At 50.8% G+C, this 52,813-nt stretch carries 57 protein-coding genes and 2 riboswitches (1 of these 59 cut by a window edge); of the genes, 39 read left to right on the top strand and 18 right to left on the bottom strand.

The genetic code is table 11. The features are described 5' to 3' along the window. Positions 1-410 precede the first annotated feature (410 nt). The 9 genes from AC0YN3_RS19035 to AC0YN3_RS18995 all read left to right on the top strand — a co-directional run bounded on the left by AC0YN3_RS19035 (position 411) and on the right by AC0YN3_RS18995 (position 10,425). Entirely contained in the window at positions 411-2,480 is a 2,070-nt protein-coding gene (locus AC0YN3_RS19035; protein WP_475776522.1) for a bifunctional aldolase/short-chain dehydrogenase, read from the top strand. A 15-nt stretch (positions 2,481-2,495) separates the two neighbouring features. Next, positions 2,496-2,867: a sensory rhodopsin transducer gene (locus AC0YN3_RS19030; RefSeq protein ID WP_475776521.1), complete on the top strand. Its 372-nt coding sequence runs from the start codon at positions 2,496-2,498 to the stop codon at positions 2,865-2,867. Positions 2,868-2,920: 53 nt separating this feature from the next. Then, complete coding sequence (gene rhaI, locus AC0YN3_RS19025) at positions 2,921-4,141, top strand: L-rhamnose isomerase (protein WP_475776520.1); 1,221 nt, start codon at positions 2,921-2,923, stop codon at positions 4,139-4,141. Next, positions 4,138-5,607 carry a rhamnulokinase gene (locus tag AC0YN3_RS19020; RefSeq protein WP_475776519.1) on the top strand — a complete coding sequence of 490 codons (1,470 nt, stop codon included), beginning with the start codon at positions 4,138-4,140 and terminating at the stop codon, positions 5,605-5,607. Before rhaI ends, AC0YN3_RS19020 begins: the two co-directional genes overlap by 4 nt. Positions 5,608-5,644: 37 nt before the next feature. Next, entirely contained in the window at positions 5,645-6,403 is a 759-nt protein-coding gene (locus tag AC0YN3_RS19015; protein ID WP_475776518.1) for a DeoR/GlpR family DNA-binding transcription regulator, read from the top strand. A gap of 253 nt (positions 6,404-6,656) precedes the next feature. Further along, positions 6,657-7,379 carry a (Fe-S)-binding protein gene (locus AC0YN3_RS19010; protein ID WP_475776517.1) on the top strand — a complete coding sequence of 241 codons (723 nt, stop codon included), beginning with the start codon at positions 6,657-6,659 and terminating at the stop codon, positions 7,377-7,379. A 2-nt stretch (positions 7,380-7,381) separates the two neighbouring features. After that, positions 7,382-8,911: a LutB/LldF family L-lactate oxidation iron-sulfur protein gene (locus AC0YN3_RS19005; protein WP_475776516.1), complete on the top strand. Its 1,530-nt coding sequence runs from the start codon at positions 7,382-7,384 to the stop codon at positions 8,909-8,911. Then, entirely contained in the window at positions 8,904-9,629 is a 726-nt protein-coding gene (locus AC0YN3_RS19000; protein ID WP_475776515.1) for a LutC/YkgG family protein, read from the top strand. The genes AC0YN3_RS19005 and AC0YN3_RS19000 overlap by 8 nt, the downstream gene beginning before the upstream one ends. Before the next feature lie 70 nt (positions 9,630-9,699). Beyond that, on the top strand, positions 9,700-10,425 hold the full coding sequence (locus AC0YN3_RS18995) for a FadR/GntR family transcriptional regulator (RefSeq protein WP_475776514.1): 726 nt from the start codon (positions 9,700-9,702) through the stop codon (positions 10,423-10,425). Positions 10,426-10,523: 98 nt separating this feature from the next. Here AC0YN3_RS18995 and AC0YN3_RS18990 read toward each other — a convergent pair whose 3' ends face one another. The 3 genes from AC0YN3_RS18990 to AC0YN3_RS18980 all read right to left on the bottom strand — a co-directional run bounded on the left by AC0YN3_RS18990 (position 10,524) and on the right by AC0YN3_RS18980 (position 13,070). Continuing rightward, the gene (locus AC0YN3_RS18990; protein ID WP_475776513.1) at positions 10,524-10,997 is read right to left on the bottom strand and encodes a pentapeptide repeat-containing protein; all 474 of its coding nucleotides are present in this window, start codon (positions 10,995-10,997) and stop codon (positions 10,524-10,526) included. 186 nt (positions 10,998-11,183) lie between these two features. Continuing rightward, a complete protein-coding gene (locus tag AC0YN3_RS18985; protein ID WP_475776512.1) occupies positions 11,184-12,086 on the bottom strand; it encodes a J domain-containing protein in 903 nt (300 codons plus the stop codon). Positions 12,087-12,182: 96 nt separating this feature from the next. After that, the gene (locus tag AC0YN3_RS18980) at positions 12,183-13,070 is read right to left on the bottom strand and encodes an AraC family transcriptional regulator (RefSeq protein ID WP_475776511.1); all 888 of its coding nucleotides are present in this window, start codon (positions 13,068-13,070) and stop codon (positions 12,183-12,185) included. 123 nt (positions 13,071-13,193) lie between these two features. Here AC0YN3_RS18980 and AC0YN3_RS18975 point away from each other — a divergent pair, with 123 nt between their 5' ends. From AC0YN3_RS18975 to AC0YN3_RS18940, 8 genes are all read left to right on the top strand, one after another. Continuing rightward, on the top strand, positions 13,194-14,690 hold the full coding sequence (locus AC0YN3_RS18975) for an L-arabinose isomerase family protein (protein ID WP_475776510.1): 1,497 nt from the start codon (positions 13,194-13,196) through the stop codon (positions 14,688-14,690). 117 nt (positions 14,691-14,807) lie between these two features. After that, positions 14,808-15,911, top strand: coding sequence for a rhamnogalacturonan acetylesterase (locus AC0YN3_RS18970; protein WP_475776509.1), 1,104 nt, complete (start codon positions 14,808-14,810; stop codon positions 15,909-15,911). A gap of 398 nt (positions 15,912-16,309) precedes the next feature. Next, positions 16,310-16,831, top strand: a complete 522-nt coding sequence (locus AC0YN3_RS18965) for a hypothetical protein (protein ID WP_475776508.1) — start codon at positions 16,310-16,312, stop codon at positions 16,829-16,831. 143 nt (positions 16,832-16,974) lie between these two features. Next, positions 16,975-17,018, top strand: a riboswitch (PreQ1 riboswitch). A 147-nt stretch (positions 17,019-17,165) separates the two neighbouring features. After that, positions 17,166-17,831: a 7-cyano-7-deazaguanine synthase QueC gene (queC, locus tag AC0YN3_RS18960; RefSeq protein WP_475776507.1), complete on the top strand. Its 666-nt coding sequence runs from the start codon at positions 17,166-17,168 to the stop codon at positions 17,829-17,831. After that, positions 17,831-18,283 carry a 6-pyruvoyl trahydropterin synthase family protein gene (locus AC0YN3_RS18955; RefSeq protein ID WP_475776549.1) on the top strand — a complete coding sequence of 151 codons (453 nt, stop codon included), beginning with the start codon at positions 17,831-17,833 and terminating at the stop codon, positions 18,281-18,283. Before queC ends, AC0YN3_RS18955 begins: the two co-directional genes overlap by 1 nt. Then, positions 18,264-19,001, top strand: coding sequence for a 7-carboxy-7-deazaguanine synthase QueE (gene queE, locus AC0YN3_RS18950; protein WP_475776506.1), 738 nt, complete (start codon positions 18,264-18,266; stop codon positions 18,999-19,001). Before AC0YN3_RS18955 ends, queE begins: the two co-directional genes overlap by 20 nt. A 29-nt stretch (positions 19,002-19,030) precedes the next feature. Beyond that, positions 19,031-19,528 (top strand): preQ(1) synthase, encoded by a 498-nt coding sequence (gene queF, locus AC0YN3_RS18945; protein WP_475776505.1) that lies wholly within the window; start codon positions 19,031-19,033, stop codon positions 19,526-19,528. Between the two features lie 123 nt (positions 19,529-19,651). Beyond that, positions 19,652-19,963: a hypothetical protein gene (locus tag AC0YN3_RS18940; RefSeq protein ID WP_475776504.1), complete on the top strand. Its 312-nt coding sequence runs from the start codon at positions 19,652-19,654 to the stop codon at positions 19,961-19,963. 39 nt (positions 19,964-20,002) lie between these two features. Here AC0YN3_RS18940 and thiD read toward each other — a convergent pair whose 3' ends face one another. Beyond that, complete coding sequence (thiD, locus tag AC0YN3_RS18935) at positions 20,003-20,827, bottom strand: bifunctional hydroxymethylpyrimidine kinase/phosphomethylpyrimidine kinase (RefSeq protein ID WP_475776503.1); 825 nt, start codon at positions 20,825-20,827, stop codon at positions 20,003-20,005. A gap of 126 nt (positions 20,828-20,953) precedes the next feature. Beyond that, positions 20,954-21,056: riboswitch (TPP riboswitch) on the bottom strand. Between the two features lie 87 nt (positions 21,057-21,143). On the opposite strand from thiD, the gene AC0YN3_RS18930 reads away from it, so the two are divergent. Both AC0YN3_RS18930 and AC0YN3_RS18925 read left to right on the top strand, forming a co-directional pair. Continuing rightward, on the top strand, positions 21,144-21,701 hold the full coding sequence (locus AC0YN3_RS18930) for an SLOG family protein (RefSeq protein WP_475776502.1): 558 nt from the start codon (positions 21,144-21,146) through the stop codon (positions 21,699-21,701). A 109-nt stretch (positions 21,702-21,810) separates the two neighbouring features. After that, positions 21,811-23,187, top strand: a complete 1,377-nt coding sequence (locus AC0YN3_RS18925) for a hypothetical protein (protein WP_475776501.1) — start codon at positions 21,811-21,813, stop codon at positions 23,185-23,187. A gap of 239 nt (positions 23,188-23,426) precedes the next feature. Here AC0YN3_RS18925 and AC0YN3_RS18920 read toward each other — a convergent pair whose 3' ends face one another. Next, positions 23,427-24,818, bottom strand: a complete 1,392-nt coding sequence (locus AC0YN3_RS18920; protein WP_475776500.1) for an MFS transporter — start codon at positions 24,816-24,818, stop codon at positions 23,427-23,429. A gap of 126 nt (positions 24,819-24,944) precedes the next feature. On the opposite strand from AC0YN3_RS18920, the gene AC0YN3_RS18915 reads away from it, so the two are divergent. Then, on the top strand, positions 24,945-25,250 hold the full coding sequence (locus tag AC0YN3_RS18915) for an ArsR/SmtB family transcription factor (protein WP_475776499.1): 306 nt from the start codon (positions 24,945-24,947) through the stop codon (positions 25,248-25,250). Between the two features lie 78 nt (positions 25,251-25,328). Further along, positions 25,329-26,888: a sensor domain-containing diguanylate cyclase gene (locus tag AC0YN3_RS18910; RefSeq protein ID WP_475776498.1), complete on the top strand. Its 1,560-nt coding sequence runs from the start codon at positions 25,329-25,331 to the stop codon at positions 26,886-26,888. A gap of 44 nt (positions 26,889-26,932) precedes the next feature. Here AC0YN3_RS18910 and AC0YN3_RS18905 read toward each other — a convergent pair whose 3' ends face one another. Then, a complete protein-coding gene (locus tag AC0YN3_RS18905; RefSeq protein WP_475776497.1) occupies positions 26,933-27,601 on the bottom strand; it encodes a class I SAM-dependent methyltransferase in 669 nt (222 codons plus the stop codon). Between the two features lie 171 nt (positions 27,602-27,772). Between AC0YN3_RS18905 and AC0YN3_RS18900 the strand changes: the two genes are divergently transcribed. Then, positions 27,773-28,348: a GNAT family N-acetyltransferase gene (locus AC0YN3_RS18900; RefSeq protein WP_475776496.1), complete on the top strand. Its 576-nt coding sequence runs from the start codon at positions 27,773-27,775 to the stop codon at positions 28,346-28,348. 112 nt (positions 28,349-28,460) lie between these two features. Then, positions 28,461-28,694 (top strand): hypothetical protein, encoded by a 234-nt coding sequence (locus AC0YN3_RS18895; protein ID WP_475776495.1) that lies wholly within the window; start codon positions 28,461-28,463, stop codon positions 28,692-28,694. Positions 28,695-28,835: 141 nt separating this feature from the next. On the opposite strand, the gene AC0YN3_RS18890 is transcribed toward AC0YN3_RS18895, so the two are convergent. From AC0YN3_RS18890 to AC0YN3_RS18870, 5 genes are all read right to left on the bottom strand, one after another. After that, the gene (locus AC0YN3_RS18890; protein WP_475776494.1) at positions 28,836-29,240 is read right to left on the bottom strand and encodes a DUF350 domain-containing protein; all 405 of its coding nucleotides are present in this window, start codon (positions 29,238-29,240) and stop codon (positions 28,836-28,838) included. A gap of 233 nt (positions 29,241-29,473) precedes the next feature. Then, positions 29,474-30,787 carry a glutathionylspermidine synthase family protein gene (locus AC0YN3_RS18885; protein ID WP_475776493.1) on the bottom strand — a complete coding sequence of 438 codons (1,314 nt, stop codon included), beginning with the start codon at positions 30,785-30,787 and terminating at the stop codon, positions 29,474-29,476. A 3-nt stretch (positions 30,788-30,790) separates the two neighbouring features. Beyond that, positions 30,791-31,108 (bottom strand): hypothetical protein, encoded by a 318-nt coding sequence (locus AC0YN3_RS18880; RefSeq protein WP_475776492.1) that lies wholly within the window; start codon positions 31,106-31,108, stop codon positions 30,791-30,793. Further along, positions 31,109-31,591, bottom strand: a complete 483-nt coding sequence (locus AC0YN3_RS18875; RefSeq protein ID WP_475776491.1) for a hypothetical protein — start codon at positions 31,589-31,591, stop codon at positions 31,109-31,111. Beyond that, a complete protein-coding gene (locus AC0YN3_RS18870) occupies positions 31,588-32,616 on the bottom strand; it encodes a potassium channel family protein (protein ID WP_475776490.1) in 1,029 nt (342 codons plus the stop codon). Before AC0YN3_RS18870 ends, AC0YN3_RS18875 begins: the two co-directional genes overlap by 4 nt. Before the next feature lie 264 nt (positions 32,617-32,880). On the opposite strand from AC0YN3_RS18870, the gene AC0YN3_RS18865 reads away from it, so the two are divergent. Then, positions 32,881-33,282, top strand: coding sequence for a YhjD family protein (locus tag AC0YN3_RS18865; RefSeq protein ID WP_475776489.1), 402 nt, complete (start codon positions 32,881-32,883; stop codon positions 33,280-33,282). Between the two features lie 135 nt (positions 33,283-33,417). Further along, the gene (locus tag AC0YN3_RS18860; RefSeq protein ID WP_441942329.1) at positions 33,418-33,807 is read left to right on the top strand and encodes a cupredoxin domain-containing protein; all 390 of its coding nucleotides are present in this window, start codon (positions 33,418-33,420) and stop codon (positions 33,805-33,807) included. Positions 33,808-33,875: 68 nt separating this feature from the next. Here AC0YN3_RS18860 and AC0YN3_RS18855 read toward each other — a convergent pair whose 3' ends face one another. After that, positions 33,876-34,142, bottom strand: a complete 267-nt coding sequence (locus AC0YN3_RS18855; RefSeq protein ID WP_475776488.1) for a hypothetical protein — start codon at positions 34,140-34,142, stop codon at positions 33,876-33,878. Positions 34,143-34,249: 107 nt separating this feature from the next. Between AC0YN3_RS18855 and AC0YN3_RS18850 the strand changes: the two genes are divergently transcribed. The 5 genes from AC0YN3_RS18850 to AC0YN3_RS18830 all read left to right on the top strand — a co-directional run bounded on the left by AC0YN3_RS18850 (position 34,250) and on the right by AC0YN3_RS18830 (position 37,285). After that, complete coding sequence (locus AC0YN3_RS18850) at positions 34,250-34,537, top strand: Dabb family protein (RefSeq protein WP_475776487.1); 288 nt, start codon at positions 34,250-34,252, stop codon at positions 34,535-34,537. Between the two features lie 148 nt (positions 34,538-34,685). After that, the gene (locus AC0YN3_RS18845) at positions 34,686-35,105 is read left to right on the top strand and encodes a DUF86 domain-containing protein (RefSeq protein ID WP_475776486.1); all 420 of its coding nucleotides are present in this window, start codon (positions 34,686-34,688) and stop codon (positions 35,103-35,105) included. A 237-nt stretch (positions 35,106-35,342) separates the two neighbouring features. Beyond that, positions 35,343-35,999 carry a helix-turn-helix transcriptional regulator gene (locus AC0YN3_RS18840; RefSeq protein ID WP_475776548.1) on the top strand — a complete coding sequence of 219 codons (657 nt, stop codon included), beginning with the start codon at positions 35,343-35,345 and terminating at the stop codon, positions 35,997-35,999. Positions 36,000-36,328: 329 nt separating this feature from the next. Further along, the gene (locus tag AC0YN3_RS18835; protein ID WP_475776485.1) at positions 36,329-36,805 is read left to right on the top strand and encodes a DUF948 domain-containing protein; all 477 of its coding nucleotides are present in this window, start codon (positions 36,329-36,331) and stop codon (positions 36,803-36,805) included. Between the two features lie 51 nt (positions 36,806-36,856). After that, entirely contained in the window at positions 36,857-37,285 is a 429-nt protein-coding gene (locus tag AC0YN3_RS18830) for a YtxH domain-containing protein (protein WP_475776484.1), read from the top strand. Between the two features lie 117 nt (positions 37,286-37,402). Here the strand turns inward: AC0YN3_RS18830 and AC0YN3_RS18825 are convergent, their stop codons facing one another. The 3 genes from AC0YN3_RS18825 to AC0YN3_RS18815 form a co-directional block, all read right to left on the bottom strand. Then, positions 37,403-38,623 carry a glucose-1-phosphate adenylyltransferase gene (locus AC0YN3_RS18825; RefSeq protein WP_475776483.1) on the bottom strand — a complete coding sequence of 407 codons (1,221 nt, stop codon included), beginning with the start codon at positions 38,621-38,623 and terminating at the stop codon, positions 37,403-37,405. 209 nt (positions 38,624-38,832) lie between these two features. Beyond that, the gene (locus AC0YN3_RS18820; RefSeq protein WP_475776482.1) at positions 38,833-40,578 is read right to left on the bottom strand and encodes an alpha-glycosidase; all 1,746 of its coding nucleotides are present in this window, start codon (positions 40,576-40,578) and stop codon (positions 38,833-38,835) included. Between the two features lie 46 nt (positions 40,579-40,624). Further along, a complete protein-coding gene (locus AC0YN3_RS18815) occupies positions 40,625-41,431 on the bottom strand; it encodes an SDR family oxidoreductase (RefSeq protein ID WP_475776481.1) in 807 nt (268 codons plus the stop codon). A 477-nt stretch (positions 41,432-41,908) separates the two neighbouring features. Between AC0YN3_RS18815 and racE the strand changes: the two genes are divergently transcribed. The 8 genes from racE to AC0YN3_RS18775 all read left to right on the top strand — a co-directional run bounded on the left by racE (position 41,909) and on the right by AC0YN3_RS18775 (position 47,106). After that, a complete protein-coding gene (gene racE, locus AC0YN3_RS18810; RefSeq protein ID WP_475776480.1) occupies positions 41,909-42,718 on the top strand; it encodes a glutamate racemase in 810 nt (269 codons plus the stop codon). A 124-nt stretch (positions 42,719-42,842) separates the two neighbouring features. Then, entirely contained in the window at positions 42,843-43,727 is an 885-nt protein-coding gene (locus AC0YN3_RS18805; RefSeq protein WP_475776479.1) for a M14 family metallopeptidase, read from the top strand. 59 nt (positions 43,728-43,786) lie between these two features. Beyond that, positions 43,787-44,026 carry a hypothetical protein gene (locus tag AC0YN3_RS18800; RefSeq protein ID WP_183560034.1) on the top strand — a complete coding sequence of 80 codons (240 nt, stop codon included), beginning with the start codon at positions 43,787-43,789 and terminating at the stop codon, positions 44,024-44,026. A gap of 44 nt (positions 44,027-44,070) precedes the next feature. Beyond that, positions 44,071-44,373: an iron-sulfur cluster assembly accessory protein gene (locus AC0YN3_RS18795; protein ID WP_475776478.1), complete on the top strand. Its 303-nt coding sequence runs from the start codon at positions 44,071-44,073 to the stop codon at positions 44,371-44,373. Positions 44,374-44,408: 35 nt separating this feature from the next. Beyond that, entirely contained in the window at positions 44,409-44,633 is a 225-nt protein-coding gene (locus tag AC0YN3_RS18790) for a YuzB family protein (protein WP_475776477.1), read from the top strand. Between the two features lie 80 nt (positions 44,634-44,713). Continuing rightward, positions 44,714-45,328 (top strand): DUF3990 domain-containing protein, encoded by a 615-nt coding sequence (locus tag AC0YN3_RS18785; RefSeq protein ID WP_475776476.1) that lies wholly within the window; start codon positions 44,714-44,716, stop codon positions 45,326-45,328. Beyond that, complete coding sequence (locus AC0YN3_RS18780; RefSeq protein ID WP_475776475.1) at positions 45,291-45,590, top strand: hypothetical protein; 300 nt, start codon at positions 45,291-45,293, stop codon at positions 45,588-45,590. The genes AC0YN3_RS18785 and AC0YN3_RS18780 overlap by 38 nt, the downstream gene beginning before the upstream one ends. 85 nt (positions 45,591-45,675) lie before the next feature. Then, positions 45,676-47,106 (top strand): S16 family serine protease, encoded by a 1,431-nt coding sequence (locus tag AC0YN3_RS18775; RefSeq protein WP_475776474.1) that lies wholly within the window; start codon positions 45,676-45,678, stop codon positions 47,104-47,106. 326 nt (positions 47,107-47,432) lie between these two features. Here the strand turns inward: AC0YN3_RS18775 and AC0YN3_RS18770 are convergent, their stop codons facing one another. Beyond that, positions 47,433-49,466, bottom strand: coding sequence for an LTA synthase family protein (locus tag AC0YN3_RS18770; RefSeq protein WP_475776473.1), 2,034 nt, complete (start codon positions 49,464-49,466; stop codon positions 47,433-47,435). A gap of 18 nt (positions 49,467-49,484) precedes the next feature. Continuing rightward, positions 49,485-50,636, bottom strand: a complete 1,152-nt coding sequence (locus tag AC0YN3_RS18765; RefSeq protein WP_475776472.1) for a THUMP domain-containing class I SAM-dependent RNA methyltransferase — start codon at positions 50,634-50,636, stop codon at positions 49,485-49,487. 146 nt (positions 50,637-50,782) lie between these two features. On the opposite strand from AC0YN3_RS18765, the gene AC0YN3_RS18760 reads away from it, so the two are divergent. Beyond that, on the top strand, positions 50,783-51,418 hold the full coding sequence (locus AC0YN3_RS18760) for an O-methyltransferase (RefSeq protein WP_475776547.1): 636 nt from the start codon (positions 50,783-50,785) through the stop codon (positions 51,416-51,418). A 780-nt stretch (positions 51,419-52,198) separates the two neighbouring features. Here AC0YN3_RS18760 and AC0YN3_RS18755 read toward each other — a convergent pair. Next, positions 52,199-52,813, bottom strand: partial view of an MFS transporter gene (locus AC0YN3_RS18755; protein WP_475776471.1) — the 3' portion only. The gene runs 606 nt beyond the window's last position; 615 of the gene's 1,221 nt are visible here — the last part of the coding sequence; the start codon falls outside the window, past its right edge — the gene reads right to left on this strand; it ends in the stop codon at positions 52,199-52,201.

The following is a 52,813-nucleotide window of genomic DNA, read 5'->3' as shown; positions in this document are numbered from 1 at the left end:
TACGAACGATTGCAGAAAAAGCTAAACGGCCTCAGTCCTATTGAATTTAGGGCTAAGGCCGCTTCATAGATCTTTATTTTTTGTACTGTCTACTTGACGGGGTTCAGTTCAAGTAGAGGTTGGCCTTTTTGCATGCGGACTAAATTTTCATTAGCGCGAGCTGAAGGGACGGCGTCGGTTTCCGGTGACGGCACGGACAACCGGGGGCCGAACGCTCAGGTATTGATAGAACAAGCTGCTAGAAGGATGGAATTTGCTCAAACCATGGATTTCCTCTTTATATTTGTATGGAAAGGATACAAAACCACTTATTTTATTTCCGTTTATGTTTGAAATATATATATTCAAAAACAAACAAATATGATATGATGCAATCAAACAAATACAAAACAACATTCGGAGGTATATCCATGGTACAAAGTTTATGGGAAAACGAGAAAGCAGCACAGCTTGAAGGCGGACTTGCCGAGCTAGTCTACCGTTCCAACATTATCGGCGCGGATCGCCGCGTATGCAATTTCGGCGGCGGCAATACATCCACCAAAACAACGGTTAAGGATTTCCGCGGTCGCGACGTTGAAGTAATGTATGTAAAGGGCAGCGGCTCCGATCTTGCCTCGATGAAAGCAGGCAACTTTACAGGTCTTCGCATGGATGATATCCGTCCGTTATTCGAGCGCTCTGAAATGCCGGATGAGGAAATGGTTGCTTACCTCGTCAATTGCATGATCGATTCGAAGCATCCGCGCGCATCCATCGAAACGCTGCTGCATGCTTTCCTGCCTTTCAAACATGTGGACCATACACATCCGGATTCCATAATCAGCCTCTGCTGCGCCGACAACGGCAAAGCGCTTGCGAAAGAAATTTTCGGCGACCGTTTCGTATGGGTGCCTTATGTCCGTCCCGGCTTTAATCTTTCCAAAATGATCGCTGAAGGCGTTCTTGCGAATCCGAATGCCGAGCTTGTGCTTATGGAGAAGCATGGTCTTGTTACTTGGGGCGAAACGAGCGAGGAATGCTACGCGCAGACGATCAAAATTATTTCCGAAGCAGAAGCTTTCATTGAATCCCGCTTTGATGAAGCGTCGCTGTTCGGCGGCGTGAAATACGAAGTGCTTGAATCCGAAGCGCGCAGAAGCGTAGCCGCACAAGTAATGCCAACGATTCGCGGAGCGGTAAGCGATGCGAAAAAAATGATCCTAACCTTCGACGATGAAGCGGATGTGCTGGCGTTCGTAAGCGGCCAAGATTCACCGCAATTGTCCCAAGTCGGCGCGGCTTGCCCGGATCACCTCGTACATACGAAGGTTGTTCCGCTATTTATCGACTGGACGCCGAATGCAGAGGATATCGATGGCTTGAAGGCGAAATTGTCTGAAGGCATCGCAGCATACAAAGAGCAATACAAAGCATACTTCGAGCGCAACAAAAATGAAGGCGACGTGATGTTCGAAGCAGCGCCGCGCGTCATTCTTATTCCTGGTATCGGCATGATCAATACAGGCAAAAGCTGGGCAATGGCTCAGGTTAGCGGCGCGCTTTACCACCGCGCGATTGCAGTTATGCGCGGCGCAACGGCGCTTGGCGATTTCGTGTCGCTTAGCGAGAATGAGTCATACAACGTGGAATATTGGCCGCTTGAGCTTTACAAATTGTCGTTAGCTCCCGCAGAAACGGAATTTTCACGCAAGGTTGCCTTCATCACTGGCGGCGCTGGCGGTATCGGAAGCGAAACGGCTCGCCGCCTTGTATCTGAAGGCGCGCATGTCGTGCTAGCCGATCTTAATTTGGAAGGCGCACAAAAGGTCGCGGCGGAAATTAATGAAAAATACGGCGATCACCGCGCAACGGCTGTCAAAATGGACGTAACGAGCGAGGAGCAGGTAACCGCTGCTTACGCGGAAACGGCACTTGCTTACGGCGGCGTGGATATTATCGTCAACAATGCGGGTCTTGCAACCTCAAGCCCGTTCGACGAAACCTCTCTGAAAGAGTGGAACCTGAACATGAACGTGCTCGGCACGGGTTATTTCCTCGTAGCGCGCGAAGCGTTCAAAATGATGAAGCAGCAAAGCATTGGCGGGAATATGGTTTTCATCGGCTCCAAAAACTCCGTATACGCAGGCAAAAATGCTTCCGCATACAGCGCTGCCAAAGCGCTTGAAGCACATCTTGCCCGCTGTATCGCAGCTGAAGGCGGAGAGTTCGGCATTCGCGTAAACACGATTTTGCCGGATGCGATCCTGCAGGGCTCGGCGATCTGGAACGGCAGCTGGCGCAATGAGCGCGCTGCGGCTTACGGCATTGAGCCGGACCAACTGGAAGAATACTACCGCAAGCGTACGACGCTGCTCGTAAACATCTACCCGCGCGACATCGCGGAAGGCATCGCATTTTTTGCTTCCTCGAAAGCGGATAAAACAACGGGCTGCATGCTGACCATTGATGGCGGCGTACCCGCAGCGTTTACGCGATAGGAGGAAGAGAGCGATATGTTTCAAGCGCGAGGAGAAAAGCATTGGTATATCCCGGACGGCTTTATTCCGCCGGACAGCACGGGAGCGCTCGTCAGCCATGAATCGGTTTGCGTGCTGAACTGTTCCTCCGAAGAAGCACTTATCCGTTTTACGATTTATTTCGAGGATCGCGAGCCGCTTGAAGACATATTGGTCGTTGTGCAAGGCAGGCGCACGAAACATATCCGTACGAGCTCTCTGATGAAGGAAGGGACGCCAATTCCAATTGGCGTTCCTTACGCCATCGAGGTACAGAGCGATATTCCGATTATTGTGCAGTACAGCCGTCTGGATTCGACACAAGCAGAGAACACGCTGATGTCAACGATGGCTTTTCCAATGAAATAATTAACCATACTTGAAATGAAATAACCAACCACATACTTGAAAGGGTGTTTAATATGTCCGATCGCGCATACGCGTTTTTTGAGGAGCAGCAGAAGGCTAGAGGCATTAACATAGATGAAGTAAAAGCAAGATTGAAAGCGCTCAAAATCGAAACCCCTTCATGGGGCTACGGAGATTCCGGAACCCGCTTCAAAGTATTCCAGAAGGAAGGCGTGCCCCGCAACCCGTTCGAAAAATTCGATGACGCGGCTCAGGTGCACAAGCTTACCGGAATCGCGCCATCCGTTGCTATTCATATTCCATGGGATAAGGTTGATGACTACGGCAAGCTTAAAAACCATGCAGAGAGCCTCGGCCTCTCGATTGGCGCAGTGAATCCGAACCTTTTTCAGGACGAGGATTACATGCTGGGCAGCGTCACCAATTCCGATGCGGCTATTCGCCGCAAAGCAACGAATCATTTGCTGGAATGCGTAGACATTGCGAAGGAAACCGGCTCCAAAGAATTCAGCTTGTGGTTTGCCGACGGTACGAATTACCCGGGCCAAGGACATATTCGCAAGCGCAAGGCTTGGATGCAGGAAGCGCTGGCGGAGATGTACGGCGCTTTGTCTCCTGACATGCGCCTGCTTATTGAATACAAATGCTTCGAGCCGGCATTCTACCATACGGATCTTGCCGATTGGGGCATGGCTTACAATCTTGCGCAGAAACTTGGACCGCAGGCGGAAGTGCTTGTTGATACGGGCCATCATTTGCCGGGAGCCAATATTGAGCATATCGTTGCTTACCTGCTTGATGAGAAGCGCCTAGGCGGCTTCCACTTCAACAGCCGCAAATACGCCGATGATGATCTTATCGTAGGTACCGTGAATCCATATGAGCTGTTCCTTATTTTCTATCAAATTCTTAGCGCCGCAGGCGATTCCGACGCGGGCGTTCGCCAAAATGCGGAGAGCATTACCTACATGATCGACCAATCTCACAACATCGAGCAAAAGATTCCTGCGATGCTGCGTTCGGTTCTTAATGTGCAGACACAGCTTGCCAAAGCGCTGCTCATCAACCATGACGAAGTAAACGAGGCAGCTGAGCGCCATGACGTCCTCGGCGCGGAAGATGCCGTTCGCCGCGCTTTCGAGTTCGACGTTACCCCATTGCTGCACGCGATTCGCGAAGAGCAAGGCTTGCCGCATGATCCGATGAAAGCATACCTTAGCAGCAGCTACGGCAAGGATATTTTGGCGAGAGGCAAGGGTGGTGCCAGCTGGTGACCATCCTCGCCTTTGATCTCGGGGCGAGCAGCGGTAGAGCACTGCTCGGCCGGTTGGATAACGGCAAGATCGAGGTTGAAGAGCTGCACCGGTTCCCGAATGATCCGGTGCAGGTCGGCGACCGGCTGCAATGGGATATTTTGCGGCTGCTTCATGAGCTGAAACAAAGCCTGCTTAAGGTAAAGCATCGGGAAATTGAGCTGCAAAGTCTGGCGATCGATTCATGGGCGGTTGATTTTGGCTTAATCGGAAGCAATGGCGAGCTGCTCGGCAACCCATACCATTACCGGGACCATCATACGGACGGCGTTATGGAGCAGGTAGCTGGCGAGCTGAACGCATCTGCTATTTTTGAGAAAACCGGCATTCAATTCCTCCCGTTTAATACGATTTACCAGCTGGCCGCATTGAAAAAAGCAGATTCGCCGCTGCTGCGGGACGCGAAGCATTTCCTCATGATACCGGACCTGCTTCGTTACTTTTTGACCGGTGACATGTATAATGAGTTTTCGAATGCAACAACGACCCAGCTGTACAATCCGCTAACGGAAAGCTGGGATGCGGAGCTGATCCAAGCGATTGGTCTTTCGCCTGATCTATTCGGCAATGTCGTCCAGCCTGGCGCTCAAGTAGGCAGTCTGAGGGCCTCCCTTTGCGAGGAGCTTGGCATCGAATCCGTTCCGGTCTATGCCGCGGCAGAGCATGATACGGGATCTGCCGTTGCGGCAGTGCCTGCTCTGGATCGATCATTCGCCTATTTAAGCTGCGGCACCTGGTCGCTAATGGGAACGGAAGTTGATGCGCCTGTCATTAATGAGCTCGCGCAGCAATTGAATTTCACCAATGAAGGCGGAGCCTATGGGACCTTCCGCCTGCTTAAAAACATTATGGGCCTTTGGGTACTGCAGGAATGCAGGCGTGCGTGGGAGCGGGCAGGAATTTCCTACACCTTTCCCGAATTAGTTAAGCTAGCCGATGAGGCAGAGCCATTCGGTGCATTCATTGATCCCGATGATCCATTATTTCTCCATCCGGGCGATATGCCGGCTCGCATTGCCGAATATTGTCTGCGTACGGGCCAAAAGCCGCCCGAAAGCAATGGAGCGATAGTACGCTGCGTCCTAGAGAGCTTGGCGCTGAAATATCGTTACGTGCTTGAGCTTACCGAGCAATTGTCCGGTCAAGCTTTTGGCGGGCTTCATATGGTTGGCGGCGGCATTCAAAACACGCTGCTGTGCCAGTGGACGGCGAATGCGATCGGGAAGCCGGTTTGGGCAGGGCCTGTCGAGGGCAGTGCCATCGGCAATCTGGTTGTACAGTGGATTGCAAGCGGAGAACTGGCAGATATTTGGGAAGCACGCAGAGTGATTCGGGATTCGTTCCCGGTTGACACCTATGAACCGGAGCAGCCCGAAGCGTGGGAGAAAGCATACGGAACATTTAGAGAAAAGACGGGAATCGCTTAATCGGCGAATTTAAATATAAGCTAGGAAGAGGTACGCTATGCTGGTCCATGAACGATACGACAAAATTGTACAGCTGGTAAATGAGAGAGGCAGCATCCGTGTAACGGAGCTGAGCGAGCTATGTCAGGTGACCGAGGAAACGATTCGTCGCGATCTGGACCGCTTGGAGCAAGCCGGACGTTTGCGCCGATCCCATGGCGGTGCGGTAAGCGTAAAGGACCAGCAGCCGGAAATTCCGTATTTTGAGCGCGAGATTGCGCAAGCGGAAGAGAAGAAGAGAATTGCGGAGGAAGCGATCAAGCTTATTCTTCCGAAGGACCGTATTCTGCTCGACGCAAGCTCGACGGCTTGGTATATGGCGGCAAGCATGCCCGATATTCCGCTTACGGTGCTCACGAACTCGATTAAAGTAGCGATGGAGCTGAGCGGCAAGGAGAAAATCGAGGTGATCTCGACTGGCGGGATATTGGCTTCGCGTTCGCTATCGTATGTCGGTCCGCTAGCCGAGCGTTCCCTTGATGCTTATCATGTCGACAAAGCGTTCTTCTCGTGCAAAGGCGTTCATCTGGAACGCGGAGTTAGCGAGTCGAATGAGCTGCAGGCACGGATTAAGCATAAAATGGTCGGCATGGCCGATCAGGTGATTTTGCTTGCGGATTCGAGCAAGTTCGGCGTTCAAGCGTTCACGCATGTGGCCGACCTAAGCGAAGTTGATGCGATTATTACGGATAGGCGCTTATCGCAAGAACTGCTCATGCAGCTCAAGGAGAAGCAAATAACGGTTACAACGGTTTAGCATACCGGCGCGGCGCCTGCTTCGGCAGATGCGCCGTGCCGTTTCATATTGATATGGTTGTAGAGTTTTGTACCGTAAGCACGCATGCGTGCTAATCGAGTGAAATCGGCGTGTGCCAGTGGTAGGCATGAAGCTGAAAGCACATATGTGTTCCTACACCGCACGCAACAACTAGCGGAAAATAAAAATTTTTAACAAACTTGTCTGACAACCTGATAAAATAGAAGATAGATAAGTCGGAAGGGGCGCGAGTATGAAGGTCTCATTGTTTATTACTTGCTTAAGCGATGCGCTATACCCAAGAGTCGGCGAGGCGATGGTGCGCTTGCTGGCCAAGTACGGAGTTTCCTTGCAATTTCCTACGGTGCAAACATGCTGCGGGCAGCCCGCATTCAATAGCGGCTACTGGAAAGAAGCAAGGGAATCGGCGAAGACGATATTGGATGCTTTTGAGGACAGTGATTTCGTTATATCACCTTCAGGATCGTGCACGGGCATGATCCATCATTATCCGAAGCTGTTTGAGGATGATCCGGTCATGCTGGAGCGAGCGAATAAGCTGCAAAGCAAATCATTTGAATTTACGCAATTTATGGTGCAGGTGTTAGGCGTGACGGATGTTGGCGCATCATTCCCGCATAAGGTGACCTATCACCCATCCTGTCACGGCTCCCGCATATTGGGCGTAAAGGCTGAGCCGCTAGCGCTTATCCAGAAGGTGAAGGGGCTTGAGCTGGTTCCGCTGCCATTCGCCGAGGATTGCTGCGGCTTTGGCGGGACGTTCGCGGTTAAGATGGCGGATATCTCGGGCGCGATGGTTACGGAGAAGGTGGATCATGTGCTGGAGACGGAAGCCGAAGTGTTGGTCGGGCTCGATATGGCCTGCTTGCTCAATATTGCAGGCAACCTGCGTTACCGCAATGAGCCTGTCCGCGTCATGCATTTGGCAGAGCTTCTCTATGAAGGGGTGAAATAAGCATGGCTGGAGCAAAAACGGAAGCAACCGTCAAAGCACGGGCAGATCTTGCGCTTAATGACGAGTTCCTGCGCAAGGCGGTACGATTCACGACGGAGAGGCTGCGCAACGGCAAGAAAAAAGCGACAGACGAGCATGGCAACTGGGAGGATTGGCGGGAACGCGGCAAGCAGATCCGCCTGCATACCATTGCGCATCTTGATTATTATTTGAATTTGTTCGTGAACAATGCGCGGGCTAACGGCGTCCATGTGCATTTTGCAACCAACACAGAGGAAGCGGTCAAGCTCACGCTTGATATCGCCGAGCACGCGGGTGCCAAGTCGGTCGTCAAATCCAAATCGATGGTGTCGGAGGAGCTGCATCTCAATCATGCGCTTGAATCCATCGGGGTGGAGGCGGTTGAAACCGATCTAGGGGAGTATATCATTCAGCTCGCAGGCGAGATGCCGTCGCATATCGTCATTCCGGCCATTCACAAAAACCGTTATCAAATTGCCGATCTTCTCTCCAAAGAGGCCGGATATACGCTGCCGCCGGACACGACGGCGCTTGCAGGCTTCGTACGCAAGAAGCTGCGCGAGAAATTTCTCGATGCGGAAATCGGCATGACCGGATGCAACTTCGCGATCGCAGAGACGGGATCGATGGTGCTTTTTGAGAATGAAGGCAATGCAAGGATGGTCAGTACGGTTCCCAAAACGCAAATTACGCTTATGGGCATGGAGAGAATTATACCGTCCTGGTCCGATCTTGAAGTGATGGCGACGCTGCTGCCTCGTTCAGCAACGGGCCAGAAGCTGACCATGTATATGTCAGGCATTACAGGCCCGCGCCGTTCAGCGGATGCGGATGGACCGGATGAAATGCATATTATTATCATAGATAACGGACGCTCCTTGCAGCTTGGCGATCCGGAATTCCAAGAGCTTCTGAACTGTATTCGCTGCGGTGCATGTCTTAATGCTTGCCCGGTGTACCGCCATATCGGCGGCCATGCCTACGGCAGTACGTATAGCGGTCCAATCGGAGCGGTATTGACGCCTTCGCTGAACAAAAACATTGCAGAGTGGGATGATATCGCCAACGCATCGAGCTTATGCGGCGCCTGCTACGAGGCTTGTCCGGTCAAAATACCGCTGCACGACATGCTCGTCTACTTGCGCAGGCGCAAGGTCGAAAGCGGGAACGGCAGCAAGATAGAGTCGATCGGCATGCAAGGTTTTGCGACGATCATGGGCAATTCATCGCGGCTTGGCGGCGTGCTCCGCCTAGGGAAGCTTGGCCAAAAGCTGGTCGTACGCAGCGGCGTTATCAAGACGAAGCTTGGGCCGCTCAAGGGCTGGAACACATACCGCGTCACGCCTAGCTTGCCGAAGGAGTCCTTCCGCGATCGCTGGGATACGCTCGATCAGGAGCTGAAGCAAGGGCTTAAGCAGATGGAGCCGTCCATGCAGAACCGGATGGAGGAGCTCGTACGCAAGCGCGAGCTTGACGAGAAGCAAGGCAAAGGAGGACACGGGCATGGCTGATACGCACAAGCAGTGGCTGGAGAAGCTGGAAGCGGAATCGAAAGTGAAGCAGGAGCAGTTTATGAACGACATCGCCTCGAAGCTAAGGCATCCGAGAATGTTTGACAAGCCGAACCATCCTTTCCGCGGGGCGCCGGATTTCTGGAACGCGTTCGAGTGGAGCGAAGAGGAGCGCATTCAAGCTTTTACGGACAATTTCTTATCCGTGGGCGGGCATGTTGCCCGTCTTGGCTCCATGGATGAAGCGAAGTCATTCATCGTTCAAAAAGCGGAAGAAATGAGCGCGAAATATGTGATTCGCCAAAACCAGCCTGAGCTTGATGCGCTTGAGCTAGAAGCTGCCCTTACCGGGTCTAGCGTGTCGGTCTGGAATACAGACGATGAGCAATACTGGAGGGCGCGCGCAGCGGAAGCGGATTTCGGCATCGTGATAGCCGACCATGCGGTCGCCTATACAGGCTCGGTTACGGTTCTGTCCGCGCCGAACAAGGGGCGCTCCGTCAGTCTGCTGCCGACCGTGCTTATTATCATTATTCCGATTGAACGGTTGAAAACACGGCTAGGCGAAGTGCTGGTGACTTTCGATGAGGCAGGCCGCGAGCAGCTTCCGGCGGGCATCCACTTTATATCGGGACCAAGCCGCTCCTCCGACATTGAGAATGATTTGACAATCGGCGTTCATGGGCCTGGCATTGTCTATGCGCTGTTGGTAGAGTAAGTTAATCGGCTGATCCGTACGTGCTGTCACGGAAGCTCTTCAGCTTTTTAGGTTTGGGAGGTTGCGAGTGATGTCATCATTAAATGTAGAAAAGCTGTCAAAGCGCAATCATTACGAGGAAATTACGGAGCAGATCAAGCGGCTCATTGTGGAGGGCAAGCTTAAGATTGGCGACAAGCTGCCCTCTACGAAGGAAATATCCGAGCAGTTCGGCGTAGGAAGATCCACAACGCGCGAAGCGCTCAGCGCATTGAAGGCGATGGGACTGATTGATATCCGCCAGGGCGGCGGCTGCCGCGTCATCCGCGAGGCGCCATCGGAGGGAGACCTTCCAGAGCTGCAATCCCTTCGAATGAACCGGGATACGGTGCTCGAACTGCTTGAGGCGAGGGAATCGTTGGAGGTTTCGAATGCATCAATTGCTGCGATTAAGCGCACGGACGAGGATTTGGTCGCGCTTAGCCAGCTGATCGAGCAAATGGCGCATACCGTGGGGGACGAAACGGAAGGGGAGCGACTAGACCTGCAGTTTCACCTTACGCTTGCGAGAGCAACCCATAACTCGATTATGGTCCGTTTATTCGAATCGATTATGAACCATATCGAAACCGCCATTCATGATATTAGGCGCGTAGAGCTTTATGCCAGCACGGCAGTCGCGGAGCGCCTATACCAGCAGCATTCCGCAATCGTCGAGGCTATCGGAATGAAAGATGCCGAGCTGGCAGCCAAGCGGATGCAAGAGCATTTGCAGCATGTGGAGCATATCGTTCGCAAGCATCTAGGCGACAGCTGAATGAGCGGCAGCACCCGTCCATACAATTGAAAATGGCTGAACCGTAGGCTTATGCCTTTGGATTCAGCCTTTTTGCATGCAGAAGCATAAAAAACAATTTAAGATTGCGATTTCAAAAGCTCTTCAATGAGTACTCCGTTAATCCGCATTCCGGAAATATCGCAATCCTGTAAATCCACGTTCGATAAATTACAGTTCTTGAACTCGGTACGGCTGAGGTCGGAATGCTGGAATACGATAGGCTTATAGTCGCCATCTGGCTTATAATTGTCATCCGCTGGATTCGGCAGCACGACACGGTGGAATTCGGTGCCAAAAAGCTGGATGTGATCGATGACGGCATGGCTCAAATTAGCATTGCGAATCTTAAGTCCCGAAAGATTGACATTGGATAGGCTGGATTGGGACAGGTTGGCATCGTCCACGCGCAGCCCGCTTATGTTGGCGTTCGTAATGTTTGTTTTGGATAAATTCACGTCATCCCAGACCGATGCTTCCGCATTAACCTGATGAAAGGTGGAGCCGGAGATATTAGCCATATTCAGCTTCATTTGCTTATCATTCGTTTCCATTTAGCCATGCTCCTCTTCATTTCATATTCAAAGCTTTCGTTGACGCAGCAGCCATGATTCACTCTTTCGGCTGTGCTGCGCACATGAATCACTCATTCGTTTGTTCTGCCTTGGTGAAATAAAAACAGCCCGATGCATATCCCATCAAGTCAATGGTTGCAGCATTCGAACTGTCGTTAACCCTAGCTATTTAATCGTAGCCAAATACTTTTTAATAAACGCTTTCGCTTTGTCCGGGTTTTTACTATCAGGGCGTATGCCGATAATCATGCTCTCTTTGTACAACGGAACTTGGTCTACCAGCGCGCTGCTGCTCAGGTCAATACCGTAAACATGCTCTTCGGTATCCTCTTCGGTCTTCAGCTTTTTGGCAATTCCGTCTCTCATCAACGGTTTGAAGTCGCCGTTCACATCGTCATCGAGGCTCATGAGCACGCCTTGCGTGCCTACCCACTCGAATATGCCTTTATCCATGATGTAAACATCCGGATGCTCAGTTGCTAGCACAAGCACGGCTTTCTGCATGTAAGCGTATTGCGCCTGCTCGTCAGATGGCACGAGAGTAACGGTGGATACGAATCTTTTCCATTCGGGAAACGCTGTCAAAAGTGCGTTCTCGATCGGTTCTTCCTTCGGCGCATCCTCTTTCAGCATGTAATTGCCCATGAATGAAACAGTCAAATCGATTGGCGGCAAGTTGGCGAGCCGCTCTTGCTCTTCGCGATAGTTCATGAAGCTGATGACCCCGTAAATAATAAGTGCGACTGCTGCGATGGCACCGAACGTATGGAATTTGTAATAACGCCAGAAATGATCCATCTTCTGAGCCTGTCCGGCCATCTTCTTGTATTTTCCATACTCCTGCTCGTTGAAAGCGTCTGTCAGCTTCCGGTCTTCATACCCCAGAATAAGCCGGTAAGCCTGTGTAATCTTTGCAAAAGAATCTTCCGTGCCTGCTGCATTGTCTTTCTGCTGCTGCGTCCTGGACCTTGCTTGGCGCATAAGCGTCGTATAACGCTTCTCCACTTCCTCCTTGGCCGCAAGCTCTGGCAGCCCCATTGTTTCGTAGGCTTGTTTCAACTCGTCCACCTGTGTCACCTCAATTAGTAAGTAGCTCCTATATGATTCCTATCTATTAGTATACGGAATTCCGCGGGTAACGCAAATTTTGACGGATATAGGCGATCATTTGCCATCCGTGGCATTTCGCTGCCATTTGCGCCGGTAAATTAGGGGAGTATGTTCTACCCTTGCTTTGAACAACGAGATGAAATGGCTGACGTTATCGATGCCCACCAAACCTGCGATTTCAGCAACCGGCATATCCGAATATTTAAGCAGCTCCTTAGCATGGGATATACGGGTATTAATGAGGTATTCATTCGGCGAAAAGCCGGTATAGCGTTTGAATTGCTTTGCCAAATGGTACTTATTAACGGCATGCTGGCTTGCAAGTCGATCCAGGGTGAGCTTCTGCGAATATTGCTCGTCCATGAGCTGCGCGATTTCACCGATATAGCTCGGAATATCAGAAGCGGGCAGCTCCAGCTCCCATGCAGCGAGGAGCAGCTCTGTAAGCAGCTCTACGAGCAGCTTAGCGCTTACTAGCTCGGTCCTATAGCTCTTGCGCTTATGAAGCTCCAGAAGCTTGCGCAAGATGCCGGAAACGGTGCTATTCGGCTCTAATGCGAGGACTGCGTCTGTGCTCTGGGCAAATTGTTCGTAGTAAGCACGCGCGGAGCAGCCGTTGAAATGGACCCAAAGCATCTCCCAAGGCTCATCTCCGTCGGCTCGGTAATGCTGATATGGCATGCAATCGATAAAAAAGAGCTGCTGCGGTTTCAGCATATACGTATTCCCACGGTACTCAAGCTTGCCAGAGCCGGAAAGCGTATAGAGGACAAGGAAGGAGTCGAGCTGCTCACGCTCCGTGAAATAGCGGGCTTGCGTCTGGAAATGGCCGATTTCTTGTACGTAAAATAGCGATGCCTTCGCGAACGCGGACGGCGTAGCCACGATTCTGACGGAGCGCTCCGACCATGCATGCGAGGCACGTTCCATGTATGCGCACATCTTGATTCACCACCTCGCAAGATACTGTTATTTTTGACCAAGATCATTGGATGTTGTTTGCTTGGAAACCCATTACAATGACTATATAAATCTATTATTTCATACGATGATGAGGTGGTAAAGATGCTGCAAGCGATTAAACCTAGCAAACGGCCGCGAATAGGACTTTACTCGGTTGGGCTGCGCGCATATTGGGAGCAGTTCCCGGGATTGCGGGAGCGTTTAACGGAGTACGGCAGCTTTATTGAGGCACGATTATCGCAGTGGGGCGACGTATTCCATTACGGACTGGTAGATACGGAGGGCGAGGGGCGGAAGGCTGGCGAATGGCTGAATGCGCAAAACGTGGATCTCGTGTTCTGCCATGCCGCGACCTATTCGACTAGCTCGACGGTGCTGCCCGTGCATCAAATCAACAAGGCACCGGTTGTCTTTCTTAACCTGCAGCCGACCGAGCGGATCAATTATGAGCACACGACTACCGGCGAGTGGCTGGCACATTGCGGCGCCTGCCCCGTCCCGGAATTTGCGAATGCGTTCAATCGCGCAGGCATCCCGTTTCGTGTCGTGAATGGCTTGCTTGGTCTTGATTATACGCCGGCGGTCTCGCTCACGAATGAGAGGACGCATGAGCGGAAGGAAGCGCAGCGCGCTTGGCGGGACATCGAGCATTGGGCGAGGGCGGCAGGCGTTCCCCGTACGCTGCAGCACAGCCGTTTCGGCTTTCTTGGCAATACGTACAGCGGCATGCTCGATATGTATAGCGATTTCACGATGCTTCAAGCGCAAACCGGCCTGCATGTGGAAGTGCTCGAAATGTGTGATTTGGATCGGATGCTGCGCGACGTAACGCCGCAGGAAGTGAAATCAAAGCTTCAAGAGATTAATCAAATGTTCCGGATTAGCGGAAATTCGCCTTCCGATCCCATTGCCAGAAAGCCTTCGGAAGAGCAGTTGGAATGGTCCAGCAGGGTAGCTGCGGCACAGGAGAAGCTGGTACGCGAATATGATCTGGACGCGTTGACCTACTATTACCACGGAGCGCCTGGAGGCGAATACGAGAAGCTGCAGGGCGGTTTTATCGTCGGGCATTCCTTGCTTACCTCGAGGGGCATTCCTTGCTCGGGAGAAGGCGATCTGAAAACAGCCGTAGCCATGAAAATATGCGATATTCTCGGAACGGGCGGAAGCTTCTCGGAAATCGTCGTCGTGGACTATGTGGATGAAACGATCTTGCTTGGCCATGACGGGCCCTTCCATATTGCCATTTCCGAAGGGCAGCCAATATTGCGTGGGATGGGACTTTATCACGGCAAGCAAGGAACGGGGGTTTCGGTAGAGGCTAAAGTGCGCACGGGCGCGGTGACGACGCTTAACCTGACTCAAACCGGCGACGGCAAGCTGAAGTTTATTTCAAGCGAAGGGGAATCGACAAACGGACCAATTATGCGAATCGGCAATACGCAGACGCCGGTCAAATTCCGCATGCATCCCGATGCGTACATGAGCGCATGGTTCGCAGAGGCGCCGACCCATCATTGCGCGATGTCCATCGGGCATCATGCATCGCTTTTCGCAAAGGTCGCAGAGCTGATGGATGTGAAGCACGTCACGCTGTAGTTCATGATCCGGTCAAATCCAATCTGAATTTTGAACAAAATAACGGTTTTGTTTGTATGCTGTCCGGGCTCGTTTTGATATTCTTATAGGAGAATAATCGAATAGGATGGTGCACGCATGACTGTTTTGTATTCATTTGACTTTGGGATCGGCAGCGCGCCAGCTTCCCCTCACATTCAAATATGGCCAACGGCGGTATACAGCGAGATTCCAGGCTATGGCTTCGAATCATGCGAGCGCGTGAGCTCGCGAAACCGCGATGAGCAGAACCGTCTGCGGGGAGCCTTTTGCATACCGCTGGAGGCCGTGTTCCGCGTAGATTTGCCGAATGGGCTATACACCGTAACGGCAACGATCGGCGATGCGATTGCGCCGACCTCTACGACGCTGAAATATGGGACTAGCCGCATGGTTCTGAACAAGGCGGTTACGGCAGCGGGCGCCTATTCCGTCCACAGCTTCACCGTAAAAGTAACGGCCGGTTCGCTTCGTCTCGCGTTTTCAGGAGTCGCGCCGCGGATTAATGCGCTGCAGATTCAAGAAGCGCGGCAGGCGACGACCATTTATTTGGCGGGGGACTCGACCGTGACCGATCAGGACACTTTTCCTTACGCTGGCTGGGGGCAGATGCTGCCGCTTTATTTCAAAACGGACGTAGCGATCGACAATCATGCCAAGTCAGGCCGCAGCTCAAAAAGCTTTATTAACGAGGGGCGCCTGGCCGCGATTCTGGAACAGCTTAAGGCAGGCGATTATCTGTGGATTCAATTCGGCCACAATGACGAGAAATCGGATGAGGAGCGGGCAACGGAGCCTTTCGGAAGCTATAAGGAAATGCTCGCCGTATACGTGGAGGAGTCGCGGGCGAGAGGTGCCATTCCCATACTCATTACGCCCATGCATCGCCGCAAGTTCGACGAGCAAGGCCGCATTATCGATACCCACGGCGATTATTTGCTGGGCATGAAGGAGCTGGCCGCCGAGCTGGATGTACCGCTTATTGATCTGGCCGAGAAGAGCAAGGCGCTATATGAGCTGCTCGGCGATGAGCCGTCGAAAGCTTTGTTTATGTGGGCGTATCCCGGCGAATTTATCGATTTCCCAGACGGTACGCAGGATGACACCCATTTTCAGGAGCTTGGCGGTATCCAAATTGCCGGTTTGGTTGCCGAAGGCGTACGCGAGCTTGGTTTGTCGCCGCTTCAGTTGTATTTAAAATAACAAACGCAAAGGGCTATGTTTCATATATCGATCCAAAAGGGGACATTCGACTGGAATGTCCCCTTTTTATTACGGCTATTATAAACCATACTTAAAAATTCAGAGATGCTCTCCCTCTCATAGGGGGAATTCATTTGTTTTCATATATAATCCAGATTCCTTTCATTCAGAAATAAACGCAGCACGTACAGCCTAAGATCAATGGAGGCTGCAGCCCAGCCACCCGTATTCGCATGACCGTCTCTTATGATTCGTGTACGGTTGGCCTTTTTGCCATATGGCTCTTTCAGTTCATAAAAGTAAGGATGCGTGAATGCTAGGCTGCAGGCTCGATTCTTCTACCGAAATGAACTACAATAGCAAAGAATCTATTGCTATTATCGAAAAGAGGAATTGAGATGTTTGATCCAACCGTATTCGAAAACCTGAAGGTAGCCTTTGAGAACCAGCTCTACGATCTGGATACGCTGGATCGCAAGATTGATATTATAAACCGCGTGGATCGCATGGAGATGGCGGTCATGTCGCGTGAGTTCGCGCTTCAATTCAGACTGGCCGGCCGCTCTGCCGTAACGGCTGAGGTGCAGCTGACTGCTTCACTGAAAGATTTGGCAGCCGAAATCTTGGAGTGGAAGGAGGAGACGCCTTCCTGCTCGCTGCGCCTGCGCTTTGCGATGAAGCTTCATCATATTGACGAGGAATGTAAACAGATTGAGCAGATTATGCAGCGCATTTGGGAACCGGAGACGCCAGCAACCCAAACGATTAGCTATATATACGGCGAACCCGATCCGATATATAGCAACGTGATTGAGCTCGCATTCAGCCGCCGCATCAATGAGGAGCAAATGGACGATATTGAAGGGTTGGTTAAGCATATGCTTCAAACGTTAGCGAAGCTGGAGGAGCTTTCCTCATAAACGGGCCCATACCATTCGGACTTTTTCTTGTTTTTCCCAGTAAAATACTGACTGTATTCAGGGCGCGGCAGCTGTGCTATAGTACAGGAGAATCATGAACTGAAGAAGAAACGCCGGAGCTATGCCCCATGAAATATGGGCTGCCGGGAGAGGTTCGCGAACTCCCTCTATAAAAAACTATGCAGAACGATTGTCCCGCTAGGTGACATCGTCGTTTTTGCGTTCGGCGCGAAGCGGATTTCTACCGCTTCGCGCCGTTTCTTTGGTTTTTTAGCCAGCAATGAAGGAATTCAGGCGATCTCGGATCTTCTCAAACCAGAGAGGGAGATACAGCATGAAAAAAGAAAAGGCGGTTGTCGTGTTCAGCGGCGGCCAAGACAGCACCACTTGCTTGTTTTGGGCAATGGAACGTTTCTCTGAAGTAGAGGCTGTCACGTTCAATTACGGGCAGCGGCATAAACTCGAGCTGGATTGCGCGGCCGATATTGCCAAGGAGCTCCATATTAAGCATCATATTCTCGATATGTCCCTGCTTAATCAATTGGCTCCAAACGCCTTGACCAGGGATGATATTGCCATTGAGCAAAAGGAAGGGGAGCTCCCGACCACCTTTGTCGACGGGCGCAATATGCTTTTCCTGACCTTTGCGGCTGTGCTTGCCAAGCAGCTTGGCGCCAAGCATATCGTAACTGGCGTATGTGAAACGGATTTCAGCGGTTATCCGGATTGCCGCGACATATTCGTGAAATCGCTCAATGTGACGCTGAATCTGTCGATGGACTATCCGTTTGTCATCGATACGCCGCTGATGTGGCTGAATAAGGCACAGACATGGGAGTTGGCAGACACGCTCGGTGCGTTTGAGTTCGTGCGCATACGGACGTTGACCTGCTATAACGGCATCATAGCCGATGGCTGCGGGCATTGCCCGGCATGCGAGCTTCGCAGGAAAGGGCTCGACGATTATTTGGTCATGCGCATTCAAGGAGCGAAGCGATGATGATGCAGCAGGTATATCCAGCGGCACGCCACGACTATTGCTATGAGCTGAACAAGGATTTTCATTTTGCGGCTGCCCATTATGTCCCTGCGGAGGAAGCAGGCAAATGCCAGCAGCTGCACGGACATACTTATTATGCGAACGTAACGGTTGCGGGCGATGAGCTCGACTCGGCCGGTTTTTTAGTTAATTTTGCGATTATTAAGCATCTCATCCATAATCGGTTCGATCATACGCTGCTCAACGACGATAAAGAAAGCTTCAACGATGCCGCTGCCGACTATTTTCCGACGACGGAGGTTGTGGCGCGGACCATACATGAAATCGTGCAGAGGCATCTGGACGGTACGGCGAACAAGCCGCACTGCATTCAGGTTTATCTCCGGGAAACACCGACGAGCTATTGCATATACCGTCCCAAGAGAAAGGCGGATGATGATGCAGGAAGCTAAGCGTGTTCCGGTACTCGAAGTATTCGGGCCAACGGTGCAAGGAGAAGGCATGGTGATCGGCCGTAAAACGATGTTCGTCCGCACGGCAGGCTGTGATTATAGCTGCTCATGGTGCGATTCTGCTTTTACTTGGGACGGCAGCGCGAAGGCGGATATCCGTATGCTGAGCGCTTATGAAATTATAGAGCAATTAAAGGAGCTTGGCGGGGATACTTTTGAGCATGTCACGATATCCGGAGGCAATCCCGCGCTACTCCCGCAGCTAGGCGAATTGATTGATTCGCTTCATAACCAGGAAATTAGCGTAGCACTCGAAACGCAGGGGAGCCGCTGGCAGAATTGGTTCTGGTCGGTTGACGAGCTGACGCTGTCTCCGAAGCCTCCAAGCTCGGGCATGCGCACGAATTGGACGGTGCTAGACGATATCGTAGCAAAGCTACTTGCAGGCAAATCAAGCTTTTGCTTGAAAACGGTCATTTTTGACCAAGCGGATCTCGAATATGCGACGTTTGTCCATTTGCGCTATCCGAATGTTCCGTTTTATTTGCAGGCGGGCAATGGACAGCTCCAGGAAACGGAGCCGGAGCGCATGCTCCCTTATTTGGTGGAGCGTTACGAATGGCTGATCGGGCAGGTGATGCCGAATCCGGAGCTGAAGCGGGTTCATGTGCTCCCGCAGCTGCATACCTGGGTATGGGGAAATAAGAAGGGTGTTTAAAAACAATACGAAGCGAGGCGGAAACGAGCATGGACGGAAGAAGCAAGGATGAGCTCAGCGGCGTGACGCTGCTTGGCAATCAAGGAACACAATACGCATTTGATTATAAGCCTGATATATTGGAGGCATTCGACAACAAGCATCCTAACCGCGATTATTTCGTGAAGTTCAACTGTCCGGAATTTACGAGCCTTTGTCCGATGACGGGACAGCCCGATTTTGCAACCATCTATATATCCTATATCCCGGATTTGAAAATGGTAGAGAGCAAATCGCTGAAGCTGTACCTGTTCAGCTTCCGCAACCATGGCGATTTTCACGAGGATTGCATGAATATCATCATGAATGATTTAATCGCTCTGATGAACCCGCGCTATATCGAGGTATGGGGAAAATTCACGCCGCGCGGCGGCATTTCTATTGATCCTTATTGCAATTGGGGACAGCCAGGCACCAAATTCGAGCAGATGGCGGAGCATAGGCTTATGAATCATGATTTGTATCCGGAGAAGGTAGATAACCGGTAAGCTGGCAACGAGGCGGTAAGCGCTTGGAAGATGAGCCCGCCTAAAGTCTAGTATGCAGTCATGCCTGAAGTCCATTCCATTTGATTTCTATTCCTCTATACTTAGTCCTAGGAATCAAAAAGAATGGGTGAGAAAATGAGTGGACAATCCGTTATACGGAACGCGATATGCATGTCAGTACTGATTTTTACAATTGCGGCTGCCTTATCAAGCTATGGCGTGGTGCCTGAGCGCGTACATGCGGCAGAAGAGGCTGAGCGGGCAACGTATAAGCAGCTGGAAAGCGAAATAGAATCTGTAATCGGACAGCTTTATGATCCTAGTATTGCCAATGGCAGCGCAGGAGACGACTGCAAGCAGCTTCCTGGTCCTGCGAATGAATTAGAAGCTGGCCATGAACCGCTTAGCAAGCCAAGCAGCAGTCCATTTGATTAAGCAACGGGTGTCTCATCGAGACACCCGTTTTTCATGCGGCTATTTTGCCATATAACCTGCTTCCTCTTGTTTGCGCCGATAAGCAAAATGGTTCGTCGGACCGTGTCCGCCGCCAAACCCAAGCTGGTCCTCAATGGCCGCTTGAATGAACGCTTTGGCGGTTCGGATCGCCTCCGGTACCGATTTGCCTTGCGCTAGCTCGGCAGTTATCGCTGCGGAGAAGGTGCAGCCCGTGCCATGCGTATGGCGGGTGTCGATGCGTTTGCTCTCCAGGTACATAAACCGTTCTCCGTCATATAGAAGATCGACAATTCGTTCATTCGGAGCATCGTGCCCGCCTTTAATGACCACGCAGCGGGAGCCCATTTGGTAGATCGTCCGGGCAGCCTCTTCACGGTCGCTAAGCGTCCGAATGGGCATTTTGGCGAGAAGCTCCGCTTCAGGGATATTCGGCGTCGTAACGAGCGCAAGCGGGACCAGCTGTTTGATGAGAGTTCGCACGGCCTCTTGCTGGAGCAGGGCGGACCCGCCTTTGGCTACCATTACGGGGTCAATGATTAGATTCTGCCAGTCATATTGCTTAATCTTGGCAGCAACGATCTCAATGATCTCACTGCTGAACAGCATGCCTGTTTTGATTGCGGCAGGCGTTAAATCCTCGCCAATGGAATCGAGCTGCTTCTCAATGGCCGCAGCTTCTAGGGGGTATACGCCTTGCACGCCAAGCGTATTTTGGGCCGTAATGGCGGTAATGACAGACATACCGTAGGCGCCGAGCTCTTGAAAGGTTTTTAGATCGGCCTGAATGCCTGCTCCGCCGCCGCTGTCTGAACCGGCGATCGTCAGCGCTTTGTACCGCGTCATGAACTCATCTCCCATGTATCTCAATTAGCCAAAGCATTCTCAGCTTAATAAAACAATAAAGACCCGCTGATTCCCAGAAGGAAATGAGCGGGTCTAACGTTCAACATGGCCTCTCGCACATGCATGAATGCGTCTGCTCCACTTCCCTCCGCTGGAATAATCCAGATCAGGTTCCGAGGGTCCGGAGCAGATGCTCCATCTCAGCCGCAAGGCTCCCCTAGTGAAAGATTCAGGTCGATATTCGGTTTGTTTTTTTTCTACTATAGCATACACTTGAGAGATGTAAACCATAATTATCCGAAAAGGCGTTGAATCGATGAAAAATTTACTCGTTACTGGTTATCGCGCCCATGAGCTCAATATTTTCAACCAAAAGCACGAGGGCATCGTTTATATTAAGAAAGCGCTGATGGGCAAGCTTGTACCGCTTATAGAGGATGGGCTGGAATGGGTCATAACGCCAGGACAGTATGGCGTGGACTTGTGGGCTTGCGAGGTCGTGATCGCGCTAAAGGAGCTCTATCCGAATTTGCGACTATCTATTATTTCGGCTTATAGCAATCCGGAAGAGAAGTGGAAGGACGATAAAAAAGAGTTTTACCATGAGGTATTAAAAGGCGTTGATTATTATGCTTCCGTCAGCAATCAGCCCTATAACGGCATATGGCAGTTCACGGCAAGGGACGAGCTGCTCTTTCGCAAGACGGATGGCATTCTGCTTGTGTACGATGAGGATGCAGGCGAAGGAAGCCCGAAGTTTTTCAAACAGAGGGCGTTGAAAAAGCAGCAGGCAGAAGGGTATGGGTATATCAGCATAAGCTCGGAGGATATTCAGAGCATCGCTGACGACAACAACCTCTATTCGGATTATTAACCGTACGTAAATATATGTTGACACTCTTGTTTTTCTGTTGGTATACTATGTGACATTACATATTCCCGATTAATTTGATCGGAATTACATCCACGTGGAGGTCATATTCATGAGAATTGCACAACCCAAGTACACGAAGCTGCTGGCTACATTCCTTTTATCCTCTTCCCTGCTGTTCACGCAAGCGACCGCGTTTGCGGCATCTCCAGCGGTAACCGCGTCGGCAACGGCTGCTGTCGCAACGCAAGCGGATGGAGCCGCGCAGTATAAGCAATTTTTGAATGAAAAATTCGATGTGAGCCTGAGCGGAACGGTTACAAAAGGCGAGTTCATCACCGCGGTTGCAAGCATTCTTGGCTATGAGCCATCCGGCAAGGAAGCCGTGTTCTCGGACGTAAAGTCTGACAGCGAGCTTTATGCGCCTGCAGCGGCGCTTTTTGAGAAGGGTATTTTGTCCGGACCGGCAATCCAAGGCGAACAGGTGCTTACGAATTCTGTCGCTGTTGCGATTGCGGTAAGGGCTGCGGGCTTGAAGGAGCTTGCATATACGTATCCGGCTGCAAAAGTGGATAAAGCGCTCGCGAAGCTAAACGTAAAAAGCAGCGCACTAGGTACCAAAGGCGCTCAAGAAACAGCGGCAGCGGTTGATACAGGATTGCTGACATCCGATTTGTTCGCAGGCTTCAAGCCAAAAAGCGCGGCAAGCGAGCAGTTTATCAATACGCTTCTTGGCAAAGTGCTTATTACGAAAGGCCTTTACAAGAAATATATCGGCTACGTGAATGACGGCGATATTTATTCGAAGCTTAGCGATGCGTACAATACTTCAGACATCATTAATGCGCCGAAGCTGCAAAACGTAGTAAACACAGCATTGAAGCAGGATCTGATTACGGGCTACAACATTAAGGATTCCCGTTTCGACGCTAATTTCATTGATTCGTTATCGCTCATTTACGGACACTCTGATTTCAACCATGCCATCCAGCTGATTGGGCTGCTGCGCAGCGAAGGGCTGAACGCGAAGGTGCAATTCGAGCCTAAGACCTCTGCTTTTATCTTCTTGGCAGAATGGGGCACGCCTGGACCGAACGTGGTACAAATCGAGAACGGCAACTACATTAATTATGACAAAGAATACGATCTTGCATTCGAGTTTGCTTCCGCGGCAGACAAAGCTAAATTCAACGACGTGATTCTGAAATATGCTAAGAAAGACAAAGACGGCCAAGAAGGCCTGATTGCCTCTTCTTGGTGGCAGCCGCTGTATTACTCGCAAACCGAGCTGAAGGATTATGAGATTATTACGAACAACTTTATTACCGATCCGGATAGTCCTTATACGGTTAATCCATTTTCTCTGAATGAGAATTCAGCAGCGGTAGTTGCAGGCTTCAAAGCGATTGATCCGAAGGTTGTTATTACGCCGACGCAATTCTGGGTAGACAAACCATTCTTCAGATACTTGAACGGCGAATCCTCATAGTATAATAGCCGCTACAAGAAACCTGTCCCGTTAGGGTAAACTAGAGTGGGTCATCCCATAAAAATTCAAATAACCTTCAACTCCACGCTAATAGTGGGGCTGAAGGTTATTTTTTTAATCCCATCGCTTGTAAATGAAGGAGTTGGTAATTCCAAAATGGTTTCAGGGACAAGGCTTTGCTTTAAGATTCGGATTTCAGTTGAACAATGTGTTTCGGTTCATTTCAACGATGGCGCTGCTTATCGACGTTTAGGCTGAGCCTGCTGTTTGGCTGAGAAATAATACAGCCAGGATGCACCGATGGCCAAAACGGCTATGAGGCCCATTCCCCAGAAAATGTTGGAGAACGCCTGATGCAGAGGCAGCTCGCTCTGCGCAGACAAGACGATACCGCTGATCGCTACGCTGAAAGCCCCGCTAATAAATTGGGTAAGCTGAAACAAGCCCATGCCAGCGCCGACATGCTCCCCCGGCAGTATTCGGGACAACTCATTCGAAACACCAGAGTTTAAGGCGGAGAAGCCAATACTCATAATCATGTAAATCACCATAATGGCGTAAATAGAATAATCCGCGAACAAGGCAAAGGATACTGCTGCTACTAATAAGGGCAGTGGAGCGATTCGCAGCAGCACGCTGTTCCCGTAACGGTCGATGATCTTACCGACGCGACCAGACGAGAGCATCGCGAAGAGGGCACCGGGGAATATGATAAGTCCAGCTTGGCCGGGCGTGAGCTTGAACAGATGGATTAGCACCTGCGGCAGCAGAAAGAGCGTTGCAAAGTTGTTGATATAAGAGATGATGCCAAGTGAAATGAGACGGATATACTTTTTGTTGCGGAATAGAATAGGCTGTACAAATGGATTCGCAGCTCGGTTAATCCTTATCCAGAATAAAACGAGCGCGGCAACACCGCCAATTAATGCGATGAGAAAATGGTTGGTAATGTACAGCAGGACGCCTGTTGAGCCAATGCCTACGAATACCGCGCCCCATACGTCGAAGGAGCCTTTAACGGAGGCCTCTTCTGGAAGCAGGCGATGAAATACCGGTATAAGCAGCAGGGATATGCCGGTAACGATGAACAGGTCATTCCAGCCTAAATATTGCGTGATGGCGCCGCCAATGACGGGACCGAGTCCGAAACCAAGCGAAGCAGCCGAAGTAATAAGCGCCATCGATTTCCCTCGTCTTGCGAGCGGAATGAATCTTGTAATAAGCACGATGGTTAAGCTGAGCACGGAGCCGGCGCCTGTAGCCTGCAACATCCTTGCAACGAGCAGCAGTACATAATGATGGCTGAAAAAGCCGAGCACGGATGCACCACCCATCGCGAGCAGCCCGATCGTAAGCAGCAGGCGAATCGGGACAAAGTCGGATAGCCTGCTGAATGTAATGGAAGAGATGGCGAATATGATGGAATAGCCCGTAATAATCCATGAAGCGGCTGAAGACGAAAGCATGAAGTCAGCAGTAACCTGGGGCAGCGCCAAATTGAACATCATCGTGTTCATGATGACGATGATAACCGTTAAGCCGAGCAACGGAATAACGAGACTGTCTTTGAATTGGGGGCGTTCTTCCCCTGCTTGTATAGGTGAAGCGGCAACTGCGGCTGTGTTTCTCATAGGACCTCCAAGATGAGCGATCTCTCGATTTGAATTTTTATTGTACGATAATTATCGTACGATGAAAATATAGCATGAGTTATGTTATAATGCAATCAATGAATAACGGGACAGGAGTGAGGAAGAGTGAAAATCTTATTTCATCCGAATCGAGAGGATATCGAGCTGACATCCGTATTATATGCGTTAAGCGATCCCATTCGGCTTCAGCTTGTCTTATCCATCAAAAAAAACGGCGAGCAGCCTTGCGGCCATTTTGATTTTCCAGTCGTCAAATCGACGATGACGCATCATATTCGCACCTTGCGAGAGGCAGGCGTGCTGCATGTGCGCAAACAGGGTACGCAGCATTTCCTGACGCTGCGCGCGGACGACTTAAGCATGCGGTTTCCCGGCCTGCTTGAAGCAATACTTCATGCCGGAGAGCTGTAAGCGCATAATTTCTGTTTATTTTCTCGGCCAATTGCGATAGAATAAGGCAGTACTATTGCAACGAGAGAAGGAACAACATTGGGTACGCGCAAGGGCTTGAAACTACGATCTGTACTGATGCTGCTAGTAATAGGGTCCATTCTTTTAACCGCCGCATTCGGCGGTTATTTTGCATGGAAGATGAACAAGACTTCTTTAACGAATGGCTACTTGGAGAGCAATTATCAGTATGCCAAAAAACTAGCCTCCAATACGAATGAACTGCTGCGAATTATGCGAACCAATATTGATGGCATTTCTCAAATCGCAACCAAGCTCTCCATTTCGCAAAAGGAGCTGGATATTTGGTACGAAGCGAGCGAGCATTATTTCAACGCCATACTTATCGTGAATAAAGACCGGGTTGTCACAGCTGCGAGCTCCCGCAACGATGGGAAGATTGTCGGCACGGAGTTAATCTCACTGGCATCGTTCGAAGCCGTGCAGCAGCGGATTCCGCTTATTTCCCAGCCTTACTTAGGAGCGGCATCCAAACGGTTGCTTGTCATGATTTCTTCTCCTATTTTTAATGAACGGGATGAATATGTAGGCTTTGTGGCTGGAACGGTGTTTTTGAATGGCGATAATGCGCTCAATAAATTGCTTAGCGAGCATTTTTACGGAAACGGTTCGTATGTGTATGTGGCTGACAAGAACGGCCACCTCATATTCCATCCGGATAAATCGAGAATGAATGAAACGATTTTAACGAACGATGTTATAAATAAAGCGATATCCGGAAGAAGCGGCGCGCAGCAAATCGTGAATTCCCAAAACAAAAGCTATTTTGCCGGATATGCTTACGAGCCTTTGACGGGATGGGCCATCATTGCGCAAACGCCTGCTTCTATCATCGACGAACCGCTCAAACGGTTGATTTGGAGGCTTGTTTTTCAATCACTGCCCGTTTTTACCGTGATTTTATTGATTGCGTGGTATGTCTCGTATTTGTTGTCCAAGCCGCTGTTTGATTTGGCGGCATTCTCGGAGGAAGCGATTCTATCGCCGAAAGCGAGCAGTCAGCGCATGCCGCGCATTAACTCTTATATCTACGAGGTAAGGCAGCTCAACCGCAGCATCAACAATCATTTTAACCTGCTGAATAAAGAAATTCGCTTGGATGGGCTTACGGGCCTTGCGAATAGGAAAACATTCGATCTGACTATAGCCGAATGGCTTGCTGAGGGCGTTCCGTTTGCGCTTATCCTGCTCGATATCGATCACTTCAAAGCAATCAATGACCGATATGGGCATCTGATCGGCGACGAGGTTCTAACCTATACGGGGTCCCTGATCAAGCGTTTCTCGCGCAGCCATGATTTATGCTTCCGCTACGGAGGCGAGGAGTTCGGCATACTGGTTAGAGGCGGTACGGTTGCGATTGCGTCGCAAATGGCGGAACGGCTGCGGGAGGGAATTGGTGCCGAGGCAAGCCCGACTGGCGGCCCCGTCTTCGTATCGATCGGCATATCGCATTCGGAGGGGCAAGCGGCGGAAGCCAAAGCCATTATTGAAATGGCGGATAAGGCGCTTTACTTGTCCAAAGAAACGGGAAGAAACCGTACGACGGTATACGAGCATAAGCAAGCAGGACAGTGAGGCAACATGGCTGTCCTGCTTTTGTTAACGCTTATTGCAGAGAGCTACGGCTTGGTAAGAAGAGCTCTGAAGCAATATAACTTTCCCCATATTTCGGAGTGAAGGGCATCCGATTGCGGCGCCAGGTCGAATTCATTCGCAAACGATAGTCCGGCCGCACCAACTGAACGCTTCAGATGTTCCAAGTCGACGGTGGGATAATCGAATGTCAATGCTACTTTGCCGCCCGGCTTTACCGTTCTTGCAAATTCCTTCAAGCTGAGCTCCTGATCGGCGGGGCTTAAATGCTCAAGCACGGATACGCAAAATATGATGTCGAAAAAATCGCTCTCATAAGGCAATGCGGTAATGCTTGCTTGCGAATAGCTGACCTTGGACCAGCCTTGGTGCTCTTGGATCAGCCTTAGCGCATCAGCTCCGACATCCTGGATGATCTCCTCTGCTATCGTATCCCATGATGTAATCCGGACATCGTAGTCGCATGCATAGGTTTCTTGGCAATGGCCGCCCAGAAAAAATTTAAGCGGGTGGGAGATTCCGCAGGCTGCATCGAGCACGGTTGCTCCCGGCGAAGCTAGGGCTCTGCACCATTCGTATTCGTACGGGCGGCTCCACCAGGTTGGCGGAAGCGGGTAAATAAATGGATTCGATGTCGGATCGTTTACGCTGAAGAAGCGGGCTTCCTTCAACAGGCTTTCGTCAGTGGCAGACATAGCTTTTCTCCTTCCAAGGGGGAATCATTGTGATTGGCTTTTATGATCGCTGCTCATCAAAGTAGCTTATGACCGAGTAGGCGGATTCAGTATCTTTCTGATTTGTTTTATGGTATGTTTGCGGATCAAGCAATGACGGCGAACACGGATGATTGGAGAGGGGATGGCCCTATGTCAGCGATGTTTTCATTTGATGCCTTTCCTCGGTTGGAAACGGACCGGTTTATATTGCGCAAGACGGAGGAGAAGGATATAGCCGACCTATATGAGCTTTATTCGGATCCTGAGGTGGTGAAATTTACGCCGCTGCATCCGCTTATCGATCTCGACGAAGCGAGGCAAGAGATGAATTGGCATGTCGAGATTTTTGAGCAGCAGGTGGGCATCCGTTGGCTGATCGAAGACAAGGCTTCGGAGAAAATAATCGGAACATGCGGCTTTCTCCACTATGTGAAGGAGTACGCGCGAACCGAGATCGGCTATGATCTTGCTCCGGCTTACTGGCGCTGCGGCATTATGAGTGAAGTAGCGGCGCCGATTATCGCATTTGGCTTTAACAGCATGCATCTGCACTGCATAGAGGCGAAGGTGGATGCGGCTAATGCAGCTTCCATCGGCTTGCTTGCGGAGCTCGGCTTTAAGCCTGACAGCGAGCTGAAGGAATATGAGTTCGAGAAGGGGCAATACATAGAGCTGCTTCATTTTTCAATGCTTCGCAAGGAATATAGGCAGCTGCGTTTTTCATAATCCCTTTCGCAATTGAAGCTTGCCGAGTATAATGGAGGGAAGGAACGGAGCTTACTGATCCCTTACTAACGCACATATCGCATTCAGACCAATCTTTAGGAGGATGACCATAATGTCCATGAGCAAGGCCAAAAAAGCAAGGCAGAAGCTGGCGCAGCAAGGGCGAATGACGCCTGATGCACTGCGAGGCAGCTGGCAGGGGATCAATCCCGCCGGCAGACGCACCCCTACGCTGCAGGAGAAGCAAGCCAAACTAAATAAGAAGCATCGAAGGAATCACGCGAGTTACAGCGATGGTTCCTTTTGCATTTATAAGAGTCTGCCGCGACGGGGAGAAGCTTGCTAGCTTTCGAGGTCATCATGAAATACATAGAGCTGGATAGGCTGTGGGGACCACGCTTAGCAAAGCTGCACAGTCGTTATACCAAAGAAGGGCAGCCTTCCACAGTCAAGCTGTTGGAGGGCTGCCCTTTTATAATCCGTTAGGTTACATCAAGAATGTGCCGATGACAATGGAAACGCCGATGATGATGGAACGCAGAAGCTGGGCAACCGCTAGGTTGCCTTGCTCGATCTGCTCGCATACTTTAAACCGCGGCGTAAGAAGATCGAAAATGATATACACGAGGCATAAAATAGCGATGCCGATTGCGGACCAAATGAGCATGGTCACCCAGGAATCCGAGCTGTAGGAGACCATGGCTACAATAATGCACAATCCTAGCAGCTTGCTCCCCATGTACATGCCTGCGGCCTGATTGCCCTTTCTGATTTCCTCCCCGTCGTTATAGCGGGTCAACTTACTGAACACGAATGCGCCAACGCTTAAAATGACAAGCAGGAGAACGAGGCCGATTCCGACATTTCCGGCATTTTGCAAAAATTCATTCATTTTTTGATCCTCCTCAAAGTTTTGTGAAGCAAAACTCGCTTCGGAAGCATACGCTCAAAGTTTTGTGAAGCAAAACTAGCTTCGTAAGCATAAGCTTAAGTTTTGTGAAGCAAAACTAGCTTCGTAAGCATACGCTTAAGTTTTGTGAAGCAAAACTCGCTTCGTAAGCATACGCTTAAGTTTTGTGAAGCAAAACTTGCTTCGTAAGCATACGCTTAAGTTTTGTGAAGCGCTCAATCGATTACGGCGGCGGGGCAGTAATAGGCCATGTCGCCCGTGATTTTGGAGCCGACCCGGGGCAGCAAGCCGGCAAACTTCCCGCCTATGACATAGGCTCCGGTTAAGAGGCAGCCATGAAACGGACCGGCTTCCGTATGTACAAGCGTTTCTTCCATCGTGAAACGCTGCTGGTAAATTTTTTGCTGCGCATGATAATAGTGCTTAATCTCCTCGGATTCCTCCTCATCCTCCTGCATGCCCCATTCCTCCGTTTCGAGCGTGCCGTCTCCCGCATAGAGCGCCGTTCCTTTGCCTTCGCGTCCCCAGTAGCTTTTGGCGACATAAGGGATCTGTCCCTGCACAAACACGGTATCCTCGAAATAGGTGGGGAGAAGGTACGTTTGAATGGCTGAAACTTCAGCTTCTTCAAATAGCGGATAACCAAGCACATCCGTGGATTGCTCGTTTCTCTCATACAGCGCCCAAATGAGCGCCATAAAACCTTTGCTTTGCGTAACGATGCTTTGGGGCGGGTTGATCAGCGCCAGCCGTCCCTGCTCCACAAGCTTCATGAGCGCTTTCCCGACAGGCAGACCCGTTTCCTCTTCGGTATCGTGAATCAAATACTCAAGCGGGTACAAGCGGTAGAGGATGTCGATGCGCTCACCGTTACCGTATAAGCCGTCGCCTTCGATGATGGTAAGCTCGTCAAGCGGAACAAAGATAACGGGATAACCAAGCTTGCGAATCGCCTGCATGACATATTCGGTATTGCATTTGTCCTCCACATGCCAGTCGTAGCAGGTGCAGGCAACCGTTCCGCCCAAGCCTTCGCTGCGGTAATGGGCAATCAGCTTGTCAAAGGCGGCAGCCAGAGCATCATTCATGCCTTCCGCAGCGGCTTGATGTGGCGTGTAACGGCTAATAATGGCTTGGGCAAGGTAAGCCGTTTCCGGTATGCCTGTCGGTGTATCGGTGTTATTCTCAATGCATTTCATGCCCTGTTCCGTGACGATCCAGTCCTGCCTCGAAACGCCATGCGTAGGTGTTTCCTTGCGTGCTGCCGAGATAAGGGAGGGATGAATGCCTAATTGCCGGGTGACAAAATCATCCGGTAAATGCTGCTGCACGAATCGCAGCGCTTTCCAGTAGATTCGGTCGATTTGCTCCGATGCAGCCTGAAGCTCCTTGTATTCGCTTTGCGAATAGCAGGTGACCGATGGCAGGCAATATTGCTTGCCGTACATGCGGTGATACGGTATCCGCTGTGCAAGCTCGCCTTGAAACAGCTCATCATGTGTTATCGCTAAAGGAAGGATTCGCTGCATGGATCAGCCTCCGCTGCCGCTCTTGATGCCTGAGCTGCCAAAGCCCTTTGAGGAGCTGGATTTGAAGCTGGATGACTTTTTGTAGGTTTTGCCATTGACGATATAGGTACCGCCGCGGCTAGAGCCATCATCGTCGCAATAGCCGTCGTTGTCATTATCCACGCATACGCGCGAGCTCGATGAATTGCAGCCGCTCAGGGCTAGGGGGACGGTGAGCATCAAAGCGAAGGCAATGGCCTTCTGGCTTTTTGCTTTCAACGAAGAGGCGGGTTGCTCACTCCTTGCACGCACGCTGGCTGCAGACGTATTCTCCTCGGACATTTACAGGTTCACTCCTTTCAAAAAAATGACGATTTTGCTCCGATCCATATCATAGATCGTATAGATGGTTTCATAGGTTCGCTGCTCGCTCACGATATAATGATCGAGCAGCAGCTGGGCAAATTCGAGCGGAACCGACGGGGCAGGCAGTGCCAAAGCACACGGATTAAACCGGTAACCGTTCCAAAGCAAATATTCAGCTTCCATATATGGGGATACGGCAACGTACTCATGCAGAGCGTTCCGGATGGCTTGCCCGTACAAGGCATCATCATGCTCGCTGTACGGCTTGGCATAAATGGAATGGCGCATGCCATCCTCGCATTCATTTGCCGTATGCTCATACAGCGCATTCCGGAAAACGGTTGCATTCACCAGCTTGCGCACAAAAATATCATCGCGCGTGACAGCTGCATCCGTGATGGTTTTTACTGCGCGCTGCTCATGCTCCGACCATTCCAGGTACGTCAGCGTGTTGTTCATTTGGATTGCCGCCTTTCTGTTCTGATCTTGTTGATGGTCTCTTCGTTGCAAATGACGAACAAACGTGCAGCGGATGGGATCGGCTCGTCAAGCCGGCGGTTAATCGCCATGTCGGTACGGTCGGCAATGAGGGTTGCCCCTTTGCGCAGCAGAGCTTGAAAGGCATCTCCGTACGTCCTCCAGCCCGGATCAGCGGGAACCTCGAAGACGTCCTCGCCGTACTTTCTGCTGAGCAGCTGCATGAATATGTCGACGTTGCCTTCCTTTAAAGCCGATCGGACTGCAAGCCTGGAGACAGCGTCATGCGATAAAATAAAATCATTTACTTGTACGTGGCGGAAATTGAGAATATGCTTCTCAAGCACGATTTCAACCGTCGTATGGACCGCAGGGGCGATCTGCTCGATACTGGAGGCTACCAGCAGGGATTTGCCGTCAACATGCGAGCTGTCGTCAATGCGCGGGTCCGCAAATATGATCGCAGAGCGAGCGCCGTGAATGCCAGCTTGCTCCAGCACTTCGGCCGAGGTAGGATCGCCGCTGACAAAATGCACGCGCGGCCGGTCAAAGGGATGCTTATCGCTGTTATCGATAATGATAACGGCTAAATCCGCTTCCGAATCGAGCAAATCCTCGACGGCCAGCTGCGCTTTTTTGCTCCAATTGATGACGATAATATGGCTTTGTCCTTGATATTTCAACTTTCCACCTTCTCTTCTTCGCTGAAGCTCAGCCAAGGAATCAATAATTTTTCCGATTAGTAAACTCAGCAGGCCGATTCCGAACACATACAGGAGCATAGCCAATATTTTGCCCGGTACGGTCTTAGGAAAATAATCGCCATAGCCAACCGTAGCAACGGTCGTCATCACCCACCATAACGCATTGAACCAGTTCCCGAACGTGTCCGGCTCCAGCAGGTAGGCAACCGCGGAGCTTATGATTACAAGCAGCAGCGTAATAAAGACTACAAAGTAATGATTCAAACGAAGAAGCTTAACCGTAAGTTTCAAAAAAAGCTGCATCCCTGTCACCCTCATTCGAAATATGGCTTTAACCACCATACTACCTTTTCTGATGCTTTCCAATATGAAAACGATATGGATGGGCATAAATTTAACGACAACGACGGAAATGAGCTGCGGCGCTGTTTTGGAAACAACCTTTCATCCCAATAATAGTGCCGGACACGCTTAAACGGTAATTTTTTACTATATCGAAATGGGCTTGCATAAAATCGCTGCAGATCGCTATAATAAGAACAAATGTTCTTATCTGGAGGGGTTGTAATGGCCGCAAATGAGGAAGTAAGCCGCGGCAAAGCCAAAACAGCAGCGCACCCGCCTATTCAGACAGAGGAAGAGCTTGAGCTTGTGAAGCGTTTTGTACTGCTTGGAATTGTGATGCGCATTTTGGATCATGATATACGAGTGATCGGCACGTCCGCGATTAAGCTTCCGCGGTTCTACGAATCGATGATGCGGGGCATGCAGGATCGGGTATTGCTTGATCTTGCCGTGATTAAGAGGGAGTTTCGCCAAACGGGCATTAAGGTTTACGAGGAAAGGCGCCAGAAGGACGGCTTGCATGCCGAATATGTGTGCAGAGGCTACCATCACCGTTTTTTTATGCTGTGGGGGTTTGTCAAAGCGGAGTCCGAACGGGTGTTAAAACAGTATTTGTCCAGTTAATTTTGAATTTGTTCATTGATTTGTCAAAATAACAAAAAAACTTTTCCTCTTTCTTTAGTTTAAGGTTGAGAACTTCGGACAATCTTATGTAATATAAGAGGTAGACATTATGAACGCAAAGGGGAGCACGTAGCAATGCACAAGTGGATTATGTTTACTTTATTTGCAGCGGCATCATTGCTGGGCTTATATTTGCTCACTTTCGCCCTGCCTGCTAAACCGGTTGACGAGTCTGCCTCGCTGCCAGAGGGCATGAGTTTACTCAAGGTTGTAGCATCCAACGATTTCGTATTTGACCAAGAAGAGTACAAAGTTAAGGTTGGAGACAAAGTTAGACTTAAGCTATCCAATAAGAGCGGTATTCATGGTATGCATATTGATGAGCTTAAAGTGGCTTTGGACAATGATCACCCTGAGACTGATTTGGAATTCACAGAGCCGGGTACGTATCGCATCTATTGCTCCATTCCATGCGGCCAAGGACATACAACGATGGAAGCTAAGCTGATTGTAGAAGCGGCCTAACATCCCATTTGCTAAAACGCTGTAAAAATGCGAAAGGAGCCGAAAGGCTCCTTTTTGTTGATTTGTTGTTACTTCGCTGAGCGGGGATGACGCTCGCTTTCCCGTCCTCTCGCAATGAGAATGTCGGCTACAAAACCAAGCAAAGCCCATGTTATCACGGTTAAAGCATACATGAGCAGGACGTTTACCTCATGCACGTCCACAAACAAGTCCACGATCCATGACGGGATGCTGAACATAAAGAAAACCATGTTGTGAGGGTCGTAGCCGGTCGAATTGAACAAGCAGATGGCGAGACCAATCAAAGTAGCAACAATCGTAACCGGATAGCGCATAACGTACCGATCTCCTTCGCGTTAAAGATTGCCGTAATGCGACTGCATAGGTTATTATGTGACAAACGGATGCAAAATATACAATCAAGCCATAGGAGGAACAACAAATGCTAACACATATTGTTTTCTTTAAACTAAAGGACGGCAGCGAAGAGAACGTAGCCCGTACCGCGCAGGTGCTTAGAGATATGGAAGGCAAAATCGAAGTGCTGAATACAATCAAGGTAGGCATTGACGTGCTGCATTCCGAGCGCTCGTACGATATTGCGTTGATTACGACATTTGATTCATTGGAAGCGCTGGAGGTTTACCAGGTGCATCCCGTGCATAAAAAGGTTATCGAGTATATGACGCAAGTTCGCGAAGCTTCCGTGAGCGTCGATTTTGAGAGCTGAGGGTAACGACTAATGAGCGACATGAGAGACGTATATGAGATCATGACCTATTTGCTGGTAATTATTTTTAGCAGCATTATCATGGTGGTTTGGCTGAAACGCAAGTCGAAAAAAAAGAAACAAGGCTGAAAGCGGGCGACTGATTGATATGTATTATGTGAATCGGGAACAAATTGCTGTACGATTGGCTGCAATAGCGGACATTGCAGCCGCGCTGGACGTGCTTGCCGATCAATGGCAGGGAACGCTACTCGAAGGCTTAGCTCAGGAGAGAGCGCTCCATCTGGCCATCGAGACGGTGACGGACGTGGGGAGCTTCCTCATTGACGGATTTATCCTGCGCGATGCGAGCAGCTATGAGGACATTATTGAAATTTCGGGTGAAGCAGGAGCTTTTCCAGCGGACATGCAGGGTACGTTAATTGAGCTGGTGCAGCTTCGCAAGCCGCTCGTTCAAGACTACTATGTCTGGGAGAGAGCATCCCTCCACCCGCTCTCGAGAACGCTGTCCACGTTATTGCCGGAATATAAGCAAGCGGTCGAAGATTATTTGGATCGTGAACTGTAAGGGATATAAGGTTTTAGATACGAGCGAGCTGCAGCCGCAAGCAAAGGCTGCAGTCTTTTTTTTGATATATAAGAATTTATATGTTTCACATCAGAATGTGCTTATCTATCCCGTGAAACGACTGCTTTTGCCACAGAGGACGGCGACAGCCGTTTACGCTTGATTGATTTACGAAAAAGTCAAAATACGTTACAATGACGCTAACAAGCCTGCAAGGGTGGTGAAGGGTTGAAGCGGATGAAAACATCAGGTGCCGCAGGAATGAAAAAAGCAGCGCAAGGAGAACAGTCCACGCGCGAGCGGATTTTGCTGCTGCTGAAGACGGAAGGCAGAATGTATGCCGGTGATCTGTCAAGCAAGCTCGAGCTGACGGAAATGGCGATACGACGGCATATGTACGGGCTGGAGAGCGAAGGCAGCGTCCAAATTGTTTCGGTGCGCCAAGCGATGGGCAGGCCGCTCCATGCCTATGAGCTTACGGCGGAAGCGGATGAGCTCTTTCCCAAAAATTATCATTTGCTTGCGCTGGACTTGCTTGATGAGCTCGCAGATGACCCGGATACCGCAGCGCTTATTGACCGGATGTTCGAAGGACGAAAGAAAAAGCTTCATGACCGTTATGAAGCACGGATGACGGGAAAGAGCCTAAAGGATAAGGTTAATGAGCTCGCCGTCATTCAAAATGCCGGCGGGTACATGGCAGAGGTAGAAGCGCAAACTGACGGCAGCTTCATGCTTTATGAATACAATTGCCCCATAGCCCAGGTTGCCGGGAAATATGTTCAAGCCTGCACCTGTGAGCTATCTTTGTTTAGAACGCTGCTTGACGCGCCAGTCGAACGCACGGAATGTTTAGCTAAGGGCGGGGGCAAGTGCAGCTACCATATTGGCTAAGAATAGATGAACGGTCTGCTTAGACCGCCTTTGCGAATCGGAGACGATTGCCTGAGGCGGTCTTTTTCGATAGATAAGAAGTTATAGGAAAGGATATCCTTTCGTCATCCTTTCTCTATATTTCTCGGAATGAAGCGCGCCGCGCCGCTAAAGGACGGCGAAGCCGTTTCACCTTGTGCCGCGCGCATACGATTCATGCAACGAGATGATTTTACAAACGGTTGTGTCAGGACAAGCCCATGCTGCTTATACTGTCATTACGCAAGTGGGCATTCGTCTAGATGCCGGATAGGCAGGCAAGTCATTGCGTAAGGAGGAGGGATACGGCTATGGTCATTGCGTGGAGCGCAGCGATCGCTGCGGGAGCATTTGTTATTTTGGTGGCGGGCATTCTGCTAGCCCTGCATTCGTCCTTGCGCAGATTGAATCATGTGCAGGCGGAGGCGGCAGCGATGCGGTTGGATGTGCATAAGCTGAGTACGGAGCTAAGCAGGCTGGTTGAACCGGCGGAGGAAACGATCCGTTCCGCGAATCGGCAGCTGCAGGCAGCAAGCAAGCTGTTCGAGTCGGCTGGTCAGGTAGGCGGGGCTATTGCCAACACGACGTCGGCAGCTGAGCACATCACCTCGCTGCTGTCGGAATCGGCGGAGCGGCATGCGAATCGCGATCAAACAAAGCGGCAGGTCGGCGATGCGCTTGAATGGGCGGAGCTAGGGATGACGGCGTGGCAGCTGTGGCAAACTAGCCGTAAGAGCGGTCCGGCTGGCCGGGAAACGCATGATCCCGTATCCGAATCGGAATCCTAACGCAAGGTGCGATAGACGAAGAGCACGCTAAACTCGAAAGGAGCGAATACAATGTCAACACGTAAACAAACTAAAGGGTTTTTATTGGGCGCATTAGCAGGAGGTGTCGTTGGCTCGATTACTGCCTTGCTATTGGCGCCGAAGCCAGGCAAGGAGCTGCGTCAGGATATTTCGGACGGCGCTCAGAAGGTTGGAGAGACGACCGTTAAAGTTGCCGGCCAAGTGGGAGACACTACCGGAAGAATCGCGAAGCAGATCGGCGGGCAAGCGGTACAGATCGCCGGTAAAACGAAGCAAGCGGCAAGCAGCGTCGTAAGCAGCGTAAGAGGCCGCAGCAAAGGTACCGAGGAAACGGAAGCCGTTTCCGATTTTGACGGAGTGGCAGAAGCAGGGACTGACGAGGCGGCAAGCGCGATTGAAGCCGTTGAAGCAGGAGAAACGGAAGCGGCGGTAGCCAAGGAGCTTCAGTCCATTAATTAATGTCCATATGCTGGTTAAACCAAGTTGGCTTGATTGAAAACTGAATATTCAGTAAATAAGGCAAACAGCTTGGAGCCCTGACTCCTGCCGTTTGCCTTATTTATTATTCCTAATCCTTTATCCGAGCATATTGCTGTGAACGCGCCCCGGTGCTTCGCTCAATAAGCTGGTTAGCGGTTCCATGCTGTAATCTTTCATGGAAGACGACGAAGCGGTAATCGCTTCTCCCGGTCCGATAACCGATATTTCATCATTCAGCTGGCCGACAAAGGCTCCGTCGTGTATGATGGCGCCTTCGCCGATAATGGCGCGATGGATCGTCACATTTCGACCGATTCTAGCGCCCGGCATAATGATGCTTTCGTAAATTTCGCTGTTTGCCCCGACCGTGACGCCGTTGCAGATGACAGAGCGCGTCACATCCGCTTCAATAGCGCATGCCGGATGCAGAAGGGAGTCAGTGATCGTTGCTGCCTTGCTTATATAAGGCTCCTCCAGGCGGGCGTTTGCGGATAGCTGAGCTTCCGTTTCTTGCTTATTCAGCCTAAGCTCGCCGTCAAGCAAATCCATATTCGCTTCCCATAGGCTGTCGATCGTGCCGACATCGCGCCAGTAGCCTTCGTAAGGATAAGCAACCATGTTGGCTTTGGCGGCGAGGATAGCCGGAATGATGTCCTTGCCGAAGTCATGGCTGGAATTTGGGTTGGCGGCATCCGTTAGCAAATACTTTTTCAACTCGGACCAGCGGAACAAATAAATGCCCATCGATGCTAAATTGCTATTTGGCTCAGCAGGCTTTTCATGGAAGGAGCTGACCCTGAAGCGGTCGTCCGTTTTGAGAATGCCGAACCGGCTGGCTTCCCGCCAAGCGACCTTCTTAACGGCAATCGTAACGTCCGAGCTGCGGTTTTTATGAAATTCAAGCATGGGCTTATAGTCCATTTCATAAATATGGTCACCTGAGAGGATGAGCACATGCTCAGGGTTATGTTCGTCAATGTAATCGATATTTTGATAAATGGCATCTGCAGTTCCTGCATAGCCGTCAGCCCGCTTCCGTGATGAAGGGAGCATCGTGACCCGGCTTTCCGTTTGCGGTTTCTGAAGCCCGTCCTTGTTGCTCGTTACATAGCTATGAACACTATCGGCACAGTACTGCGTAAGAACACCAATCGTTCGGATATTCGAATTTGCGCAGTTATTCAGCGGAAAATCGATCATGCGATAACGATCGCCGAACGGGACAATCGGCTTCGCGGCTTGGCTTGTCAGCGGTGCAAGACGTCGTCCTTCGCCACCTGCTAACAACATGGCAATGCATTCATTATGACTTTTCAATTTAATTTCCCCCTGTCCGATAAGTGTGGTTGGTATTGGCTGCGTTCATTATAATGAAACATTAACCGTACTTGACTCTTTTGAAACCGATGCACGGAAAAAAAGAATGAGCTAGCCGTTAATCGTACGGATTCGGCAGGGAGGGGGAGCGATAAAGGGAAAAAGAACCCTTGCCTTGCCTAAATGGCAAAGCAAGGGTTCAAAAGCCGTTAAATATTCCGATAGATGATTCTGAAATCCAGAGGCGGAAGCTCGATTTCAAGCTTATCCCCGGCCGTGACGACCTTGTCTCCGGTCAGTGCGTCATGCCAATCATCGGCTTTCATGGGATGCGAGAGCGTGACGGCTTCCTCCGTATTGTTGATCCAAATTGTAAAATGCTGCTGCGTGTTCAAGCGCTCGAATAGGAGCGTCCCGTTTGCATTGTCGGCATGCAGGAAGCGGAAGCGTCCATCGCGAAGGGCGGCATGCTCCTTGCGGAGGGCAATGAGCAGCTGGTAAAAGTCAAATAGCTCACGGTCCTGCTTATCGGTGTCCCATTCCATGCATTTGCGGCAGTCGGGATCATCTCCGCCATCCAGGCCGATTTCGTCGCCATAATAGATACAGGGAATGCCCATGGAAGCCATCATAAACACGACGGCCAGCTTTAGACGGTCTTTATTGCCGCCTAGCCTGGTCGCTGCACGCGGAATGTCGTGGCTGGAGAGCAAATTGAACAGCGCCTCGTTCGTTTGCTGCGGATAGCGCATAAGCAGGCTGTTGATCTGGTCAGCGAAATCGGAGGCAGCATAGTCGGAAGTGGCGAAAAATTCCGTCACCTTATTCGTAAACGGATAGTTCATGGACGAATCGAATTCATCCCCGTGCAGCCAATTGAGCGCATTGCCCCAAACCTCCCCGATAATAAAAACATCAGCCTTCTCGGTTTTTACCGCCGTTCGGAAATCATGCCAGAAGGCATGGTCGATTTCATTGGCTACGTCAAGCCGCCAGCCGTCAATATCCGCCTCTCTTATCCAATGGACAGCTACGTCGAGCAAATACTGCTTAACCTCCGGATTCGCCGTGTTGAGCTTTGGCATATTGCCGAAAAAACCGAACGTCGCGTAATTGGCAGAGCCGTCTTTGACCTCTACGGGAAAGCCGTTCAAGTGGAACCAGTCTTTGTATTTGGAGCTCTCGCCGTGCTTCAGGACATCCTGAAATGGAGGGAATTGCTCGCTCGTATGGTTGAAAACGGCATCCAGCACGACGCGTATCCCAAGCTCGTGGCAGGCCTTCACCAGCTTCTTAAGCAGCTCAGCATCGCCAAACTGGGGATCGATTTGCATATAATCGACCGTATCGTATTTGTGGTTGGAGGGCGCCGTGAACAAAGGAGTCAAATAAATGGCCGTAACACCTAGGTCAGTCAAATGGCTCAAGTGATCGAGGATGCCTTGCAAATCCCCGCCGAAATGATCTTCCCCGCCTGGCGTTTCTCCCCAAGGACGAATGCCCTCCGGGTCAATGCTCGAATCGCCATTGGCGAACCGATCAGGCATGATTTGATAGAAAACGGCAGACTTTGCCCATTCCGGCGCATCGAATAAATCGATGGCGTGGATGAAGGGGACCTCGAAATAGCCGCCTGCCGGGGTGGGCATTTCCTCGAATACACCGGTCTCGACGAGCCATAGCGTTTCGTCCCCGCTGCGGACACGGAATCCGTATGAAAAGCGATGGAACTCGGGTTTGATGACAGCCTCCCAGTAATCGAATAAGGGATCGGCTGCGATTTTTTCCATTTGAATGTCCATCGCATGGTTATCCCAGTCGTATTTGTCCCCCGTCACGGCAACGGCTTCCTCAACGTCGTCCCGCTTGGTGCGGAGCCTGAGATGGAAAGTGTCGCAATCGTAGGCATAGGCCCATTTCAGATCCGGTGAGTGGTACAAGCTTTCTTTGAACATTGGCTCCCGCTCCTTTGTATGTAGTTGTCAAACAAATGGTCATGGATTAACCGCGCAGCAAAGATTCGGCACCGTCGATATAAATATCCGTGCCCGAAATATGATTGGAATCATCCGATGCCAGGAATAAGGCCAGCTTCGCGACCTGCGCGGCGCTGCCTGGTCCATCCTCTAGCGGCTGGCTGCCCTCGGGGTATTCTACGGGAATGATGACCTGATCAAGCTCAGGCGTTCGCTCCGTATTTTCTTCAATGTTCGTGTCGATGGCGCCAGGGCAGATGACGTTAACACGGATTTTGTATTGGGCGAGCTCAAGAGCGGCCATCTTCGCAAATGCGACTTGTCCGGCTTTTGTGCTGCTGTATGCGCTGAAGCCTATATTGGAAAATACGCGGTTTCCGTTAATCGAGCTTGTGATGATAATGCTGCCGCCGTTGTTTTTCATGAATGGAATGGCATGCTTCACGGTGAGAAACGTACCGCTTAAGTTCACCTGGAGCGTCGTGTTCCAATCGTCGAAATCCATTAGCTCAATTGGAGTTAGGATGCCGTTAATACCGGCGTTGGCATATACGATATCCAAGCTGTCGAACCGCTCCCTAACTTGGCGGTAGGCGTTGGCGAGCTGAATTTCATTGGAAATATCGGTTTCAATGGCAAGGCATTCGACATCGCAGCGTTGAATGCTGCGGCAAACCTCCTCCATTGCTTTCTCTTTCACGTCGAGAAGGACTAAATCAGCGCCCTCCTTTGCGAACTGCAAGGCTGCAGCCCTTCCGATACCAGAGCCGGCACCCGTAATCAGTGCTGTTTTTCCTCTCAAACGTCCAGATGATTGCTTAGATTCCGTCATCAGATCGTCCTCCTTTACGAATCGGTTCTTTGCATAACGCGTCGTTTCTACTTGTATGTACCCGATACAGCGCTAACGAAACAGCCTGATCGGGCGACAGGGCAAAAAGCCCGTGCAGCTGCTAATCGCAGCCCGCACGGGCTTCATTCACATATTTGCCGGTGATCGGAACGATCGTCGCCGAGGTGAGCATATGGGCGGTAGTCAGCCATGCCATCAGCTCCAAGCGCCCATTTCTCATATAATGGTCAGCATGGCAGTTCCGACAATCGTGCCGTCAAGCACCTCGAACCGCGTAGCGAATCAATAAACCGCGCTTGTTGCCGAGCCGGAGGCAGAGAGAGGGGTTTCCGAATTGTTAGTGACTGTTCGTGTCTCGTCTGGATAGCAGGCCATAGCACAGGTACGTTTTGGTGCCTGTTTTCATATGCTATTTTGTCTGGATTCATTACATTCGTTCAGGAAAGCGGTGTGTTTGTGCAGCAACCGATAGCGATATTAGATTCAGGCGTTGGCGGCCTCACCGTTGCCAAGGAAGTCATGCGCCAACTGCCGCGAGAAAAAATCGTATATTTCGGGGACACGGCCAGAACGCCTTACGGTCCGCGCTCTTCGGAGGAAATTATTCGTTTTACGAGGGAAATCGTCGATTATCTTATTCAGTTTAATCCCAAAATGATTGTCATAGCATGCAATACGGCAACGGCTGCCGGACTTGAGGATATCCGCTCCCGCGTTGAGATTCCGGTAATCGGAGTCATCAATCCCGGGGCAAGAGCCGCTATACGCTTAACGGTTACCGGCTGCGTCGGCGTCATAGGCACGGAGGGAACGATTAAAAGCCAAGCCTATGATCAGGCGCTAAAAGCACTCTCTCCCGAAATTACGGTCATAAGCGAAGCATGTCCGCGCTTTGTGCCGCTAGTTGAGAAAGGGAACTTCCGTTCACGGGAAACCTACGAAACCGTAAAAAGTTCCCTCGGACATCTGCAGGGCTATCCGATGGATACGCTTATTCTCGGCTGTACGCATTACCCGTTCTTGACGGAGACCATCTCCGAGGTTATGGGGCAGGGGGTAACGTTAATCAGCTCGGCAGACGAGACTGCACGCGAGATTAGCGCAATTCTAGACAAAAAAGGAAGCCTCTCGCAGGGAGATTCCATACCCGTTCATCAATTTTTTTGCAGCGGCGATACGCGAATATTCCAATCGATTACCCATCAATGGCTGGGCAAGCAAATTCAGCTGTCGCCCGTTGTCTGGCAAATTCCGACGATCGTGTGAGATTCACGCGCTGCCTAAGAAGCTGCACCTGCCGGTTCAGCTTCTTTTGGGCGTTTGCTTCATAGGACAGCCCGTTTAGCGCATACGATGAAGGGAGTAAATTAAGGCAGTTGGAGGGATCGTCATGTACTCCGAACAAAGCTATAGGTATCCTGATTTGCTGGAAGGGGTTAGGCAGCTGTCGGGCAGATATCCCTTTCTGTCATCGCATGTGATCGGAGAGAGCGTGATGGGCAAGCCGCTGCTCGCCCTTCGCTGCGGTACCGGTCAACGCCGCATTCATATGAATGGTTCATTTCATGCGAATGAATGGATCACCTCGGCTTTGTTGATGCGTTTTGTCGCCGATTTATCGGCAGCGTATTGCAGCGGCGAGGAGATCGGCGGACAGCTGGTGGCGGATCTATGCAGAGAGGTGACATTATGGGTCGTTCCGATGGTCAACCCCGACGGCGTAGAGCTCTCGCAGGAAGGCTTGTCGGAGAGGCATCCTTATTATCGCCAGCTATTGGAGTGGAATAGGGGCTCCGCACAGTTCGAGGGCTGGAAAGCGAATATCCGGGGCGTCGATTTGAATGACCAATTTCCGGCGTTTTGGGAAGAGGAATGCAAGCGAAGAGGCATTGAAAGCCCGGGCCCGCGCGATTATCCTGGACCTTACCCGCTCAGCGAGCCGGAAGCGGCCGCAATGGCCAGCTTCACGGATAGGATGGGCTTTCATGCCGTGCTGGCACTGCATACGCAGGGCAGGGAAATTTATTGGAACTACCGTGATTACGAGCCTGCCGATTCGGAGCAGCTCGCGAAGAAGCTGGCGAGGGCAAGCGGGTATGAGGCGGTAAAGCTCTCCGGCAGCGACGCGGGTTACAAGGATTGGTATATTCAGCGCTATCGCAGGCCGGGATTCACGGTAGAGGCGGGGTATGGAGAAAACCCGCTTCCGATGAGCAAGTTTGACCATATTTACATGGAGCTGCAGCCGCTGCTGCTAGAGATGCTACGTCTTTAGCGGCCTTCGGCCATTTATGCTATAATGGTTCGAAAAGCTCAGCAAAGGTGGAGTGTCAGATGCGTAAATTGCTGTCGCTGCGGCATTGGCAGCGGACGTTCGTCCGTATTTTTCAGCTGCTGCGGTCAAAAAACGTTTCACTGCTGGACAAGCTGATCTTTACCGTGCCTGTTTTCCTCTATTGGGTGCTGCCTGACGTGCTGCCGCTGCCGTTTCTGCCTATTGATGATATTGCGGTTACGATGGTAATTGCGGAATGGTTTGCCCGTAGAATGGAGACCAAGTATAATATAAAATAATAAATATTGCCGCAAGGCTAACGATAAGAGGAGCTGGATGATTAATGAACTGCAAAATTTCTAAAAATGCCGCTAAAGTATTGCAACTTGAGCTGGACAAGCCCGAAAACGAAGGCAAGCTGCTTCGTATTTATGTGACCCATTCCCATGGCGATCATGCGCATTACGGCATGGGAATCGACGAGCCGACCGAAAAGGATGTTGTCGTATCCACGGACAAAGGGATTGATGTCATTCTCGAGAAAGACAATGCTTTCCTGGACGGCGTACGCATCGACTATTTCTATGTGCCTGAAGAGGGCTTTGCCGTTACGAATCCAACCAAGGGCAACCACGGCGATCACTAAGCTTCCTCGGTATCCGGTTGAAATAGGAAGATATCATGGCAAATGACATACGTGTTTGCGACAAATGCAAGCATACACAGTTGAAATCAATCGTACCGAAGCTGCAAAAGCTCGCTCCTGACGCTGAAATCCGCGTGGGCTGCAAGTCTTATTGCGGGCCATGCGCCCGCTACGCATTCATTTTTATTAATGGCCGGTATATCAAAGCGGCAAGCGAGGATGAGGCGATCGATAAGGTCCGTCCTTATATCAAAAAATAATCGTACTTACACCAGGACCCTGCGAGCTATTTTATCGTAGGGTCTTGTTGTCTATAAGCGGATACGAAAGGAGCAAGAGGGTGGATATTACGACGCCGCAGCTGCTATATCACGGGACGACAAGCGATACGGTTCAATCCTTTGGGCAAAAGCTGCTCAATTCGCCATATTGGAAGCCAGGCAAAGACTTCGGGGAGGGCTTCTACACGACGATATCCGTTGCGCAAGCGCGGAAATGGTCGCATAAGGCTGCGAAGGAGTCGTGGAACGGCAGTAAGCCCTGCGTGCTTGTTGTCGAGCTGGCTTCCGTGCCCGAGAAGGTAGAGCCGCTTTTGTTTCTTTCGGATTCACCGGCATGGGCGTCCTTTATTTATGCCCACCGGAGGGCAAACGTCAAGGGAGAAGATCCCTGTGCAATCCATCCCGACATCATTATAGGCCCGATGGCGGACAATGACACTGGAAAAATCGTACATAAAGCAGTACAATTAAATAAGGATGAGCAATGGTTCTATGAACAGATAACGGTGTCGCGCAAGGGCAGGAAGATGGACTCGCTTCGGCTCGGCAATCAAGTCGTTTTTTGCTCCGAACGATGGGAGTCGCATGTAAAGCTTGTTGGCTACCATATTTATACGGGAAGCAGGTGGACGTATCATGAAAGTGAAGGCACAGGTGAGGTTAAGCTTGTATGAGCGGGGAATCGTCGAAGCGCTGTCTGCGGATCACGGTTATCCTGCCTCGGAAGCTAGGGCGCTCGTGGTGGAATATATCGAGATCGTACGCAAGCTTGGCGGTTATGAGAATTGCACGCATTACGCACAGCTGCTGGATCGGGCACGGCGCTCGGAGCATTCTCCGGCGGAGTGGCTAGAGCGTATTCAAGGCATAGAGAAAGGCGAGCTTAGGGACCGTGGCATCGGATCGGAAGAACGCCAATATTTGCAGACGAAGTAAGACCCCGCGACGTCGTTCGTCGGGTCTTTTGTTTGTTTGAGGGCTGGAACCGGGACGATCCAGAGGAATAGTAGGAGGAAATTGAATGCGCAAGCCAGCCGTTTATTATTTGTCCGGATTAACAGCAGCCTTTGCTTGTTTGATCGCATCGGAGCTCATTTGGCTGCCAGCGCCTCTAAAGACAGGAAGCGGCATGCAATGGATTGAGATGATTGATTGGCTATTTTACTTTGTTGCGTGCATCCCGCTTAGCTGGGCGGTAGGAGCGTTGCTTGCCATTTGGCAGCAGCGGAGCAGGAAAGGGATCGTTTTTGGCATGCAGCTGCTGCGGGCTGCTATAGTCATCCTTAGTGCAATAGGTGTGATTTACATTGTATGGTTGCCTGCGGAGCTGTTTCGGCTGCTGCTTGTGACTGGCGCAGCTGTGCCGCTCGTATATGCTGATCTGCTGCTCAGCGAAGGAATCGAGAGAAGAAGGTCGGCAAGTCGAATGAGCGCCTATGGGCAGCAGCCGAGCCGCGGTAAATTGCCTGTGTGGCTGCCATGGGGGGGAGGGACAGTACTCGTAGTGTCGCTTATCCTTCTCTTCGCTCTGCTATGCCCTACCGGCTATCAGGTTACTTACCCAGGCATGACGTTGAATATGAATCGATATGCGCATGTGGATGGCGGCCAGCATGGGGGAACGGTTAACGGGGTTCTCGTATTTGATCGGCCCGCCGTGCCTGCGGACTGGCTGTATGCAAGTATGCTGCCCTATTACAGCTTCCAAAAAACGCCTGAAAATGAGCCGCCGCTTACAGAAACGTACGCGCAAGTCGTCATGATGAAGACGGATGCGAACAGCGTGGCAGCAGCCGTTGCCATGAAAATGGCTGGCATTGGAGAAGGATTAACGGCCGATGGCGTTCGAGTTGTCGCTATCGTGAAAGACAGTCCAGCCGAGGGCCATCTGATGGCAGGCGATATTATCGACAAGCTGAATGGACAAGCTGTACGTACGATAAGCGATATGACTGGGTATATGGAGGAGTCGGTTAAGCCGGGGGATACCGTTGAGGTTATGCTTAGAAGGGCAGGAGAAGTTACGAAGGAAGCGGTTGCTGCAAAAGCTTCGGCTGATCAGGCGGAGAGGCCGGTATTTGGTATTTCCGTACAGACGGAGCTGCTGGTCGATATTCCTCGCGGCATTGACTACAAGCGGTTTATGGCCCATATTGGCGGGCCCTCGCATGGCGCGATGCTGACGCTTGCCATTCTGGATCAACTGACGCCAGGCGGAATTACGTTCGGGAATCAGGTAGCAGGCACCGGAACGATTGAGGCAGATGGAAGCATCGGACTTATCGGCGGCATTAAGCAGAAGGCGTATGCGGTGAGCCGAACGGATGCGGACGTCTTCTTCGTGCCTAAGGAACAGGAAGCGGAAGCACGCAGCGGGGCGGCTGAGCTTAATATCGTGCCGGTAGAGAAGCTGGATGACGTGGTCGAATGGCTGAAGCAGCATAAGAAATAGTGCTTGAAGCAGCAATTGAGATAGAAGTTGAAATAAAAGAAGATATATTAAGTGAAATAAAGATGGATAAAAAAATGAAATAAAATATGGAATAAAAAATGAAATAAAATATGGAATAAAAGATGAAATAGAACAGGGAAAAGCACATGTGAAGCAAATGAAGTTGATCCTGTAAGCTTAGGTGAACTCGCAATTGAAGAAGCGATAGAAGCAATAAGCAGCAAGCGAAATGGCAAATGAAATGTTATTTGTAAAAGCACATGAAATGAAAAAAGCTCCCCGGCCGCTGGCTGAGGAGCTTCTTTGTTTCATATGACGCAAGCAGATTATTTGGCCGCTGTCTCCCATTGGCTGCCGGCGCGCGCTTCCGTGGCCGATTGCTCTTTAAAGTTCTCGATCAGGTTGTTCATCACGATCTGATCGGATGCGGAGAGCTCGGTACGAGCATTCTCGGCTGCGGCTGTGCAGGCTTTCATATCAGTTAATGCCTGACTAGGGATGCTCCAGCAGGCACCATTCTCTATTATGCCGTCGGATGATGGCAAATAATAAACATTCCCGTCAGTGAAAGAGCCATTTCGCTGTACAACAAGCTTGCCCTCGAGCGGGAGCTCGGTTAGAAGAGGGGTCCCGATTAAATATTGATCAGCCGTCGACATGCCAAGAAGATGCATGATCGTCGGCGTTACATCAAGCTGTCCGCCAACTCCCGTGTAGGTTCCGGCATGCTCGTTGCCAGGCAAATGTATGAGCAGAGGAACCTGCTTCAGCATCATTTGGCGCTCCATTTCATTGAGGGGCTTGCCAAGGAACGTCTCTAGCAGCGACCAGTCCTTTATAGAATTATCATGGTCGCCGTACATCGCTAGAATCGTGTTGTCCCAAAGTCCTTCCGCTTTCATCCGTTCAATGAGCTCGCCGAGCGCGGCGTCAACGTAATGGATAGACTGCAGATAGTCGCCCATAATCGTACCGTCGAGCTCGCCTAAGCTAAGCTGCTGCTCCGCTTTGGGCATGGTGAAGGGATAATGGCTTGACAATGTAATAAGAAAAGAGTAAAAAGGCTGCTTTTGGTCAGAAATCACGTCCAAGGACTGCCTGAAAAAGGATTTATCCCCGAGTGCCCAGCCGATTTTCTCATCGAGCGTGAAATGCTTCAAGCTGTAAAACTGATCATATTGCATATTGTTATACATGGTGTTCCGATTCCAAAATCCGCCCTCGTAAGCGTGGAAGACGGAGGTTCCGTAGCCGCTCGCCTTTAAGGTGCTTGACATGCAATCAAACTCATTCGGTGCATATTGAATAAATACGGAGCCGTTCGGAACAGGCTGCATGGAACAATTGGCCGTAAAATCCGCATCAGAGGTCCGGCCTTGCGCGGTCTGGTGATAGAACTGGCTGAAATAAGCGCTTTGCTTGATAAGCCCATTCAAATGAGGCGTAATTTCTTGACCGCCAATGGATTTGTTGATCATGAAATTTTGGAAAGCCTCGAGCTGAATCATGAGAACGTTGCTGCCGGCGTATGCTCCAAAGAGCTTGTCCTGCTCAAGCGCTCCGCGAAGGGCACCGCGTGCTTCGATCCAGCTCTTCGTTTCCGAGGCTTGCTCAGCACTGACCGTTTCCGCGTCAAGCCAGTTCCGTTTCGCGTAGCGGTAAGCGTCATAGCCATGGAAGCCGAGTGCTCCCGTCACGTTGTAGATGGATAGGTTCCACCAATTTCCTTCAAAAATGCCTTGGCCCCACGTGCGCTTCGCCTCATTGACGTTCGTGAAAACGAGCGAGGCGCCAATCCCGAAGATGGCTGCGCTCATGACGACGCGGACGAGCGCTTTTTGCCAAACGGGAGGAATCCGGCGATACTCATTAGCGCGGCGAAGGTCATGTTTCCCGCGCATAAGCGCGTAGAGCGCAAATGGGACTATGACAATCCAATCAAGGAATAGCAGGAAGTCTTTGGCATGCAGCAAAGTACCGATGCTCTCGCCGAGCGAATCCACTTGGCTGAACTGCAGCAGCACCGGTATTGAAATTAAATCCTGGAAATATCGATAGTAAATAATATCTGCGTACAATACAAAGGACGCAAGCATGTTCAAGCCGATAAGTGAAAGGACCCTGCCACGCGCGGGAAGCCAGATTGTCCAAAAGCTGAACAGCATGATGGCGCCAAGCTCGATGATAGCGTCCGTGCTGGTCATTTTCATATTCTTGACATGCAATATTTCCGAGAACAAATAGACTTTAGCCAGCAGCGCGGCCGTGAAAAGCAGCAGGTCGATCGCTTTATAGCGTTCAAGCCAGACCAGTATCGTGCTCATGCCGCGGCGTAACGGTTTTTCATTATTCGATAGCATTTGTGTAAAGCTCCTCCCTTATGGCTGCGAGCGATTGCCGCGCGGAGGAAGCGGACCGAAAAATTGCAAGTAATTACATTCGATGCGACCGTTGAACAGCTTGCGCTTTTTATCGGCTGGACGGCCAAAATAATGCTCAATGGACGTAGACGGACTGATCGAGAAATATGACCAAGTCGGATAATGAAGGGCAGTCAGGCCGAATTGGCGCATGGCTGCTTCTGCCTGGACGTCATCGCCAAGACGTTCTCCGTAAGGCGGATTTGTAATAATGACGCCATAGTCGCCTTCCAGCTTTACTTTAGCAACAGGTTGGACGGTTAGCTTGATTTCTTTGCCAAAGCCTGCCTTCTTGATCGCGGCTTCTGCGATTTCAATGGCACCTGGATCGATATCGGAGCCGGCAATCTGAAGCGGAACGTTATCTTTTACAAGATCGAAGGCTTCGTCGCGCGCTTCATCCCAAAGCTCGTTCGGGATCAATGGCCAGCCCTCGCTGTTGAAGCTGCGGCGAAGTCCCGGTGCGATATTCCAACCGATCATGGCTGCTTCAATGAGAATCGTGCCTGAGCCGCAAAACGGATCATATAACGGACGTTCCGGATTCCAGCGGCTCAGCTGCACAAGCGCTGCGGCAAGCGTTTCCCGAATCGGCGCCTCAGTCGCTACTTTGCGGTATCCGCGCTTATGCAAGCCGTCACCGGTCGTATCGAGTGTCAGCATGGCGCGGTCGTTCATAAGCGTAACCTCGATTACGTAGCGTCCGCCGTTCTCCGGGAACCATTCGGTACCGTATTGTGCGGACATTTTGTCAACGACGGCTTTTTTCACGATGCTTTGGCAGGCGGGTACGCTTGTCAGCTGCGATTTCTGCGAACGGCCATTGACGGGAAATTCACCATCGTTCGGAATCCATGTCGGCCAATCGAGCGCTTTTGTGCCTTCGAACAGCTCATCAAAGGTAGTAGCCGGGAATTCGCCCATTTTAATAAGTATGCGGCCTGCTGTGCGCAGCCAAAGGTTGGTTCGGCAAATGTCGAGCGGACCGCCCGTGAAATTGACACGTCCGTTCTCGACCTGCAAGTCGGTATAGCCTAAATCCTTCAGCTCACGTGCGACAACCGCTTCAAGCCCCATCGGCGCGGTTGCGATTAGCTGTAATTTTTCCATTGTACACTCTCTTTTCATTCATACTTTGCGATATTGGATGCTGCTTCATAAGCCTATGCTTGTATCCCCGTGAACAAAAACATACAATCAAGTATAGGGCAAACTAGCTGGTTTTTACAAATTGTAAAATTGGAGAGAATAGAATGATGTTACAAGACGAGCAATATGTGGATTCCCTTTATGGAACGGATGCGGATCTAGAGCGCGTAAAAGCAGGGATTGCAGCAAACGGAATGCCGGATATTTCGGTTGCTGATGGCTACGGTCGCTTGCTTACGATGCTCGTATCGCTATCCGGCGCGAGTACGATCGTTGAAATCGGAGCACTTGGCGGTTATAGCGGCATCTGCCTGGCACGGGGACTGAAGGAAGGCGGGAAGCTTACATCGCTTGAGCTTTTGCCGAGCTATGCGGAGCTGGCACAGGTGCATATGGAAGCAGCCGGTTTGGGAGAGAAAGTAGAGTATATGGTCGGTGATGCGAAGCAGAGCTTGGCAGAGCTGCAGGAAGCGGGCCGGAAGTTTGACTTCTTCTTCATCGACGCAGATAAGGAAGGTTATCCGGTTTATCTGGAGCATGCGATTGCGCTCGCCAATCCCGGTGCGGTGATCGTAGGCGATAATATTTTGCTGCGCGGCAGAACGACGAACCCTGCGAAGGCAGGGCCGGCTGTACAGGCGGTGCGTTTCTTCAATGAAACCATCGCATCGGATGAACGCCTGCAGAGCACGGTGCTGCCGGGATATGACGGACTAGCGATCGCGATTGTAAAGGAACTCTAATTGGCACCATGAGCAGGTTCGGTAGTAGCCGATCCAGCTCATGGTGTTTTTTTGTTTGTGGTTTGGTGCAGTAAGTGAGCATGCGTGCTAATGGAGCGAGATCGATGTGGGAGAGAGGCGGAAATGATGCTGTAAGCACGTAAGTGTTCCAACAGCATCCGAGCTACTGATTGGTTGGTGCCGTAAGCACGTATGCGTGCTTATGGAGTGAGATCGCTGTGGGCGATAGGCGGGAATGATGCTGTAAGCACGAATGTGTTACAACAGCGCCCAAGTAACTGGTTAGTTTTTGCCGTAAGTACGCATGCGTGCTAATGGAGCGAGATCGGTGTAGGCGAGAGGCGGGAATGATGCTGTAAGCACGAATGTGTTCCAACAGCGCCCAAGTAACTGGTTAGTTTGTGCCGTAAGTACGCATACGTGCTTATGGAGTGAGATCGCTGTGGGCGAGAGGCGGAAATGATGCTGTAAGCACGAATGTGTTCCAACAGCGCCCAAGTAACTGGTTAGTTGGTGCCGTAAGCATGCATACGTGCTAATGGAGCGAGATAGGTGTTCTTACTTAACTAAAGGATAAGCTAGTTTTTGGGTATTAACCACCGGATATGTATAAACAAACGTAACTCTCGTTGGATCAAATGGGCTGTAATGAAATTTGTCGAAAAACGACAAATTTCCGCATGGACCATGGCGGAGAATTTCCAGTTCTCCGAAATGAAAAAAGGGCATACGAGGAAAGTAAACTTCCCGTATGCCCTTTCCTATGCTCGTCACAACGGTTCAGCCATCTTTGCCCTGCCGCGAAAACGGACGTTTTCGCAGCAGGGATTGGTAAACCCACCCCGCGTTGACCATCAGCATGACCGCAGAGAGCAGAAACAATCCTTGAATGCCGATCCAACCTGACAAAGCGCCACCCGTGATCGGGCCGATCATATTACCGAGGCTCATCGTACTGGTGTTGAAGCTGTAGGAGCGGCTCTCCATGCCGTCCGGCGTATATTTTCGAATCAGGGAGTTTACGGCTGGAATAAGACCCCCCAGAAAAATACCCAGTATGAAGCGAGCGATCAGCAATTGCCAAACGGTTCCTGCTAGTGCCTGCGGAATAAAGGCAAGCGATGAGCCAACAAGCGCGACGCCAAGCACTCGTTCTGCACCAACCCGGTCGCTTAATTTTCCGAGCAGAGGCGAGGCGACGAGATTGGACAGGCCGGTAACCGAGCCGACGAAGCCGGCAAAAAACGCAAGGTTGGCGGTAGTTCCGTGCAGCTCCTGCACATAAAGCGGGATAAGCGTCATCGGGCTCATCATCGCGAATTGGATGAGGAAGGTGACGGCAAACAGCGCAGTTAGCTGAGGTATCCCGCTTAGCTTGCGAAATCCTTCAATGAC

The sequence above is a fragment of the Paenibacillus sp. J22R232 genome (assembly GCF_056269165.1).
Note: the sequence above shows the minus strand (reverse complement) of the source record. Positions and strands in the feature narration are given on the sequence as shown.

What these genes read in the sequence shown, in the direction of transcription:
- AC0YN3_RS19035 (WP_475776522.1), top strand. Translation starts at nt 411, where the DNA reads ATGGTACAAAGTTTATGGGAAAACGAGAAAGCAGCACAGCTTGAAGGC.
- AC0YN3_RS19030 (WP_475776521.1), top strand. Translation starts at nt 2,496, where the DNA reads ATGTTTCAAGCGCGAGGAGAAAAGCATTGGTATATCCCGGACGGCTTT.
- rhaI (WP_475776520.1), top strand. Translation starts at nt 2,921, where the DNA reads ATGTCCGATCGCGCATACGCGTTTTTTGAGGAGCAGCAGAAGGCTAGA.
- AC0YN3_RS19015 (WP_475776518.1), top strand. Translation starts at nt 5,645, where the DNA reads ATGCTGGTCCATGAACGATACGACAAAATTGTACAGCTGGTAAATGAG.
- AC0YN3_RS19010 (WP_475776517.1), top strand. Translation starts at nt 6,657, where the DNA reads ATGAAGGTCTCATTGTTTATTACTTGCTTAAGCGATGCGCTATACCCA.
- AC0YN3_RS19005 (WP_475776516.1), top strand. Translation starts at nt 7,382, where the DNA reads ATGGCTGGAGCAAAAACGGAAGCAACCGTCAAAGCACGGGCAGATCTT.
- AC0YN3_RS19000 (WP_475776515.1), top strand. Translation starts at nt 8,904, where the DNA reads ATGGCTGATACGCACAAGCAGTGGCTGGAGAAGCTGGAAGCGGAATCG.
- AC0YN3_RS18995 (WP_475776514.1), top strand. Translation starts at nt 9,700, where the DNA reads ATGTCATCATTAAATGTAGAAAAGCTGTCAAAGCGCAATCATTACGAG.
- AC0YN3_RS18990 (WP_475776513.1), bottom strand. Translation starts at nt 10,997, where the DNA reads ATGGAAACGAATGATAAGCAAATGAAGCTGAATATGGCTAATATCTCC.
- AC0YN3_RS18980 (WP_475776511.1), bottom strand. Translation starts at nt 13,070, where the DNA reads ATGTGCGCATACATGGAACGTGCCTCGCATGCATGGTCGGAGCGCTCC.
- AC0YN3_RS18975 (WP_475776510.1), top strand. Translation starts at nt 13,194, where the DNA reads ATGCTGCAAGCGATTAAACCTAGCAAACGGCCGCGAATAGGACTTTAC.
- AC0YN3_RS18970 (WP_475776509.1), top strand. Translation starts at nt 14,808, where the DNA reads ATGACTGTTTTGTATTCATTTGACTTTGGGATCGGCAGCGCGCCAGCT.
- AC0YN3_RS18965 (WP_475776508.1), top strand. Translation starts at nt 16,310, where the DNA reads ATGTTTGATCCAACCGTATTCGAAAACCTGAAGGTAGCCTTTGAGAAC.
- queC (WP_475776507.1), top strand. Translation starts at nt 17,166, where the DNA reads ATGAAAAAAGAAAAGGCGGTTGTCGTGTTCAGCGGCGGCCAAGACAGC.
- AC0YN3_RS18955 (WP_475776549.1), top strand. Translation starts at nt 17,831, where the DNA reads ATGATGCAGCAGGTATATCCAGCGGCACGCCACGACTATTGCTATGAG.
- queE (WP_475776506.1), top strand. Translation starts at nt 18,264, where the DNA reads ATGATGATGCAGGAAGCTAAGCGTGTTCCGGTACTCGAAGTATTCGGG.
- queF (WP_475776505.1), top strand. Translation starts at nt 19,031, where the DNA reads ATGGACGGAAGAAGCAAGGATGAGCTCAGCGGCGTGACGCTGCTTGGC.
- AC0YN3_RS18940 (WP_475776504.1), top strand. Translation starts at nt 19,652, where the DNA reads ATGGGTGAGAAAATGAGTGGACAATCCGTTATACGGAACGCGATATGC.
- thiD (WP_475776503.1), bottom strand. Translation starts at nt 20,827, where the DNA reads ATGACGCGGTACAAAGCGCTGACGATCGCCGGTTCAGACAGCGGCGGC.
- AC0YN3_RS18930 (WP_475776502.1), top strand. Translation starts at nt 21,144, where the DNA reads ATGAAAAATTTACTCGTTACTGGTTATCGCGCCCATGAGCTCAATATT.
- AC0YN3_RS18925 (WP_475776501.1), top strand. Translation starts at nt 21,811, where the DNA reads ATGAGAATTGCACAACCCAAGTACACGAAGCTGCTGGCTACATTCCTT.
- AC0YN3_RS18920 (WP_475776500.1), bottom strand. Translation starts at nt 24,818, where the DNA reads ATGAGAAACACAGCCGCAGTTGCCGCTTCACCTATACAAGCAGGGGAA.
- AC0YN3_RS18905 (WP_475776497.1), bottom strand. Translation starts at nt 27,601, where the DNA reads ATGTCTGCCACTGACGAAAGCCTGTTGAAGGAAGCCCGCTTCTTCAGC.
- AC0YN3_RS18900 (WP_475776496.1), top strand. Translation starts at nt 27,773, where the DNA reads ATGTCAGCGATGTTTTCATTTGATGCCTTTCCTCGGTTGGAAACGGAC.
- AC0YN3_RS18895 (WP_475776495.1), top strand. Translation starts at nt 28,461, where the DNA reads ATGTCCATGAGCAAGGCCAAAAAAGCAAGGCAGAAGCTGGCGCAGCAA.
- AC0YN3_RS18890 (WP_475776494.1), bottom strand. Translation starts at nt 29,240, where the DNA reads ATGAATGAATTTTTGCAAAATGCCGGAAATGTCGGAATCGGCCTCGTT.
- AC0YN3_RS18885 (WP_475776493.1), bottom strand. Translation starts at nt 30,787, where the DNA reads ATGCAGCGAATCCTTCCTTTAGCGATAACACATGATGAGCTGTTTCAA.
- AC0YN3_RS18880 (WP_475776492.1), bottom strand. Translation starts at nt 31,108, where the DNA reads ATGTCCGAGGAGAATACGTCTGCAGCCAGCGTGCGTGCAAGGAGTGAG.
- AC0YN3_RS18875 (WP_475776491.1), bottom strand. Translation starts at nt 31,591, where the DNA reads ATGAACAACACGCTGACGTACCTGGAATGGTCGGAGCATGAGCAGCGC.
- AC0YN3_RS18870 (WP_475776490.1), bottom strand. Translation starts at nt 32,616, where the DNA reads ATGCAGCTTTTTTTGAAACTTACGGTTAAGCTTCTTCGTTTGAATCAT.
- AC0YN3_RS18865 (WP_475776489.1), top strand. Translation starts at nt 32,881, where the DNA reads ATGGCCGCAAATGAGGAAGTAAGCCGCGGCAAAGCCAAAACAGCAGCG.
- AC0YN3_RS18860 (WP_441942329.1), top strand. Translation starts at nt 33,418, where the DNA reads ATGCACAAGTGGATTATGTTTACTTTATTTGCAGCGGCATCATTGCTG.
- AC0YN3_RS18855 (WP_475776488.1), bottom strand. Translation starts at nt 34,142, where the DNA reads ATGCGCTATCCGGTTACGATTGTTGCTACTTTGATTGGTCTCGCCATC.
- AC0YN3_RS18850 (WP_475776487.1), top strand. Translation starts at nt 34,250, where the DNA reads ATGCTAACACATATTGTTTTCTTTAAACTAAAGGACGGCAGCGAAGAG.
- AC0YN3_RS18845 (WP_475776486.1), top strand. Translation starts at nt 34,686, where the DNA reads ATGTATTATGTGAATCGGGAACAAATTGCTGTACGATTGGCTGCAATA.
- AC0YN3_RS18840 (WP_475776548.1), top strand. Translation starts at nt 35,343, where the DNA reads ATGAAAACATCAGGTGCCGCAGGAATGAAAAAAGCAGCGCAAGGAGAA.
- AC0YN3_RS18835 (WP_475776485.1), top strand. Translation starts at nt 36,329, where the DNA reads ATGGTCATTGCGTGGAGCGCAGCGATCGCTGCGGGAGCATTTGTTATT.
- AC0YN3_RS18830 (WP_475776484.1), top strand. Translation starts at nt 36,857, where the DNA reads ATGTCAACACGTAAACAAACTAAAGGGTTTTTATTGGGCGCATTAGCA.
- AC0YN3_RS18820 (WP_475776482.1), bottom strand. Translation starts at nt 40,578, where the DNA reads ATGTTCAAAGAAAGCTTGTACCACTCACCGGATCTGAAATGGGCCTAT.
- AC0YN3_RS18815 (WP_475776481.1), bottom strand. Translation starts at nt 41,431, where the DNA reads ATGACGGAATCTAAGCAATCATCTGGACGTTTGAGAGGAAAAACAGCA.
- AC0YN3_RS18805 (WP_475776479.1), top strand. Translation starts at nt 42,843, where the DNA reads ATGTACTCCGAACAAAGCTATAGGTATCCTGATTTGCTGGAAGGGGTT.
- AC0YN3_RS18800 (WP_183560034.1), top strand. Translation starts at nt 43,787, where the DNA reads ATGCGTAAATTGCTGTCGCTGCGGCATTGGCAGCGGACGTTCGTCCGT.
- AC0YN3_RS18795 (WP_475776478.1), top strand. Translation starts at nt 44,071, where the DNA reads ATGAACTGCAAAATTTCTAAAAATGCCGCTAAAGTATTGCAACTTGAG.
- AC0YN3_RS18790 (WP_475776477.1), top strand. Translation starts at nt 44,409, where the DNA reads ATGGCAAATGACATACGTGTTTGCGACAAATGCAAGCATACACAGTTG.
- AC0YN3_RS18780 (WP_475776475.1), top strand. Translation starts at nt 45,291, where the DNA reads ATGAAAGTGAAGGCACAGGTGAGGTTAAGCTTGTATGAGCGGGGAATC.
- AC0YN3_RS18775 (WP_475776474.1), top strand. Translation starts at nt 45,676, where the DNA reads ATGCGCAAGCCAGCCGTTTATTATTTGTCCGGATTAACAGCAGCCTTT.
- AC0YN3_RS18770 (WP_475776473.1), bottom strand. Translation starts at nt 49,466, where the DNA reads ATGCTATCGAATAATGAAAAACCGTTACGCCGCGGCATGAGCACGATA.
- AC0YN3_RS18765 (WP_475776472.1), bottom strand. Translation starts at nt 50,636, where the DNA reads ATGGAAAAATTACAGCTAATCGCAACCGCGCCGATGGGGCTTGAAGCG.
- AC0YN3_RS18760 (WP_475776547.1), top strand. Translation starts at nt 50,783, where the DNA reads ATGTTACAAGACGAGCAATATGTGGATTCCCTTTATGGAACGGATGCG.